Raw genomic sequence first — 57,671 nt, 5'->3', positions numbered from 1 at the left:
CTCATCGATGGTGCCCGTAGTCGTCAGATTCCCGGTGGTTTCATCAATCGTACCGGCCGGCGTAACGCTCGGATCGTAGTAGGCGGTCGCAGTCTCGGTCACCGAGTAGGTGGCTCCAATGGGCAGGCCGTCGATAACGGCGTGCTGGTTATGCGTGAGGGTGAAGGTTCCATCGTTGGTAATGGTCTCCGACAAACCGATCGCATCGTTGTTCTCATCGTACTTCGTGATGGTGTAAGAATCCGTCAGTGGCTGACTGTCGTCATCGGTGAGTCCCAGCGTGTAGGTGAACTCCCTGCTCGTGGAAGCGCCCTCTCCCGTCACGGTCTTGCTGATAGTGAGCGAGCTCGTGGTGGGAATCTGCTTGTTGGTCACATGGATGGTCACGTCACCCGTGAAGAGGGCGTTGAGACTCTGGTCGCCAAGGTTCTGCTTGTAATCGGTGCCGTTGCCGGTCGCGTGGGTGGAATCCATGCACTGCGTCACGTTGAAGCGCGACCAACCGGCGTCGGCCGTATACGTGGCGTCGTTGCCCTGCGAGGGCTGGTAGGTCAGCGCGTTGCTATCTCCACGATCCTGATACTGGAAGTGCAGCTCGGTGCCCTGGTTCGTCCAATCCGTGCCAGCCACAGGATACGTATCAGAGGTCTGCGGCTGAGCCTTGACCTCGTGCAGCGTGGAATCGACCTTGTCGTCAGCCGCAAAGCCGCGCATGCTGTAGACGAGGTTGCCAATGCCCGTCTCCACGGTCACGTTGTCGTCATCCTCGCCCGCGTTCACGTGCACGCCATCGTCATCGACGACGATCTGGATGGGCTCAGTCTCCTCCTGATAGTCCGCAGGCGTAGTCTCCGCGAGCACGTAGCTGCCGTTGGCGAGGATCTGCTCATCCATGTTGGAGTAGACCTGAAGCTCACCGTTCTCGTCGGTGGTCAGCGTGCTGAGAGCGGTCTGGCCGTCTGCCACGCCGTTATGGTCATCGTCGGCATACAGCTTGAATTCGACGCCCTGCATCGCTGCAGGGCTTGCAGCGTCGGTTACGTCCGTCTTCACCAGCGAGAGCTCGTTCTTGATGTTAGGCACCGAAAGCGTCACCGAGAAGATGCGCTCAAAGCCGTCACCCGCGTTGGGGTTAATCTCATATATATCGCTATTAGCGGTCAGGTCGTCGAACGACGTCGCGTTGGACCAGTAGTACTTGACGGCATACTGAGCGTCATCCGGATTGCCGCCGCTCTGAGTCAGCATGTACTCATACGTGTTGATGTCGCCCGGCAGGTCCTCGATCGTCGTCTGATACGCACCACCAGAGCCGAGCAAGAACTGATAGCCAGAGGCCTTGGCAGCCGTAACAATGGCCTCCTTGCTCGTAGCGGCGTTATCAATGGTGGCATCTGCCACATTCCAGCCAGTAAACGCATCTCCCGTCACGGGGTGGTAATTGCCCTGATCGTCAATCTGGGCAACCACAGCAAACATCAGACCGTTGGCGGATCCATGCGTTCCGTTGTTGACATCGGTCACGTACGTCGGCGCTGTAGCGGTCACATGAGCCTGCGAGTACGCGCCCGTCTCCCACCGGTTGCTGGAGAGCAGCACGCCATCGCCCGTGCCGTCCCTGTTTATGGTCGAGAAGCGCAGTTCAACCGTACCAGGGTTACGGTAACCGGCAGTCGCATCGCTCTCTGTCTCTTCGAGAATCCAGTATGCGCTGCGCTCGCCCATCTGTTCGAGCGTGATTGGCATATCCTGCCCGGCGCTGTTCTTGTAGGTGAAGATCATCTCGCCGTTAGCGTCGGTACGACCAGAAACGGTCGTCGCATCCGCAACGGGCTCGTACTGGGCATTCGCCTGCCTGAGCGTGAACTGCACGCCCGAACGTTCGGTACCGTACTGGTCAACCTTCACGATGCCGGACTCGGGGATGTTCACGAGGTTGTACTTGAGCGACATGTTGGAGTCGGTGTTGCCGCGCTCAAGGTAGAAGAAGTCGAGGGTGTGGTAGGTGTCGTCAGCGAAGGTGTTGCCGGCAAGGCCATTGGCCACACCAGCACCGCGCATGATGTCGCCGAGCGTAGTGTGCTGCTCAATAGAGACGTCACGGACCCATTTTTGCCCGTTCCAGTATGCACCCGACTGTCCCTGGGAGGCATCAACCTGCTTGGTCTTGCCCTCGTTGATCACAACATCGCCCGTCGCGAAGTTAATCGAGATGGACGAAGCATCGTGAATGCCGCCAAGGTCGCCAACAAGCACGCCGTCGATGTAAATCCACACGTCGTCGTCGCCGGAAAACTCATACGTAACCGGCACGCCGCCCTGATCCTGCGGAGCGGTATAGCCACCGTCCTGCTGGACAAAACGCGTAGACATGTTGAGGCCGAAGTAGTGGTTAATCGCCGCATTAGTCGACGTAATGTCCGTCTGGGTTATGCCGGAGCCCTGCTCCCTCAGGATGGCACCATCGCCCTGATCATTCCCCGCCGCGTTGTTGAAGGGGAAGAACTGACCGTTCGGAGAGGAACCTGCTGCCTTTACGCCCCATGCTCTGTAAAGCGTAAAGTTATCCGTATCTTCATTGAACTGGGCAAAGTTCTGCTGGCTGTTGTAGTAGTAATAGCCCTGATCGTCCACTTGGAGCAGGCCGTCAACATCCATATAGGCAGCCTTGCCCTCAAACTCAGTGGAGTCAAAAAGATAACCGAGCGAATCCGTGCCAATGCCACCGGTACCGGAAAGAACCGGATAGCCATCATCGCCGAGCCCTTCGGCTACGATACCCTGACGCGGCGCGGCGCTACTCGTCCAGTGGTTCACCGCGCTGGTATTGACGACAGTTTCGTCCGCCTGCGTACCCATACCTGCACCGAACTTGAGCACATGGCCAGCGTTAATTCCACGGTTCTGGTAGTCGTCACCGTTGGTCTGATCGCTTGCGTCGCGGCTTTGAATCCAGTAATCAAACAGATTGATCGTCGTGCCACGGGGGCTGACGCCGGTGACCGTGTGGTCGGCGTCGCCGATCGCTGCCTGGGCGGAGGAAACCACGCCAAAGACGGCTCCGGAGACCGCGAGCACGGCGACGAGCGCGCCGACCACCCGCGACTTCCTCAGGCGGGCGCTTGTTCCCCTTCTAGAGGAACCCCCCCCCCATTCTGAATTTGCGCATTGAAGACCTCACCTTCGACTTTGGACTCCGGTATGTTTGAAATGCGTTGATGCGGAGTATCACGCAAACTCTAGCAAAAAAGCGGGAGGGCCCACCGGAAAACGATTCCGATTTTGTCCCACGTGCGACCAGATTTAACGTGACCAACACAAGTCTCGGGCACGCCGTTCTTCTCGGTTATGCGCACTGGCGTAGGTTATGCGCACCAGCAGAGGTTGTGCGCACAGGTCAGTCTTCTATATCCGCAGCTAGACCGCACGGCGAGAAGAACGCCCCCTCGCCGCGCCGCGCATAACCTCCGGCGCTGCGCATAACCTCGCCGGCGAGGCGCCTATCTCCGATGCGCGGGGCGTTGGGGCACGTGCCGCGCGCTCTTCTCGACCGCAGTGTCTCCCCCGGGAACGGCAAGTGCCCGCTCGTAGGCCGTAAATGCGTCAAGTATGTCTCGGGCTGCATAAATGTTGCTCTTGCGGTTCTTGGCGCTCTGGTAGAGCACGCCGGCATCCACCAAGGTCGCCACCGCCTGCCTGACAGCCTCACGGCTTCTTCCCGTGAGGCGCGCCCCGGACTCGATGCTTATGACCGGGGAGCTGGGAAGAGCACTCAGCAGCAGATCGGCCGCAGAGTTCCCTCGGGGACGAACGCGCTCCCTCCAGCGGTCCTGGATGCGCCCGACGGACGCCTCGAAGAAGGCGGCACGCTCGCAGGCGACGACGCACGCGTTGGAGAAGTATTCGACCCAGTCGCTTGCCGCCTCGTCGGCGCTGGCCTCGTCTGCGGCAGAGTCCGCCCGATATGCGGCAAGGTTGTCGATGTAGCGCTCGCGGTCAGTGGCCAGCACCAGGGACACCGGGGGGACCACGCGGGGAGCCAGCCCCGTCCGACGGAGAATGATGTGGACCAGGGCCCGTCCGGTGCGACCGTTCCCGTCCGCAAAGGGGTGAATCGTCTCAAACTGTGCATGAGCAATCGCCGCCACCGCAACGGAAGGAAGCTCCGAGGAGTTGCAGAACAAAACCAGGTCGTCCACGAGACCCGGAACGAGCTCCGGGCGCGGAGGAACATACGCCGCCCCCAGCGGGTTGACCCGGTTGCCGCCAACCCAGTTCTGCTCGGTCCTCAGAACGCCGGCGTATCCGGCCGCCCCGGTGCCCTCGAGGAGGGCAGCGTTGATGTCGCACAGCAAGTCGACCGTGAGCTTCGATGACGACGCCGCGCGCTCGACTCCCCGCTGCATCGCCGCTATGTTGCCGATAACTGCCGCCTCGGCGCCGTCGACACGATGGGGCACGCCGAGTTCGTCGAGCGCCTCAAACTCAAGGAGCCTTCCCGCGGGCATCTCGAGCCCCTCGATGCGAGACGAGGCCAGCGCCTCCGCGCGCATGATCAGCCGGGCGAGCGGCTCGGTATCCGTCAGATGCGAGGACGTCTCGTTGAGGGCACGAATCGCCGACTCCGCGCGGGAGATGGACGCAACGGCGGCGGCCGAGAAGGACGGGGCGAACCCGCCGATCAGGTCGGGACGGTAGGGGTGGTACGCGCCGCTTCGGGGCTCTCGACGGCTCATCCCCCACGTATCCGTGAGCCAGTATGCGGTCTCGTATGCTCCCATGGCACCTCCTCGTAACCTTGCTCTACCGTAGCAGAAAACCAAGGTTATTAGATAACCTTGGTTTTTCCGCCTTCAAAACCAAGGTTTCCGCAGGAAGCCGCGCGACCAACACAAGTCACGCCCGCATCGCGCTTCTCGGCTGTACGCAACTTCGCCGTTTGAGACAAGGGGACGGGCTCGTTTGTCTCACCCGTCCCCTGTCTCACCGCTTGTCGTTCTTCTCGGCCGGGCCGCCCTTCTTGGGCAGGCGGCCTGCGCGGCGCAGGGCGTCGCGCAGGATCCACTCCACCTGGCCGTTGGCGCTGCGCATGTCGTCCGCAGCCCAGCGCTCCACTGCGGCCCAGACCTCGGGGTCTATGCGGAGCGGGTATTGCTTGCGCGCGGCCACGTTCTTCTCGCCCGCTTACTGATAGAGGGAGCCGGTGTTGAGGACGGGCTGGGCCTCGGACTCGCCGCAGAGCACGACCATCAGGTTGGAGGCCATCACGGCCTTGCGGTCCTCGTCGAACTCCACCACGCCGCCGTCGGAGAGCTCCTTGAGCGCCATGTCCACCATGGAGACCGCGCCCTCCACGATCTTCTTGCGCGCGGCGATGATGGCCTCGGCCTGCTGGCGGCGCAGCATCGCCTGGGCGATCTCCGGCGCGTAGGCGAGGTGGGTGAGGCGGGCGTCGTCCACGGAGACGCCGGCCGGGGCGAGGCGACGGTCGAGCTCGTCACGCAGGGACTGGGAGACCTCCTCGATGTTGGAGCGCAGCGTGATGGACTGGTTGGAGGCATCGTCGTCCTCCATGTGGTCGTAGGCGTAGACGCTCGCCACGTGGCGCAGGGCCGTCTCCGTCTGCATGGCCACGTAGCTGGGATAGTGGTCCACGTCGAAGAGGGCCTTGGCGGTGTCGGCCACGTGCCAGACCACGACGGTCGCGATCTCGATGGGGTTGCCCATCTTGTCGTTGACCTTGAGGCGGTCGCCGTTGAGGGTGCGGGCGCGCAGGGAGACCTTGGTGGAGAGCGCCTTGGCGGCCGCGGCCGCCTTCACGGACGGGGCGCCCTCCTCCAGGCTGACGTCGATGGAGGCTCCGGTGCCGTCCGAGCCCAGGCTGTGGGAGTAGAAGGGGTTGACCCAGTAGAAGCCGGACTCGCGGACGGTGCCGACGTAGTTGCCAAAGAGCACGAGCACGCGGGCCTGGCCCGGCTGCAGCGAGAAGAAGCCGCAGGTGACGATAATGGCTGCGATGAGCAGCACGATGCCGCTGACGAGCAGCGCCGGGCCCGTGACGGGCGCGGGGACGCCGGCGTCCTCGGCCGTGGCCAGGATGACGATGCCCTGGATCATGCCCCAGATGGAGGCGGCGTACGCGGCGAGGGTGACGAAGAGCATGGGCCAGCCGGACGCGGCGCGAGCCTGCTTCTCTACGGTCATGGTTGATCCTTTCCTGGTGCCGTGCGATCCCGGGGTGGCCCGCCTCGGCTGAGGTCATTGTGATATCACATTGGTCTCTTTGCAAATGGAGAATTCGTCGAGGCGGCGCCGAACGGCGGGATGGGGCGGGTGAGCGTGGCCTTGGGAGATTCGTGCAAGGTCCGATCCGTATGATGGGGGGCTCTTCGAGCGGGGAGGTGCCTCATGGGGATGTGCATCGGGTACGAGTCGGCGCTGCGGTACTGGCTCACCAAGACGGGGGACGAGGCTCTGCCGGAGCCCGCCAGCAGCGCGGCCATCGTGCGCGCGACCGCCGGGCTTCGGGAGGCGCGGGAGGAGTCGCTGCCGTTCGGCCCGGACGAGCGACGGCCTCTTCACCTGCTCGTTCCCGACCGTCGGCTGGGGCACAGGATGGACGGCGCGGTTGCCCACGTGGTGAGCCGCCCTCTGCCGGAGGGGTCCCTCTGCCATCTCTCGGGGGATAACACGATAGCCTCGCCCGAGCTCACCTACGCACAGGCGGCCGCATCCGAGCCCCTCCTCGAAACCGTGCGCGTGGGGTGCTATCTCTGCTCAACCTTCTCCATAGGCGACGACGGGCGCGACTACACCGGTGAGCGGAGACAGCTCACCACGGCGGAGGCCCTGCGCGCCTACGTTGACCGCCTCCCTCCGGGAACCCGAGGCGTGCGACGGGCCCGCGAGGCGCTCGCATACGTCATTGACGGATTGGCGTCGCCGACGGAGGTCTTCCTTGGGATGGCGTACGGGATGCCGCCAGACCGGGGAGGGATGGGGCCCTTTGTCATGCACGCCAACCAGAGGATTGAAATCGACGAGAGAATACAGGAGCTCCTCGGCTCCCGGTTCCTCAAGGGCGATCTCTATCTGCCCGAGTTTGGCGCCGACCTCGAATACGACAGCCGCAGGTTCCATACCGGACAATATCGTCTCGACCACACGCAGGCACGAAGAAACGCGATAGAGGCCATGGGCATCAAGACCATCTCGGCAACCTATGGCCAGATAAACGCCTTCGCAAAGTTCGAGAACTTCACCTGGATGCTCCGGAAGAGGCTTGGAATCGACCAGCCCGAATACTCGCTCGAGGAGCGCCGCGCGCAAATGGAGCTCTACGACACCCTTCTTTCTCCCGTAGGCCGGCTGTTCTGAGTCGCCCATTCATCGAGTCTGTAGTTTTTCGCGCTATCGCAAAATACAGACTCGATGAGCAACTCATCTACCAGCGGGTTCTTTCTCAGAAACCGAGTCTGTACTTTGAGGTGCGCCGAAAAAATACAGACTCGGTGAATCGAAGGGGCGACGCGGCCCAAGAGGCCACGGCGCGCAGGGTTTTCAGCAGGCGGAGGCCCGCGCGCATGATCCGGGGCCTGCTTGGAGCGGCGGTCGGGTATGCTTGCTGCGAAGGAGGCGTCATGGGATACAAGACCTACACCTGCCCGATCGCGCGGGACTGCGGGGGCTGCGAGTGGCTCGCGGTGCCCTATCCCATCCAGCTGCGCCGCAAGCAGGAGCAGGTGGAGCGGCTGCTCGGCGAGATGGCGCGGCAGGACCGCGCCGAGGTCGAGCCCATTCGGGGTATGGGGGAGCCGACGCGCTACCGCTACAAGGCGGCGACGCCGTTTGCCCATGCGCGCGGCGGGCGCGTGCTCTGCGGATTCTACGCGGCGGGAACGCACCGCATCGTGCCATGCGACACGTGCCTCGTGGAGGACCCGCGCGCGCGACGCATCCTGAACGGGGTGGCCCGCGTCGCCGAACGCCTGCACATCCCGCCCTACGACGAGGACCGAGGCACGGGCGTGCTGCGCCACGCAGTCGTGCGCTGCGGCTGGAAGACGGACGACGTGCTGCTCACGCTGGTCTCGCGCGTGCCGGAGCTGCGCAACGAGCGCCGCGTGGTCGACGAGCTGCTTACGACCTGCCCCGAGGTCACGAGCATCGTCCTCAATGTCAACGACCGGCGCACCAACGCGATCCTGAGCCGACGCTGCCGCACCCTCCACGGGCCCGGCCACATGCACGACGAGCTGCTCGGATGTCGCTTCGAGATCGGGCCCACGAGCTTCTATCAGACCAACCCCGCCCAGACCGAGGTCCTCTACGAGCTCGCGCTCGAGGGCGTCGGCGACGCGCGGACGGCGCTGGACGCCTACTGCGGGACCGGGACGATCGGCATCTGCGCGGCGGCCCGCCATCCCGAGCTGCGGGTGACCGGCGTCGAGCAGGTGGGCGGCGCCGTCGCGTGCGCGCGGCGCAACGCCGAGGCCAACGGCCTCGCCGACCGCTGCCGCTTCGTCGCGGCGGACGCCACGTCATGGATGGCGCACGAGGGCCGCGACCAGCACTTTGACGTCGTGATCATGGACCCGCCGCGCGCCGGCAGCACGCCCGAGTTCCTCGCGGGCGTAGCCGCGCTCGCGCCGCAGCGCGTGGTCTACGTCAGCTGCAACGTCGTCACACAGGCCCGCGACCTCGAGGTCCTGCGCGCCCACGGCTACCGCCTGACGCGCGCGACGCCCGTCGACATGTTCCCGCACACCAAGCACGTGGAGTCGGTCGTCACGCTCGAGCGCGCCTAGGCCGGGTCGACCGCCACCGTCAGATTGGGCCGCACGTGCACGCGGCCGGCGGCGAGCAGCCCCACGACCTCGGGGTACAGCTCGTGCTCGATCTCGTGGATGTGCTCCTCGAGCTCCTCGACGGTCCAGCCCTCCTCGACCGGCAGCGCGCGCTGGGCGATGATCGGGCCCGCGTCGTAGTCGGCGTTGGCAAAGTGCACCGTCACGCCCGTCACCTTGACGCCACGCTCGTAGGCGTCGGCGATCGCGTGGGCGCCCGGGAAGCTCGGCAGCAGCGCCGGGTGCAGGTTGACCACGCGGTTGGGGAACGCCGCCAGGATCGGGTCGTGCACCTTGCGCATGTAGCCCGCCATGATCACGTAGTCCACGCCACGCCGGACCAGCTCGGCGGCGATGATCTCATCGGCCTGCTCCGGGTCCGCGTAGATCTCCTTGGAGAGCGTGAGCGTCTGCAGCCCGGCGGCCTCCGCGCGCTTGAGGCCAAACGCGCTCGGCCGCGAGCTTACCACGAGCTCAATCGAGGCATTGAGCGTGCCATCGGCGATGCGGTCGATGATGGCCTGCAGGTTGGTCCCGCTGCCGGAGATGAGAACGCCCAGCTTGACGGCCGCGCGGTTCTTATCGCTCATCGTCGTAGACCACCTTTCCGGTGCCGGCCACGACCTCGCCCATCACAAAGGACTCGAGCCCCTGCTCGGCGAGAAGCGCCCGCACGCGCTCGGCGTCCTCCGGCGCGCAGATCACGCTCATGCCGACGCCCATGTTGAAGGTGCGGTACGCCTCCTCCGGCGTGAGACCGGCCTCGCGAATCATGTAGGTGATGACGGGCGGCACGTCCCACGCGGGGCCCTTCTCGCCACCGCGATAGACGAGCGCGTCGAGGCCCTCGGGCATGGCGCGGTCCAGGTTCTCGGTGATGCCGCCGCCGGTGATGTGCGCCATCGCGTGCACGGGCGCCCCGGCGCGCAGCGCGGCGAGCAGCTGGCCCGCGTAGATCTTGGTCGGGCGCATCACGGCGTCGGCGAGCGACTCGCCGCCCAGCTCGTCGAGCGGCGTCTCCAGCTCCTCCACGCTGCGCCCCTCGATCGCGACCTTGCGAACGAGCGAGTAGCCGTTGGAGTGGATGCCCGAGCTCGGCAGGCCGAGGATGACGTCGCCCTCACGGACGAGCTCCGGCCCCAGGAGCTTGGGCCGGTCCACCACGCCCACGACAAAGCCGGCGAGGTCATAGTCATTCTCGGCCATAACGCCGGGGTGCTCGGCCATCTCGCCGCCCACGAGCGCGCAGCCGGACTTGCGGCAGCCCTCGGCGATGCCGCCCACGATCTTGGCCACGTGCTCGGCGCGCAGCTTGCCGATGGCCACGTAGTCCAGGAAGAACAGCGGCTCGGCGCCCATGGGGACGATGTCGTCCACGCACATGGCCACGAGGTCCTCGCCCACGGTGTCGTGGCGGTCGAGCAGCTGCGCGATGGCCAGCTTGGTGCCCACGCCGTCGGTGCCGGAGACCAGGATCGGGTCCTCCATGCCCTTGAGCGCGGCGGCCGAGAAGCACGACCCGAAGCCGCCAAGCCCGCCGATGACCTCGGGGCGGCTGGTGCTGGCCACGGCCGCCTTGATCGCGTCCACGGCGCGGGCGCCCTCGGCGGTGTCGACGCCGGCGTCGGCGTAGCTCACGTGCTTGGTGTTCTCGGCCATCTCGGTCCTTTCTGCGAAACTTGCCTAAAAGGGGTCTGACCCCTTTTAGGCATCATTCTACGGGAACCTGCGCGAGGGGCGTGCGGGAGGCGTCCGAGGCCCGCTCGAGGTTGTTGGGCTCGCGGCCGGGCAGGAAGCGCTCCTCCCAGTACGCGCGCGGGATCTCCACCGGGTAGTCGCCGGTGAAGCACGCCGTGCAGTAGCCGTCCTCGGGCACGCAGGAGAGAAGCCCCTCGATGGAGAGGAAGCCCACGGAGTCCGCCTCGATGTGCGCGCGAATCTCATCGAGCGACATGTTGGCGGCGATGAGCTGGTCCTGGCTGCCGGTGTCGATCCCGTAGAAGCACGGCCACGTGACCATCGGCGAGGCGGAGCGCACGTGGACCTCGGTGGCACCGGCGGCCTTGAGCAGGCGCACGATCTGGCGGCTCGTGGTGCCGCGGACGACCGAGTCGTCCACCATCACGAGACGCTTGCCGCGCACCACGTCGGGCAGGGCGTTGAGCTTGAGGCGCACGCCCATCTGCCGCAGCTCCTGCGTGGGCTGGATGAAGGTGCGCGCGACGTAGCGGTTCTTGATGAGGCCGGTCCCGAAGGGAATCCCCAGCTCCTGGGCAAAGCCCTCGGCGGCGGGCGTGCCGGAGTCCGGCACGGAGATCACGAGGTCGGCGTCAACGGGCGTCTCGCGCGCGAGGCGGCGGCCCATGTTGTGGCGCATGAGGTAGAAGCTCGACCCGCGCACCATCGAGTCCGGGCGCGAGAAGTACACGTGCTCGAAGATGCAGTTGGCCCGCGCCGCCGGCGCGCAGCCGCGCTCCGAGCGGATGCCGTCGTCGGAGACGCGCACGATCTCCCCGGGCTCGATCTCGCGCACGAAGGTGGCGCCGGAGATGTCCAGCGCGCAGGTCTCGCTCGCCACGACCCAGCCGTCGTCGCCGAGCCGGCCGAGCACCAGCGGCCGGATGCCGTGCGGGTCGCGGAAGGCGTAGAGCGCGTTCTCGCGCACGAGCACCATCGCGTAGCCGCCCTCGAGCATGCGCATCGTGTGCGCGATGCCGGAGCGCAGGCGCCCCGCGCGCTGGGTGAAGTAGCCGATGAGCTTGGCCGCGACCTCGGAGTCCGTGTTGGAGCGGAAGGGGATCCCCATTTCGATGAGCTCGCGGCGCAGCGCGTCAAAGTTGACGAGCGTGCCGTTGTGCGCCAGCGCGATGATCACGTCCCCCACGGTGGAGAGGTGCGGCTGCGCTGACTCCCAGCCCTTGGCGCCGGCGGTCCCGTAGCGGCAGTGCCCGCAGGCGACCTTGCCCGGCATGGCGGAGAGGTCGGCGTCGGTGAAGACCTGCGTCACCAGGCCCAGGTCCTTGCGCACGAGCACGGTGCGCCCGTCGCCCACGGCGATGCCGGCCGACTCCTGCCCGCGGTGCTGCAGCGCGCGCAGGGCAAAGTAGGTCAGGCGCGCGACGTCGCGCCCGGGCGCCCACACGCCAAAGACGCCGCACTCCTCGTGAATCTTCTCGTCCAATGCCTCCCCCTCGTGTCGCCTAAAAGGGGTCTGACCCCTTTTAGGCAAGTTTTAGGCGCCCGTGCCCTCGCTCTCGCCGTCGGCCTCGGCGGGCTTGGGCACGCAGACGAGCAGCGTGCGCCCGTCGTCGCCGTGGGTGTAGTTGCAGGTGCACAGCGTCAGCGCGTTGCTCGTCTGGTCGATCAGCGCCTCGGCGTCGGAGCTCTTGGAGACCGCCTTGCCGAGAAGATCGGTGAGGTAGGCGTGCAGCGCGTCCGGCGAGTCAAAGGTGAACTGGCGGGCGTTCTCGTCGTTGGCGTCCGTCTCGTAGACGAGCAGCGGCTCGAGCTCGTAGGTCGCGTCCTCCGTCACGTACCAGATGGTGGAGACGCTGTCGAACATCTCCTGGTTGGTCATGTCGGAGACCGTCTTGAACATGGTGCCGTTGCGCATGTGGTGGCCGTAGATGAGCGTCTGCCCGTCGACCATGCCCGGCGCGGTGTTGTCGCAGTCCATGAAGATCTGGCCGCCGATCGCGTAGCTGCCATCGGCACCGGCGTCGAGGTACTTCTCGTTGTCGTCCGCCTGGTAGACGGGGAAGTTGACCACGGTCCCGGGAATCTGCACCCAGCCGACGACCTCGGGGTTGATCGCCTTGAGGCCCTCCCAGTCCACCTGCGGCGGCGTGGTGCCGTTGTCGGAGACGTCGGCGAAGGTGGCCAGCTTCTCGTTGAGCACGTCCTGCTCGTGGTAGCGCCACTGGTTGTAGATCCACATGCCCGCCGCCGTGGCGATGAGCGCGATGCCCACCACGAAGAGCACGACGGAGACGACCCGGCCCGCGCGCTTCTTGGGGTCGCGGCTGCGACGGCCGGAGAGGTCGTAGGGGTCGGTCTCGGCAAAGTGGGAGCGGCGGCGCCGGCCGTCGACCGGCGTGCCGGACACGACCGGGATGTAGTGGGCGCTGTCGCTCCGGGGGGTCCCGGCCGCGTGGGGGTTGCCCTCGGGCGCGTGATAGGACTCGTCCCCGCCGCGATGCGTGGTGAGACGCGTGCGCGGGTTGCCGCCGACGCGCCGCGACGTGCCGCGCCGCGAGGCGCCCCGGCGCTCGTCGCCCTCATCGGGCTGCTTGAAGTGCGAAGCCATCGACCCTCCTCGCTCCGGCTACGACCCCGGCCGCGCCGGGACCTAGGCCTCCGCCATCTGACGCTTGAAGTCCACGATCTTCTCGCGATACTCCGGCATGGTGGCGCCGAGGATCTGCGTGGCGTAGATGGCGGCGTTCTTGGCCCCGTTGATGGCCACGCAGGCCACGGGCACGCCGGAGGGCATCTGGACCATGGAGAGCAGCGAGTCCATGCCGCCGAGGTCGGACGTCTTCATGGGCACGCCGATGATGGGCAGCGGCGTGAAGGCGGCCACCACGCCGCCGAGATGCGCGGCCTTGCCGGCGGCGGCAACGATCACCTTGAGCCCGCGCTCGGCCGCGGAGCCGGCCCACTCGTGGACCTTGTCCGGGTTGCGGTGCGCGCTGGCGATGACCAGCTCGTACGGGACGCCCAGCTCGTCGAGCTGCGCGGTGCACGCCTCCATGACGGGCATGTCGGACTTGGAGCCCATGATGATTCCCACGAGCGGCTGATCTGCCATGTTGACCCTCCTCTGTCGCTGCATATGCTTTTCCAGTATAGGTACAAAGCGGCCGAGAAGAACCTTCTACTTGCGCTCCTCCACGGAAACGGGCGCCACCCCGAGGCGCACGTCGCGCTCCTGCTCCTCCCGCAGCCGCTCCCAGATCCACGTCTTAACGAGCGCCTGGCGCGCGACGCCCGTCCGGGCCGCGTAGGCGTCCAGCAGCTCGACCACCTCGCTCGGGAAGTCCACGTTCACCTTCCGGTAGGTGCGCACCTCCTTGAACGTGACGGGGCCCCGCAGCTTGCCATGCTCGAAGTCGAAGTACCGTCGCATGTCCTCGCCCTGGTCAAAGGCGGTGTCAATCTCCTCCGCCGTCGCCCCCGTCACCCTGTCTGCCCCTTCGATACTCATGGAGTGCCTCCCTCTCGTAGTCCCTGGCCCGCCGCACGGAGATGATTCGTATCGTGTCCCCGCGATACGTTATGACCGCCGTCCAGACCCAGCCGCCGACGTCCCCGATCACGAGATGCCTGTTGGTGTCGTTGCCGGGATAGGTCTCCAGCTCAAGGTAGTCCCCGCTCCACAGCTCGAGCGCCGTCAGGAAGTCGATGCCGTGCTTCTGGGCGTTGATCCTCTCCTTGTTTGGGTCCCAGTCGTATCCTTGCATGTCTCCCTCCCAGTATAGGTATGGAATACATATTGTTTCAATACCTAAACTCAGCCAGCCGACAAGAACAGCGTAGGCGGGGGACCTTCCCGCCCGCTGACCGATGGCGCGCACGGGACTGGCACGGGGCGTACACGCCGCAGGTCGGGCGCGGCGTTTTCCTGAGCCACGGCAAACGGCGCGTTACGAGCCTCCACACAACGCCCAGAAGGTCTATGCTGTGCCCTTGTACGCTGGTCCATCAGTCCGCGGACAAAGGAGAACCCCATGAACGACGCCAGCAATCTGCACCTCTACCAACGCGAGGGCGGCTACCTGCCGCGCGTCGCGGCCGTCCACGACCTGTGCGGCTACGGCAAGTGCTCGCTCGGAATCGCGATCCCGGTGCTCTCGGCCGCCGGCATCGACGTGTGCCCGGTCCCCACGTCGCTCTTCTCGGCCCACACGCGCTTCCCCAAGTTCTACATGCACGACACCACGCCCATGCTCACCGAGTACCTCGACGCCTGGCGCGAGGAGGGCATCGAGCTCGACGGCGTCTACTCGGGATTTTTGGGCTCGGCCGAGCAGGTCGACGCGATCCTGCGCCTCTATCGCGAGTACCCGAGCGCGCTGCGTCTTGTTGACCCGGTCATGGGCGACGGCGGAGCCAAGTACCCCACCTACACCGACGAGATGTGCGAGGCCATGAAGGGCCTGGTGGACGGCGCGGACGTGCTCACGCCCAACCTCACCGAGGCCTCCATCCTCACCGGCATCGCCTACGAGGGCCAGGACGTGGACGAAGCATACGTGCGCCGCATGACGGACGCGCTCCTCGCCATGGGCGCCAAGTCCGTCGTGCTCAAGGGCGTGGTCCACGCGGGCGAGAAGACCATCCGCAACTACGTGGCGGTGGCCGACGGCGCGGGCGAGGTCGAGGAGGTCTCCGGCGAGCTGCTCCCCTACATGCTGCACGGCACGGGCGACCTCTTTGCCTCGGGCCTGGTGGCGGCGGTCTACGCCGGCGAGAACCTGCTCTCCGCCGTTCGCTTTGCGAGCGAGCTCGTGCGCCACGCCATGCAGATCACGCCCGAGCAGCCCGACTACCAGGTGCGCGGCGTGAGCTTTGAAAGCACGCTCGGGGACGTGACGGCGCTTCTCTCCTAGGGATTAGCGACTCGACGCAAGCGGGGGACGGAGCGGCAGCGAGCCGTCCGTCCCCCGTTCGTTAGGTGCAAGAAAGGCGCTGACGAGAAAGACAGCAGGCAGCCTACAGGCAGAATCCTGCAATGACGTCGAACTCGTAGCTGGGGTTGCGCGCGTACTGCGGGTTGCCCTCGGGGGTCACCGTGAGCTGCCAGCGCTCGTCCGAGGAGGCGCCGCGCTGCCACCAGTAGTCGTCGGAGAGCTGCAGCAGCGGGCTCGTGGCCGCGCCGATGCCCTGGTCGGCGAAGAGCTGATACTGGTCCCCCTCGGCCGACATGCCCGAGGCGGACGATCCGCACAGCTCCGAGAAGGACAGCAGCCACAGGCTGTCGGAGGTCTCGCACTGACCACCGCCGGGGACGTTGGTCGTCTTGTCCACGGGGACAATCGCGCCGGCGAGCTCGTCGGGGAGCTCGGAGAGCACGGTCTCGTTGAGCCAGGAGCGCAGCGGCGCGTCCTCCCAGGAGACGCCCTCACCCGAGGGGTTGTAGGCGGCCGTGCCCAGCGACTCGCGCGCGACGAAGGTTATGCCGGCCGTGCCCTCGCCGTCGGCGCGCTGGTCCTGCCGGAAGCCCGCGACGGCAAACGGGACGTTCGTCCCGTCGGAGAGCTCGACGTCCTTGGTCTGCGTGCCGTCGAGCGTACCGTCGGACCCGCAGAGGTTGTACTGCTCGGCAATCTTGAGCCCCTCCTCGTCGGTGGGGGCGTCGGCGATGAGGGCGGAGATCTGAGCGAGCTCGTCCCAGGAGTAGTCGGCCACAGCGTCGCGCGCCTCGGGCGCGCCCTCGGGAGTGTTCTGATCGACCTCGGCGTCCTGCTCCTCGTCCTCCGCGCCGATCGGCGGGATGCTGCCGTCCGAGGGCGGCTGCACGACGGGCGGCTCCTCGTCGGGCGGCGCGAACGGGCCGAGCCAGCTGGTCCCCAGGCCCACGAGCGCCACCATGACCACGATCGCGAGCGCGACCACGCCGCCGGCGATCGCGGCCGGGTGCACGCGGCTCCCCTCGAAGCCGTCCGCGACGACACGGCCGCCCTTCCGGAGCTGGCGCCCGGCCGAGGCGAGCCGACGGCCGGCCTCGCGGACGAGGTCGGAGGCGGCGCGGGCGGGTCGGGCGGGCTCGCGGCGGTCGGGGAGCTCGTCGTTCTTCTCGGCTGCGGCGGTGGCGGGTTCGGCGGGCTCGGGGGCGTCCGCGCCCTCGTCAGGGACGGCGGCGGCCTCGACGGTCTCGTCCGTCGACGACGGCGCGACGTCCTTCTCGCCCGCGTCCTCGCGTACCGGTGCCTCGGCACGGGGCTCCAGGTCCTTCTCGGCCTCCGGGGCCGGGCCCTCCACGACGGGCTCCTGCTGGCGAATCCTGGGGAGCGTCGAGCGGAGGTCGCCCCGGGCGGCGGCGCGGCGGGCGCGGGGCTCGAGCGTGTACGCGCGCGGCGGCGGCGCGAGCGGGACCAGCGGGACGGCGCCCGCGGCCAGCGGGTCGAGCGGCTCCTCGAGGCGCTTGGGCATGGGAACGTCCTCGACCGGCGCGCCGCAGATCAGGCAGAAGCGCGCCCGCTCCGGCAGCTCCTCCCCGCACTTCTTGCACCTCATTGACGGCCCTCCTCTGTCGTATTCGTCAACAAGGTAGCATGACGCGGCTGACAGGGGGAGCGTCAGAAGTGAAACCGTTCTCTGAGCGGTCGGTTCGGGTCGCGCCTATTCGGCGCCCATCACCTCTACCGGGGTAAACGACGTGGTCACCTGGTCGCGGAGCTCCGCCTGGACCGAGTCGTCGATGCCGGTGATCGTACACGAGAAGTTGACTCCCGAGGCAGACTGCGTCTTGCGCCAGACGAAGGTCATGAACGAAGTGACGTCGCCGGTCGGCTTGAGGAAGCCAAAGAGGCTCGACTGCTGCATGTTGCCGTCTGCGTCCGTGTGGACGCTCACGTGGTAGATCACCGTGTCGATGTTGGGGTTGAGCAGGGCGTTCACGGCAAGCGCCGTGGCCTGCACCTGCGAGGACGAGAAGCACTGCAGCTCGGAGGCTGAGTTGGTGTCCACGACGCTCACCTCGACGGTGCCGGTGTTCTCGTCGGCCTCCTGCACGGTGAAGTCCGCCGGGAACTGCGTGAAGCCGTCGCCCCACTCCACGCCGCCGCGCAGGGCGTCCGCGACGGTGCGCACGCTGGCGGTGTCGGCGAGGTGCGCCGTGTTCACGCGACGGACGACGCCAAAGATGACCTGCCCGGCCACCACCGTGACGAGAAACACCAGGACAAAGGTGACCGCCGTGCGAGTGATGACCTTGCTGACGTCGGAGCCGGAGGGGTCGTCGCCGGAGAGCGGGTCCACGTCGACGGAGACGCCCTTCTCGCGGCGGCGAGCGCGCTGGCGCCGGGCGCGCTCCTCGTCGGAGTGGCCGCTGTGGTCAACGGTGGAGAACAGCTCTTCGGCCTCGTCGGCCGTGAGCGCGCCGCGCTGCTGGCGGGCCTTCGCGTCCCTCTTGAACATGCTCACTCTTCCTTACGGATTCGCTCCGATTCGCAAGTATAGCGCGGGGCGCGGGGAGCCAGCCGCAGGGGCGTAAACGTTCACAAGCTGCTCGTTTGCGGGACGGGGCTGCGTGGGTTCCACGAATCCGGGACCTTGTTCCGGGTGCGTCTAGAAAAACGGGCCCTTGTCCGCCAGGGCGAGAAGAACGGCGTTCTTCTCGGCTCAAATTCTAAGAAACCGGGACCGTACCGCGCCGGATTCCGGGAATCGCCGCCTGTGCGCACCCGCGCCCGCGCAACCCCCGCGTTTTCTAGACGCCGCCGGGACAAGGTCCCGGATTCGCGGATCAGCCAACCGGCCGGCCGCCCCCCGCTACGCGAACTGCATCTCGTAGTAGCGCGCGTACGTGCCGCCCCGGGCGAGAAGCTCCTCGTGCGTCCCGCGCTCGACCACGCGGCCACCCTCGATGGTCGCGATCTCGTCCGCGCGGCGGATCGTGGACAGCCGGTGCGCGATGACCAGCGTGGTGCGGCCGCGCGAGAGCTCCTCGAGCGACTCCTGGACCGCCTGCTCGGACTCGTTGTCCAGCGCGGACGTGGCCTCGTCGAAGATCAGGATCGGCGGGTTCTTGAGGAACACGCGCGCGATGGCGATGCGCTGCTTTTGCCCGCCGGAGAGGTGGCTGCCGCGCTCGCCGACCTGCGTCTCATAGCCGTCCGGCAGGCTCTCCACAAACTCCGCGATGTTGGCGCGGCGCGCGGCGAGGCGGATCTCCGCAGCCGTGGCATCCGGGCAGCCGTAGGCGATGTTCTCCGCGATGGTGCCGTCAAAGAGGTAGACGTCCTGCTGGACCAGGCCGATCGCCTCGCGCAGACTCTTCTGCGTGACGTCGCGGACGTCCTGGCCGTCGATCGTGACCGAGCCCGCGTCCACGTCGTAGAAGCGCGGCAGGAGGGCGCACGTGGTGGACTTGCCGCCGCCCGAGGGGCCCACGAGCGCGATGGTCTCGCCGGGACGGATGTCCAGCGTCAGCCCCCGTATCACCTCATCTTGCCTAAAAGGGGTCTGACCCCTTTTAGGCAAGTAGGAAAAATGTACGTTGTCGTAGCGGATGGCGCCCTCGCGGACCTGCAGCGGCCGGGCGCCCGGACGGTCCTGGATCTGCGGCTGCTCGTCCAGCACCTCGCAGAAGCGGCGGAAGCCCGCGATAGCCTTCTGGAAGGTCTCGGTGAAGTCCAGGATGGACGTGATCGGCGCCGTAAAGAGCGAGATGTAGAGCGCGTAGGTGGCCAGGTCCGCGGCCTCCATCTGCCCCTGCGCGATGAGCCAGCCGCCCAGGACCACCACCACGGTGTTGAGCGCGCCCATCATGACGGCGATGGCGGCCTGGTACCGGCCCATGGCGCGGTACATCCGCGTCTTGGAGTCCAGGTAGGCGTCGTTGGAGCGACGGAACTTCTCGCGCTCCATGTCCTCCGCGGCAAAGCCCTTGACCACGCGCATGCCGCCGAGCGCGTCCTCCAGGCGCGAGTTGACGCCGGAGATGCGCACGCGGTTCTCGGTGTAGACCTCGCGCATGCGCACGTTGGCCCACACGTTGTAGGCCACGAGCAGCGCCGCGATGAGCGCGAGCGCGGCCGTGAGAGGCGCGTTGATGGTCGCAAGTATCACAAAGCTGCCAGCAATCTCCACGATGCCTATCAGCAGGAACTCCGGCCCGTGGTGCGCCGCCTCGGAGATGTCAAAGAGGTCGGAGACCAGCCGGCTCATGAGGTCGCCGGAGCGATTGCGGTCAAAGAACGAGAAGCTCTGGCGCACGTACGCGTCAAAGAGGTCCTCGCGCATGCGGCTCTCCATGCGCGCGCCCATAACGTGACCCCAGTAGATGACAAAGTAGCGACACACGAAGCGCAGCGCGTACATGGCCACGAGGCCCAGCGCCACGTAGGCGAGCACCTGCAGGATGGCGTCCGGCCCCTCGGTGAACAGGCCGCTCGCCAGGCCGCGCAGGATCTGCGGGAAGGCCAGGTCCACGGCCGCCACGGTGACGGCGGCGACGATGTCGATCACAAAGAGGTGCAGCTGGCCGCGATAGTAGGTGAGAAAGCGACGGAACATGGAGCGGTCTCCCGAGTCGGCGCGTGACATACGGCCACGAGGGTACCACGGGCGCGATTGCGGGCGCGCTTCTCGCGCGTGAATTCACAAGCGCCGGGCGAGAAGAACCGCGCGGGCGTCACGCCATGGGGGCGCGGCCCAGACGGTACGCGTTGGCGCCCTGCCCGCCGTCGGCGGTCCAGGTGTGCTCGACCACGAGGTAGCCCTCCTTGCGCAGGTGGGCCACCAGCCGGTCGATCGTCTTCTGGTTGCGGCCCAGTGCCTCGGCGATCATGGCCTTGGAGCAGGGCTCGCCCTCGTGCTCGATGACAAACGCGAGGATGCGGCGCTCCGTCGGCGTCAGGTGGCCCGCGCGCGCGTCCGCTCTGGTGTCAGCCATCTTTTCCGTCCCTTCGTGACGCGCGGCCGACGCCCGGGGACGTCGGCCGCGCTCATCACCTCAAGACTGCCGTCTACCTGTTCTTACGGCGCGTCCAAGCGATCGTTCCGGCCACCAGGGCCACGCCGCCCACGGCGAGGACCGCCGGGAGGGTCGTGTTGGTGGCGTCGCCGGTCTGCGGGAGCTCCGGCTTCTCCGGCTCGGCGGGCTCAGCGGGCTCCACGTAGGTGTTGTGGAACACCGGGAGCGACGCCTCGCCGTTGTAGGTGAGCTCGGACACCGTGAGCTTGCCCTCGCCGCCGTCGGTCACGACAACCTTGACCGCGTAGGTCGTGTCGTCATAGGTCACGCCCTCGGCGTCGCCCGCGACCTCGGAGATCACGTACTCGTACGTGCCGGCCTGGTCAAAGGCGATCGAGTCGAAGCAGAAGCTGCCGTTCTCGTCGTTGGTGACGGTCTGGAGGACGTTGCCGTCCTTGTCGGCCAGCTGGAACTCAAACTCGTCCGCGGCAAGATCGCGGCCCTCGAGCACCTTGGAGCCGCCGAGAAGAACGCTCGTGGGCGCGGCCTCGTAGGTGTTGTGGAAGGTGACGGCGTCAATCGGGTCGCCGGAGGCGTTGGCGAAGTCCCACGTCACGGACATGGTGCCGTTGCCGTTGTCCTTCACGTGCGCCGTGGCCGTGTAGTGGGCGGTGTCGTAGGTCACGCCACCCTTGCTGCCGGGCGCCTCGTAGATGTCGTAGGTGTAGTCGCCGGGCTTGGTGAACTCGATCGCGTCGAGCGCGATGTTGCCCGAGGCGTCATTGGCGCCCTGGGAGACCTGCGCGTCGTTGGCGTCCACCATGACCGCCGTGAACTCGCCCTCGGCCATGTCGCGACCGGTGAGCTCCTTGGTGATGGTGAGGCCGCCGTCAGCCGTGGGCGAGCTGGTCACCGGGTCGACGTTGTACTCGTTGGTGAAGCCGAAGAGCGCGAGGCCGTGATCCTGGTTGGAACTCGTCTCCACCGTGAGGCTGCCGTTGCCGTGGTCGGTCACCGTGACGGTGAAGGTGTCCGTGGAGTTGGGGTCGTTGTCAACACCCTCGACGGAGCCGGTCTCGGTCACCGTATAGGTGAAGGTCTTGATGCGCTCGGCGGACTGGGTGGCGATGCCGTCCTCGGCGTTGGTCACCACGTCCTGGCTGCCCGTGTCGCCGAACACGTTCTCCATCGTGTAGGTGATGTCACCAAAGTCCACGTTGCCCTTGTCGTTGGTGGCGGTCTTCTTGCCGTCCGTTGTGCCCTCGGGCATCGGGGCGCCGTCGGAGCCGGTCAGCGTGAAGGTGAACTTGCCGTTGATGTCAGGAGCGCCGGCGAGGCCGTTCGTCTTGTAGCCCTTGACGCCGTTGATGCGGATAGTCGCCTGGCCCTGCTCGCCCTCACCGTAGGTATTGCGGAAGGTGAGACCGTCCGCATCATCGGGGTAGGCCACGTCAAAGCCGAGCGTGCCGTCGCCGTTATCGGTCACTGTGACCTCAACCTGGAATCCCCTAACGTCAATCGCGGAAACGCCCTCGGCGAGCTTCGCAGTGTCCTCGGTCACCCTGTACTGATAGACGTAGGTGTTGTCCTCGGTGCCAAGGTTGGCAAGGCCGTTCTGGACGTCCTTCTGCATCTGCTGCGTGCTGTAGCTGATGCCGCTGAAGGTGATGTTGCCGTCGGCGTCGTTATAGCCGTCGGAAACAACGTTGTCCGGATCGGCCACATTGGCCACCGTGAAGTGGAACTCACGATCCGTCATCGGGCGGTTGGTCAGTTGCTTGGTGGCAACGATTCTCGTCTCACCCTCGCCGCCGAGCTCGCCGGAGACGTTATAGGAGTTCTCGAACGGGATGTATGCGGCCACGTTCTCGGTGTCGTCATTGTTGTCGTAGGTAAACGTCTTCTCGAAGCTACCGTCGTTTGCCTTGACGTTGGTGTACACCTCGATGCCGCCCTGACCGTCATCATTGGTGGTGATGGTCACGGTGTAGACCGTGTCATCGTAAGTGTAGCCAGCGGGAACCGGGTCGGGCTTAACCTCCTGCACCGTATAGGAGTATTCCTTGCCCTCGTCTCCCTGGTTGAACATCAGCTCACCCTTGCCGTCGAGCATGGCGACACTACCCACCGAAGACAGTCCGTCCTCGGAGGTGGTGCCGTTCTTGACGGTCAGGGTCTCGCCACCCTCAGCGATGCCCAGCTTGGTGGCGGACTCAGAATCAGACGGAGTCACCGTGAAGCTAAACTCGCCCATCTCGTGGCCCACAAGGGTCTTGACGATGCTGATGCCAGCCTCTGCACCGTTGTAGTCGAGCTCGCTCGCGTACTCGTTGGTGAAGACGTTGTTGGTAACTGTGACACCTGTGGTGTAGCCACCCTGATCGTTGTCGACCACCGTCACCTTGACCTCAGCCTCGTTCGTCGAGTAGGTGATGCCAGCGTTTTTGCCCGGAACCTCGGTCACCTTATAGGTATAGGTGCCCTCGGTGTCGTAGGTAATGTTTCCGAACGAGAAGGTCGCCTGATCGTTACCCTCCGCGTCCTCGCCGGTCGCAGCGTCAACCGTTACCTCGGTCGGGTCGGGCATCGGCTGTTGATCAAGCTCGATACCCGCATCGTTGGAGACGGGCTCAATCTTGAACGTGAACTTATCCCCGTCCCATGCCTTACCGTCGAGCACCTTGGTCAGCTGAACATCGGCAGTACCGGTGTCAACATCCGTGGAGCCGGCATCGTATGTGTTGGTGAAGATGGCGCCGGTCGTCGGAGCGGTGTCGGTCTCCTCGTTCCATTCGGCCTCGCCGCTCGTCTCGACGCGAACGTGCTCGGTAAAGGTTCCGTCCGCATTCTGCTGCTGCTCACTCGTCACCTTGGCGGTCACGTAGTGCGTAGAGTTGTCGTAGGTCACACCGTTGATCGTTTTTCCTCCGTTGACCTCAGTAATCGCGTAGCGATAGGTGTAGCCAACGTTGTCCTTCGTGAACGGCATCTCGCCGAAGGTCACATCACCACGAACGATGTTGCCAGTGTCCTCGGCCGCCTTGGGGGCGTCCGTGGTGTCTTCCATCGTCCAATCTGCATCGACGTTAGGATCGGCGTTCGCGTCGTTGGCAGCCCAACCAGCAAACTCCATGTGGAACGTGAACTCACCGTCCGCCATGTTCGTCTCACGGTCCTTCAGGACCTTGAACGCGTTGAAGGTGATGTCGACCTCGTCGGACGAGTACTTGTTGGTGAACGTGACCTCGTTGCTACCGGTCAGTTCGGTCCAGGTACCGTCGGCGTTGCGCTTCGTATACGAGCCCTTAGCGCTCATGGTGCCGTCACCGTTATCGGTAACCACAACCGTCAGGCGGTATACGGTCTGGTCGTAGCTCACGCCCAGGATGCCCGAGCCGGCCTCGGAGACGTTCGGGTTGGTCTCGCGGATGAGATAGCGGTAGGTGCCCGGCTTGGTGTAGGTGAAGGTGTCGTCCGCATCTTGTCCGGGAACGATGTCCTCACCCGGGTAGCGCTCGTCAGTGAAGGTGAACTGCGCAGAATTGTCGGTCACCCTGGAACCATCGTTGTCGCCCGGGCGGATGGTATCGGAAGTTGAGGTCGGCATGGTTGCTGCAACCTCACCGTCAGCCATCGCGGAGCCATCGACGTTGTCACCACGGCCGGGGGTCAGCGTGAAAGTGAACTCGTCGCCTGGCTCCCAGTTTCGGCCATCGAGGACCTTGTTGCCCTGGAGCTGGAAGCGGGCGGCGCGGAACATGGCCGGCTGGAGCTTGTAGACATTCTCGAACTCGGGGTTGTTGCCATCGATGCTGTCGATGTAGAGCGCGCCCTCGCCGCTGTCCTTGACGTGGACCGTCACCTCAGCGGTGTCGGTGTCATACGTCCAGCCACCGTGGGTCGTCTCGGTCGTCTCATCGATCACGAACTTGTAGTCGCCCGCTGCGGTGAACGTAATGCCGTCGAACGTCTTGGTCTCGGTTGCGCCGTTCTTGATGGCTTCAGAGGTGGTAACCGTCATGCCGTCGAAGGGGGTCTTGTCCTCGCCCGTTCCCTCGAACACGTTGGAACCATCCTGGCCCTGTGCCAGGTTCAGCGAGAAGTCGAACGCCTCAATCGCGTCGTGGCCAGTTACCTTCTTGGTCACCTGAATGCCGGTCGTCGCGTCATCACCAGTCGTTACCTCGGCGGGCACGTACTTGTTGGTGAAGGCGGCGGCGTCCTGCACGGCCTTGTCGGTGTCAGTCGTAGCCTTGGAGTTATCGTAGGTCACCGTGGCGTCGAGCTGACCGTCGTAATCGGTATCGGTCACCGTAACGGTCACCGTCACGGAATGCTCGTCGTAGGTCCAGCCCTTGCGGTCGGAGCCACCGTTGAAGTCGGTCGCGCCGTTCTCGGTCACGGTGAACTGGTAGGTACCCTCGGCCTTGAACTTGATCGCACCGAAGGTCGCAGTCTTGGACTGCGCCTGGGTCACGCCGTCGGCGATGGTGGTCTGAGTGTCATACGGGCTCTCAACAGCCTCGACGTTGTTCCGCTTGGAATCGTCCTCATCGACCAGAGCGATGTCAAAGGTGAAGTCGGCCGTGGAATCAGCGCCTGTCACGGACTTCTTTACCGTGATCTGCTGCTCGGCGCCCTCGCCGCCCACGACAACAGGCTCCGCCTCGTAGCGGTTGGTCACCTGGACGGGGCTGCCAGAAACGCTGGCGATGTGCAGGTTGCCGTCGTACTGGTTGTCCTCGTTAAGGTCGCTCACCGTCACGGTCACGGTCTTCGGCGTAGTGTCGAACGTCCAGCCGTCATCGGCGGTAGGCGCGTCCTCGGCCACCTCGAACGTGTAGGTGCCGGGCTCGGTGAACGTGATGTTGCCGAAGGTCACCGTCTGGCTGTCGTCCTGCGTACCGTCCGCAGCATCCTGGTTGATGACGCCGTTGGTGCTCACATGGGCAACCCATGCGTCACCTTCCTGCGTCAGGCCCTCGGAGATGCCGGACTTGTTGTCGCTCGTCAACTTCAGCGTGAAGCTGTAGTTCACGTCCGCAGGCGAAGGCGCACCCGCCACGGTCTTGGTGACCTGGATCGGGTTGCCCGCATCCTCACCGATGGTTACGGAACCGGGATTGTAGTCGTTCACAAAGCCGAAGGTCGGCGCGGCGTAGCCGTCAGCGTCGGAGTTGGCATGGTCAACCACAACCTCGTTCTCCGGCTCTCCGGCGGCTTTCATGGTCTTGGTGACCGTGGTCACGGTGTGCATGGTGCCGTTGCCGTTGTCTACGACCTCGATCTCGACCTTGTACTGAGACTTGTCGTAAGTAACACCGTCAATCGCCTGTCCCTCGGCGGGGTCGGCCTCATCCACGGTGAACGTGAAGGTCTTGCCGGCGTCGTCCTGATCGAACTTCAGGCTCTGCAGCTTGTCCATGGTCACGATGCCGTCCACGGCAGCGGCCGTGTTGGTGAAGCTGGCATCGGCATCGGTCACCAGCTCAGCAGCCTCGCCCTCGCCGGTGATGGTGAAGGTGTAATCACCCTCGGCCATCGTGCGGTCCAGGATCTGCTTGGTCACCTTGATGCCGCCGGCACCGGTCGCGCCGTAGTCCATATTGGACTTGTAGGTGTTGGTGAACACGGCCTGGTCGGTCTCGTCATGACCCTGGTTGGAGTAGGTCACGTCAGCGACAAGAGCGCCCTGCTTGTTGTCGGTCACGTTGACAGTAACCGTGCAGATGTTCTTGTCGTAGGTCAGACCGCTGCCGTCCTCCGGCTCGCTACCATCGGCAGCCACCTCGTTGACGGTGAAGGTGTACTCACCGGTCTGCGGGAAGGCCAGGTCGCTGAAATTGAAGGCCATGTCGTCATCGCCGGCGGAAACCTTTGCGGTCTCCGGGTTCTGCAGCACGGTCACGTACGCGTCGCCATCATCGGGGTCGACCGTCGCTGGGCCACCGGTCTGGGTCAGCTGGAAGTAGAAGGTCTCGTCCTCCAGCATGTCGCGGCCAGTCAGAGTCTTGGTGCCGTGGATGGCATCCTCGCCCTTAAGCGTGGCGTCCGTCGGGTCATAGGTGTTGTTGAACACGACCTCTTCCGGCGTCATGTTCGGCGTGGCCACGATGACCGTCTGGTCCGGGTGCTCCGGATCCTCAGCCTCGGTCACAGCCACCTGCACCGTGTGCGTGGTCGTGGTGTCATAGCTCATGCCGGATTCCTTGCCGGCGAGCTCGGTCACCTCGTACACGAAGGTCTTGCCCACGTCGTTGCCGTCATAGCTGATGGTTGGGAAGCCGAAGCCGTAACCGGTGTTGGTGGTGGTAACGGCGTGGTTCGCGTCGGCGCCCACAGGCATCGGCACGTCGGCGGCGGCGATGGTGTAGCCGCTCGTCGAGCCGGCGGCAGTATCGAAGCCGCCCACGGCCTTCAGCTGGAAGGTGAACTTGTCGGCATCAATCGGGTTGCCGCCGGTGGTGTCGGTGTAGTTCTTCGTACCGTCGATGTTGGTGGTGCCGTTGTCCACGTCGTAGTTGTTGGTGAACACCACGGTGTTGCTGGTGATGGTGGGCTGCTGATCGGGTCGCTCGCCATCGTCATTCAAACGCTGCTCGATGGTCACCGAGTCGACCGCCAGGTTGCCCGTGCCGTTGTCCGTCACCGTCACAATCGCGCGATAGCGGGCGGCAGAATAGTCGATGCCGTCGATCGGGTTGATGTCGTTGTGCTCGGTGATGGCATACCGGTACTCGCCAGGCTTGGTGAAGGTGATGTCACCGAAGGCCGCCGTGTGATTCGGAGTCTCGTCGGTCACGGTGACGGTCGTCTGTTCAGGCTCAGGAGCGGTCTCGCCCGTCGCCACGTTGGCGAGGCCGTCGATCTCGAACGTGAACTCGTCGGTGGCGCGCCAATCGCGACCGGTCAGGTTCTTCTGCACCTGCAGCGTAGCCTTGGTGTTGAGGTTCACCGAAGCGGCGTTGTACGTGTTCTTGAAGGAGACCGACTGCTGGCTGCCAGCAACGATGGCACCCTCGACCTTGCCGTCGGTGGTATTGGCACCGTCGCCCGTAGAGCTATCGGTTGTGGTGAAGCCGTTGCTGTTGGCACCCTGCTCGGTCACCGTGTAGGTGGTGCCGGCGGGCAGACCCGTGATCAGCACGCGCTCGTCGGGCGTGATGCTTACGGTACCGTTGTTGGAGATGGTGTCCGTGCGAACGGGGTCAGCGCCGGCACCGTACACGGCGTAGTTGTAGGTACCACTCAGGGCCGTGCCGCCCTCGGTGGCAAGAGACACCTGGAACGTGAAGGTGTTCTTGGAGGTCTTGGTGCTGTCGGAGGCGTTGCCCCAGTCAACTTCCTTCTTGATCTCAAGGTCGCCAGGAGCGGGACGCGAGAGCTTGCCGTTGTTGCCCAGCGCCTGGGACACGGTGCCGTCGCCGTTCCACGAGGGAACGAGCACGCTGCTGGCGGTGCCGGTGGCGTTGCCGCCCTCGAAATCCTCCTTGTTGGAAACCAGCGTGCTGGGACGATCGGCGCGCTGGGTGTGGGCAGGCATGTATGCCTGGCCCTGCCAGTCGTACTGAATCTTGCTGAAGTCGGAGCCGTTGCGATCGACAACCACACCCGTCGTCGTCTCAGACGTGACGCCGTTCTCGGTCTTCCAATAGGTGTCGGCGTAGTAGACGGTGTCGTAACGGCCGATGTTGTTGCTCGTGGCGCGCGTCTGGCAGGCCTCGTCCACATACAGCGGGGTGTTCTCTGTGTAGTAGTAGAACTTGTTCCCCTCGCTGGGCGTGAACGTGGCCGTGGTCAGGCCGCTGGCAGAGTTCTCCGCAAAGGCGTTGGAATAGAAGTCGAGCGTGCCGTCCTCGGAGACTTCCACGTTGTTCAGGATGTCCTGATAGGTATCGCCCGATGCGGAATCCAGAGCCGTCTTTGCATCAGCCTTGAGCGTCACGCCGTAGAACACGCGCACGGGGTATGCCGCCTTCACGGTCATGGTGCCGTTGTCGGTGTCCACGTCATAGTGGCGCATGGGCAGCAGCGACGCCGGAAGGGTCACGGTGATCTTGTCGCCTACCGAAAGGTCGGTGCTGCGCTCGACCCTCACCACGATGTCGGAAAGGTTAGCCTCACCGTACACCTCGTTGCCACCGACCGTCTGGTCGGCGAAGTGATAGATGTCAATGTTGTCTTCGGTAGCCTTGCTCTCGCTAGTGTAAATCTGGTCACCATAGGCGAGTTGAATCTTGTCCGCACCCGCACCGGTGCCCGTCACCTGCATGTAGTTGCCAAGCTGGTCCTCGAACGTGAGCGTACCGGGATTGGTGTTGCCCTGCGAGGTGGTCTCCTCAATCGGCGAGCCAGAACCGATGCCCTCGGTAATGGACGAGGTGATGTCATCGAAGACCTGGCTCAGCTGATCAGCGTCGCCCGCCGCGAAGTAGTAGTCGGGAGCGTCCTCGCCTTGAGCGCCCTCAGCGCGGTCGCCCAAATTGAGGTCGCTAAAATCATTGGTCTGTTGCCACTCATACTCAGGATTCCACCACTCGCCAACATTTACGTTGGAAGCGCACTCCGCATCCTTGTAGTTGCTGGAAACGGCGTTCATATACCTGTTGAAGTTGCCAGTCGTGTCACTCGGATTCGCGCCTTGGAACACACCGATGCTATAGATCTGCGCGCCCGTCGCCTTGATATCGTGCGCGTAGTTGATAGCCCGAGCAGCCACATCGCCCTCCCAAGAGCTGCCGCTCGTAGGGTTGCCGTCAGTGAAGAAAATGACAATTTTCTTCGCGTTTGAACGCGCACCAGTGGTGTCGCCCTCGCCGGTCAGTACACGCTGCGCTTGATGCAAACCATAATCTGCGCGGGTTGCACCTTCACCGTAAAGTCTATTAATGGTGTTCTTGAGCGTCGAAGAGGTAGTGCTGGTATACGCAGTCAGGTCGGACACAACCTGGGAATTGTTGTACCCCTGCCAATTGGTTCCGTTCCCGATAGTGTTGCTCTCATCGCTGGCGAACTTAACCAGCGAGATGCGATGCTGCTGATTGGGATCGCTGATGTCGTCGTTCAGGGCAGCAACCGAATCGACGAACGTATTCGCGGCGTTCTGCAGCGCCTCCATCTTGTTGACGCTTTTCGTCACACGCTGATAGAACTGAACGTGAGATCGGTCGTCGTCCCAGCGGTTCTGGATGGGCGTATACTGCGTGCCATCATCAGATGCCCAATAGCGGTTCCAGTAGTCGCCATGGGCTTCGACAGCAACGTACTCGCCATCTACCAACACATAATAGGTGCGATTGCCATTGAGGTTCTGTCCGTAAATCTGCTCATAGGTAGTAACAGACCCCATGCTGTCACCCTGGCCGTTATCCATCGAGCCAGAGGTGTCGACAACCAGCACAATGTCGAGCGGCGTGGTGGTTGTCGTGGTGGTCTTGAGGTTGGAGGTGGAGGAGAGAGCCGAGAGACTCACCAAGAAGTCTGAGTCGTTGCTCTTGTTAACCGTCTGGCCGCTCAGATCCTCGCTGCCGCTGAACGTGTAGTTGCCGTTGAACACGCTCTTGTCGGTCCAGATGCGGCCCACATTCTGCGTGGAGGTCACGCCGCCGGGGTTGGTGAAGTTCTCCCACGTGCCAGAGGTGTTGGGATCCACCACCGTGGTCCCGGCAGCACCCGCCACCTGGTTGAAGCCGACGACCGCGCCCACGACCACGGCACCGGCAACCAGCAGTGCGCCGACGCCGGCGAGGCCCTTCTTCAGCTTCTCAGAAAGAGGCCCGTTCCCGGTCCTGAAGTGCTTCAGATGTCCTCTGGAAGCAACCCTCCCCCGGTTGGTGTGTTTCATGTGCTGCATTCAGAACCTCCCGAACACCCGACCCCACGCACAGATATGGCAGGGCCCACAGAACTAGACTCGTGACAGTCTAAACCAACCGTCGAGAGTTTCCTGTTAGATTTCGGTTAGCTAGGTGGTACTTTCGTAGCAGAACCGCAGGTAGATTAGCTGCTATATACCCTCCCCCACATCAGGGTTCTTCTCGTGTACCTCTGATGCGCATCTCAATGTGTCTTAGGAATCTGCAATTCCGTTGTTCTTATCGGCAATCCGTTTACCTTTGAGAACATACTTTTCAGCAGCGATTAAGTATTCAGGTTTTATATAGATTGCAGGAGGGTCCCTAAATGGGGCAGGGGCCTCGTTTTGCATCTTCGACAAACGGTGCCTCAACGTCACTTCTCCGAAACACATAGAATCTTCATAGCGGGCGTCAAGGCCCGAGAAGGGCACCTCGGGAGCGATTCTCTATATCACTCACTATCATTCTCGTGTCACCAAAGGCGGATCGGCCGGAAGTACACAGCTCTGACCTGCGGATTTGCGGTTCTTCTCGCGCGTAGTGCCTTGAATTCTCTTTATCAGCTCTATATCATCTCTATATCAATCCGCATCGTGGACCCTTCCGGAGGCACCATGAGCGACGAAACCATGAACGAGCTTCTTCTCTCGCTCTCACAACTGCCCGAGGAGACCGAGTGGCTCGAGTTCAAGACGGACAACCAAGACCGCATCCCCATCGCACGGGACATTTCCGCTCTTGCGAACTCCGCCGCCTATTGCGGGAGAGACTGCGCCTATAAGATCTGGGGTGTTGCCGACGGGTCGCATGAGCTTGTGGGAACGGAGTTTCGTCCCCTCAGCATGAAGGTGGGCAACCAGCTCCTGCCCATCTGGCTCAAGCGCGTCCTTTCCTCGAACGTAACCTATGAGTTCTCCGAGACCCATCTGGACGGCAAGCGCCTTGTCATCCTCACCATCTGGGCCGCCGTGCGCCAGCCGGTGACGTACGAGGGCGTGGCCTACATTCGGGAGGGCTCCAGCACCACGCGTCTTGAGAGCGGCTCCGAACGCGAGGCCGAGCTCTGGAGGCGTCTGCAGACTCGGGACTTTGAGGGACTCGCCGCCAAAGAGGACGTCCGCGCGGACGAAGTCGGCGACCTTCTGAACTTCGAGGCGTACTATGACGCACTTGGCCTGCGGCCCCCTTCTGACGCCAACGCTGTTCTTGGTGACCTTGTGTCTCAGGAACTTCTTCTTGCGCAGGACAACGGGCGGTACTCTATCTCGAACCTCGGAGCGCTGCTCATTGCCAAACGCCTCACCGACTTTCCCGGGCTGCGGCGACGTCAGTTGAGGGTCGTGCGGTTTGATGGGACGTCGAGGCTGGCGATCATCGACGACCGCTTCTTTGACGAGGGCTATGTGACGGCGCTGCCCGCGGCCGAGGAGTTTCTCATGTCCGTCACCCCCGCGCACGAGGAGCTTGAAGGCATGTATCGACGGGTGCGAAGCGCCTTTCCTCGGGCGGCCGTGAGGGAGCTGCTTGCCAACACGGTGATTCACCAGGATCTCTCCAACACGATGCAATATCCCGAGGTTCATGTCTTTGAGGACCGGCTCGAGTTCTCCAACCCGGGCACGCTGCTCGTTCCGGAGGAGCGCATTCTCAACGCGCTCCCCAAGACGCGCAACGGGCGGCTCGTGGACATGCTGAGGCTCATGGACATCTGCGAGGAGGAGGGCACGGGCTGGGACGTGACCATCGAGGCATGCGAGGCCGCGCACCTGCTCTCCCCGGAGATTCGCTCCGTCGAGGGCGAGGGGACCACCGTCACGCTCTTCTGCGGGGGAGGATTTGACCGGATGACCAAGCGGCAGCGCATGGCGGCCGTCTACTGGCACGCGTGCCTGATGTTCGCGCAGCGCTCGTCCATCAGCAACCAAAGCGTGCGCGAGCGGTTTGGGCTGGACGACTCGCAGAAAAGCAGGCTTGCGGTGTCGCGGCTCATTCGCGAGTGCTGTGAGCACGGGCTCATCAAGGACGAGGACCCCGACGCGGGGAGCCGTTATCGGAGGTACGTTCCGGCGTGGAGCTAGGGGCGCGCGCGGGTCTGGACGCGGGCGCGAGCGTGAATCTGGGTGGTTCTCTATATCACTCACTATCATCTTCGCGTCAGCGGGAGCGTGTTGAACGAAGAGGCAAGGCCCTGACCTGCTTCTTTGTGGTTCTTCTCGCGCGTGGTGCCCTGAATTCTCTTTATCAGCTCTATATCACGTATATATCAAAGGGCATGTCGCTACGCAGTGAGCTCAGTAATCGGCGCCACGAGCACCCCTTCAGGAGTGCGGTAGCAATAATCGGTCTTTCCCACGAGAACCAGGAGAAAGCTTGGCTCGGGGTTCCTTGCCGCTGGGTTTGCGGAGACCTTGTTTCTTAGTCTCAATAGGCTGGCCTGAGCTTCCTCGACCTTGTTTGCCCCCAGCTTGATCTCGATCGCTCCCCAGCGTCCGTCGCGAAGCTCGATGACGGCGTCAACCTCAAGGCCGTCCGCGTCACGGTAATACGAAAGAGAGTCTGGGTGGGACCCTTCCAGCACCGAGGCGTACACCCGCAGGTCACGAAGACAGAGTTCCTCGAAAAGCTGCCCGAAGAGCTGCGTGTTGTCCAGAAGCGTCGTTCTGTCCACGCCCAGCAAGCTCGCCGGAAGGGACGGGTCGGCAAAGCAGTGCTTGGGCTTGGTTCTGAGCCGACTGGGAGATTTGATGGGAGCATCCCACCCATGCAGCTCACAGACCACGTAACGTCCGAGGAAATAGTCGAGGAACGCTCGGACGCGACGCTCGTTTGCGTCACGAGAGGTCCCGGCCCTTTCACTGAGACCCATGTCCTTGGCAAGAACTCTGAGCGTAACGGCGCTGCCCACATTTCTTGCAAGGGAGCGGAGGAAGCTTCGGAGCTCGCGCTCCGTTCCCGGGGCACGAACATCGTCCTTTGCAAAGAGCGCGTCAAGATACTGCTGAGGAATCAACGTCGCCAGATCATCCGGAAGGTCAACCGAGGCAGGCCAGCCACCCCGACAGATAGACGATGCAAGCTGGTCGAGGCTCGTCTCCACCGGGCGGCTCTCAAACCTGCCGTCAAACAGACCCCTGAGAGAGACCGTCCCGTTTGACATTCCGAGTTCCGCGAGGGACATCGGCCACATCCTCAGGCGGGATATTCGCCCAGACCCCGTATGGTGCACCTTGTTCTTAGCCGGCGAAGATGACCCCGTGAGGATGAAGAGGCCTCTTTGGGAGGGGGACGCGTCAACCTTGTTCCGCACAAGATCCCATATCGAGGGAATCTCCTGCCACTCATCGATGATGTGAGGTGCGGCTCCCCGTAGGACCGCCTCGGGATCTATCTCGGCGAGCGAGCGGGCCTGGGGATTGTCGAGGGTCACACGGCTGGCGCCATGCGCGCGTGAGGTCCAGGTTTTTCCCGACCACATGGTGCCCGTGATCTCCACGGCACCAAATGCAGCAAGATGCCGGTCGACAACTTGGTCGATTAAGCGGGGAATGTATGGGGCGCCATCTATGTCCATGCTACACCTTCGTCAAGTACGTTTTTCGAGCTATCCTAGCATGAATCCCGAAAATGTAGTGGGGTTGAGCCCGAAAATGTAGTGAGTTTTCCCCGAAAATGTAGTGGGGTTGAGCCCGAAAATGTAGCGGCGACAGGGGGTGCTACGCCTCCTCCTCCGGCTCCGGCGCGAGGCGGTGCATGACGGAGTCGCAGATGAGCGCGCCCACGACGGTCTTGGCGTCCTCGATGCGGCCGTCCAGCACGGCGTCCACGAGCTCGTCCAGCGGCACGAGGTCCACGTTGATGAACTCGTCGGCGTCCGGCTCGGAGCGAGAGAACTCGAGGCCGGTCGCCATGTAGATGTGGATGAGCTCGTCGCAGAAGCCGTCCGAGGTGGCGATGGTGGTCAGGAAGGCGATCTTCTCGGCGGACATGCCGGTCTCCTCGAGGAGCTCGCGGCTGGCGCACTCGAGCGGATCCTCGCCGGGGGCGAGCTTGCCAGCGGGAATCTCCACGGTCACGCGGCCGAGCGCGGTGCGGTACTGGCGCACGAGGCAGATGCGGCCGTCCTCGGTGAGCGCGACGATGGCGACGGCGCCGGGGTGGCGCACCACGTCGCGAATGGCCACGCGGCCGTCCGGCAGCTCGACGCGCAGGCGGTCCACGTTGAAGATGCGGCCGGTCCAGGCGACGTCCTCGGTGAGGGGCTTCTCGGCAAGGGAGGCGTCACGCGGGTCGTCGTCGCCGAGGACCAGGTCGCGCTCCTCGGGCGCGCCGGAGAGGTGGTCCAGGCTGGAGCGGTCGCCGTCGTAGGTGAAGGCGGCCACGGACTCGCGCATGTCGTCGATGGCGGCTTCCTGCGTGTTCTTCTCAGCGCGCTTGCTGGTATCTGACATGGGTCCTCCTCGGGACTGTCGCTTTTCTCGCTCCATGATAGGGCAACGGGGCGCGCGGGCGGCGGGGCGGGTCCCATGCGCCGGCACTCGTGAATTCACGAGAGGGGGTTCTTCTCGGCTTCTGACGAAAAACGGGCCGCACGTGAATTCACGTGCCGGCATCCGCAGCGCAGGCGAAGCTCAGTCCGACAACGCCAGCTCGTCGTGATGCTCGCGCAGGTAGTCGCGCATATAGGGGATGGCAAACGTCGCGCGGCCATAGCCGACCTGCTCGATGAGCGCGGCGTCGAGCAGGCGCTTTCGGTATGTCCCCACGTCACGCGCGCTGCAACCCATCTGCGCGGCAACCTCTCCGCTCGAGACGACCTCGCCCTCGCAGGCGGCCATCGCGAGAAGGTACTCGATCTGCCTCTGGGGCAGGCGCCGCAGGGCGGGCTCTATCACCATCTCATCAAAGCTCTTGCGGGCAACGGCGATTCCCCTGCGCGCGTCCGCAAGTTCGATCGTGTCCGATTTCCTCCGCGCGCTTGCCTGCCACGTGTAGTACCCCACGAGCTGGACCATGAAGGGATACCCCACGGCGGCGTCGGCAAGAAGGCGCGACACACCTGGGGCCGCCGTGCCGCCAGACTGGCGAATCGTCTCCTCGAAGGACGCCTCAACCTCATCGGTGCCGAGCTTGGTCAGCTCCACGCGCCGCGCCCTCTGGAGGAAGGTCAGCGTCTCCACGCCGACCGCCCCGTCAACTGCGGCGGGAAGCCCCGCAAACGCAAAGGCGACGTTTGCCCCACGGCGAATCAGCAGCTGGACCTCGTTTCCCAGCGCGCGAAGCTCGTCGATTTGCGCGTCCTGAATCTCGTCGAGCGTGACGAGCAGTCCGCCGCACTTTGCGACGGCGAGCATCGCCTCGCCGAGCTCCGTCGAGGGCCTGGCCAGCTCTGCCGAACCCAGGCTCACGCCTAGGATCGAGGGTGCAATCGTAAGGGACTCGACCTTTCTCCGCTCCTGCAGCGCATGCAGGATCCGCTCACAGAACTCGGGGTTTGAGGCCACGTCAACCACGGTCATGCCCCTCGAGCGGGCGATGTCTCCCAGCGCATTGAGGAGAACCGTCTTGCCGACGCCGCGGACACCGGAGATGCGCATCAGACGATCGGGCGCGCCAGGACCGTTCTCGAGCGCCTCCGAGAAGTCATCGAGGATCATGTCTCGGCCGATGAGCTCGGGAGGATTCATGCCGGCCGTTGGCTTAAACGGGTTGATCCTTCGCATCCCCTGCCTCCTCTCCACGTCCCGCTGGTTCAGGGCGAAGGTTGTCAAGTTTAACAAAGGTTGTCAAGTTTAACAAAGGTTGTCAAGTTTAACAGGAGGCCGGGGACGCGCTGCACGCGGATTCACGGGCAGGGGTTCTTCTCGGCTTCTGGCGCAAAACGGGCCGCACGTGAATTCACGTGCGACCCGTATCGCCGCCACAAGCCGAGAAACCCGTGCGCTCGCTACCGCTTGATCGCGCGCGCGCCGATGTCGCTGCGGTACGTCTTACCCTCGAAGTCGATGAGCTCGCAGGCGGCGTAGGCGCGCTCGCGGGCCTCCTCGAACGTGGGCGCCACGGCCGTGACGTCGAGCACGCGACCGCCGGCCGTGACGAGCGTGCCGTCCGCCGTGAGCGCGGTGCCGGCGTGGTAGACGGTCACGCCGTCGAGCGCCTCGGCGCGGTCGATGCCGGTGATGACCTTGCCCTTCTCGTACGCGCCGGGGTAGCCCGCCGAGGTCAGCACCACCGAGACCGCCCAGTCGTCGTCCCAGGAGACCATGTCCTCGCGCAGGGTCCTCGCGTCGCATGCGAGAAAGAGCTCCACGAGGTCGCCCTTCATGCGCGGCAGCACGACCTGGGTCTCCGGGTCGCCGAAGCGCGCGTTGAACTCCAGGACCTTGGGGCCCTCGGAGGTGAGCATGAAGCCGCCGTAGAGGCAGCCGGAGTAGGTGATGCCCTCCTCGGCGAGCTCGGCGACCACCTTGCGCTCGATCTCCACCATCGCGGCGAGCTGCTCGGGCGTGACCAGGTGCTCGGGCACCGGCGAGTAGACGCCCATGCCGCCCGTGTTGGGGCCCTTGTCGCCGTCGAGCGCGCGCTTGTGGTCCTGCGCGGTGGCGAGCGGCACCACGGTCGTGCCGTCGGTGAGCGCGAGCAGCGAGCACTCCGGGCCGTCGAGGGTCTCCTCCACCACGACGGTAGCGCCGGCCTCGCCGAACGCGCCCGAGAAGCACTCGTGGACGCCTGCCAGCGCCTCCTCGGTGGTCTTGGCCACGATCACGCCCTTGCCGGCGGCCAGGCCGTCGGCCTTGATCACGATCGGCGCGCCCTCGCGGCGCACGTAGTCCGCGCAGGTCTCCTCGTCGGTGAAGCTGCGGTAGGCGGCCGTGGGCACGCCGGCGCGGCTCATGACCTGCTTGGCGAACTTCTTGGAGCCCTCCATCTGGGCCGCGTCGCCGTTGGGGCCAAAGCACGCGATGCCCGCCGAGCGCACGGCGTCGGCCACGCCGGCCACGAGCGGCGCCTCCGGGCCGATGACCACGAGGCCGATCTGGTGGGCTCGGGCCCACTCGGCCACGGCGACCGGGTCCTCCGCGTCCAGGCCCTCGACCTTCTGCGCCATGACGTCCATGCCGCCGTTGCCCGGCGCCACGTAGAGCTGTCCGGCGTGCGGGGACTCCGCCAGCTTGGCGAGAAGCGCGTGCTCACGTCCGCCGGAGCCCAGGAGCAGGATGTCGACCTTCTTGTTCATGAAAACCTCCTTGTTCGGGCCCTGCGGGGCCGTCTTTGCGTCGTGGCGCGTGAGGCTTGGGCTCACGCGCGGAGCTCAGCGTCAGGGGATCCTGCGATTTTGTTCGTTTTGTTCGTCGATGCCCGTCGGGGCGGCGTCCCGCGAGCCCAAGCCTGCCAGCGCGGCCTCGTCGCGGCAGTAGACGGACTCGGGCGCCATGGCCACGGCCACCGATCCCTGGCCAAACGTTTCCTCGGTGAGCGCGCTCGTGTGCACCGTGCCCAAACAGCGCGTCACGGCGCCGGACTCGGCCAGGGCGCGCTCCACGGCGCGCAGGGCGCGGACGTTCTTGGAGGCGGTGAGGGCGTGGACGAGCGAGCCCTCGTTCTCGGACACGGCGGCGACGGCGCGGGCCAGCCGCCGCGCGAGGACCTCGACGTCGTTGTTGCGCGCGAGCTGCGTGACGTTGCCCTGCGAGAGCAGGTAGAGGCCGCGCTCGCCGGTCATGCGCACCCGCAGGGTCGCGGCGGCACGGCCGATCAGCCCGCCGCGCGTCCGGTGAGAGCGGCGCGAGGCGGCGAGCCGGGAGGACGGAGCGGGCACCACGAGCAGGCGCACGTGGGAGGCGAGCGCCTCCAGCCCGGCGACTGCGTCCTCAAAGGCAACGCCCAGGTGACGATAGCGCGCGGCCCGGTCGATCAGCATGCCGGTCGCGGCCGACGCGGCCCCGGAGTCGACCACGCGCACGTCGACGACGTCCTCGCAGCTCGCGGCCGCCGCACGGGCGTCCAGCACGACCGGCGAGAAGGACGCGGACGAGTGGATCGACACCACGTGCGCGAACCCATCCTCGGCGAGCGCGCGATACGCGCCCTCCAGCGCGGCCGCCGCGCCAGGACCGTCTGGCCGCACGAGCCGGACGCGCGCCTTGCCCAGGAACCCCTCGGACAGGTCGCACGTGTCGTCGCAGACGATCGCGAAGTCCTTCTCGGCCACGCGGGCCTCCCGCCTAGTGCCAGTAGCGGTCGATGGTCTGCTCGCGGTCCGGGCCGACGGTGATGATGGAGACGCGCACTCCCGCCAGCTGCTCGAGGAAGTCGATGTAGTCCTTGGCCTCGCGCGGGAGCTGGTAGAAGTTGCGAATGCCGGAGATGTCGCACTTCCAGCCGGGCAGGGTCTCGTAGACCGGCTTGGCGTGGTAGAAGACGCTCTGGTGCTCGGGCACGGTGCGGTACTCCACGCCGTCGCACTCGTAGGCCACGCAGACCTTGATCTCGTCCAGGCAGCCGAGGACGTCGAGCTTGGTGATGGCCAGGTCGGTGAGGCCGTTCACGCGCGCGGCGTAGTTCACCACGACGGCGTCGTACCAGCCGCAGCGGCGCTTGCGCCCGGTGGTCACACCGTACTCGTGGCCGACCTCGCCGAGCTTGTCGCCCACCTCGTCGAAGAGCTCCGTGGGGAACGGGCCCGAGCCCACGCGCGTGAGGTAGGCCTTGGCCACGCCGAGCACGCGGTCGATGTTGGTGGGGCCCACGCCGGAGCCGGTGACGGCGCCGCCGGCGGTGCAGTTGGAGCTGGTCACGAACGGGTAGGTGCCGTGGTCGATGTCCAGCATCGTGGCCTGCGCGCCCTCAAAGAGGATGTTCTTGCCGCTCTCGAGCTGCTCGTTCAGGAAGAGGCTGCTCTCCACGATGTAGGGGCGGATGCGCTCGGCGTAGGGCAGGTAGGTCTCGCAGATCTGCTCGACGGTGTAGGTGGGCAGCTCGTAGACCTTCTCGAGGATGGGGTTGGTATAGGCGAGCGCGCTCTCCAGCTTCTGGCGGAAGATCTTCTCGTCCAGCATGTCCTGGATGCGCAGGCCGGTGCGGTTCATCTTGTCCATGTAGCAGGGGCCGACGCCGCGCTTGGTGGTGCCGATGAGGTTCTTGCCGAGCTTCTTCTCGTGCGCGCCGTCGAGGTCCTTGTGGTAGGGCATGACGATGTGCGCGTTGCCGGAAATCTTGAGGCGGTCGGCGGAGATGCCCTGCTCGGCGAGCATGTCAATCTCCTGGAGCAGGATCTCCGGGTCCACGATGCAGCCGTTGCCGATCACGGGGTAGGTGCCCTCGTACATGACGCCGGAGGGGACCTGGTGCAGCGCCAGCTTCTTGCCGTTGGCGATGACGGTGTGGCCGGCGTTGGCGCCGCCGGCGTAGCGGCAGACCACGTCAAAATCGCCGGAGATGAGGTCTGTGACCTTGCCCTTGCCCTCGTCGCCCCACTGAGTTCCCACGAGCACCGATGCCGACATGTGCGCCCTTTCGTCGCGATTCACATTCGGGCTCATTATACGGCAACGTGCGGTTTTGCCGCAGCCGGCGGGCGTTCGCAAGAATCTTGGGCGGCGCTTTCATCGAGTCTGTAGTTTGGCAGGCTCCCCACGAATACAGACTCGACGAGCAACGCTCTGACCTGCGAATCTCCTGCCGATCGTCGAGTCTGTACTCGGGGCCTCCGCCAAAAACTACAGACTCGACACAATCGAGGCCCAATCTCTAGTCGTGGAAGCTGTCGACCTCGACGAACTTGGTGGAGCCCGGCAGGAACGTGAGCGGGATGTCCGCGAGCGCGCCCGAGCGGTTCTTGGCGATGATGAAGGTGGTCTCGTTCATGGCCGGGCGGTCCTCGCGCGCGGCCTCGTCCTCGTTCATCGAGCGGTCGAGCAGCGCGACGATGTCCGCGTCCTGCTCGATCGAGCCGGACTCGCGCAGGTCGGAGAGCTGCGGCCGCTTGCCGGTGCGGTTCTCCACGGTACGGTTGAGCTGCGAGAGCGCCACGACGGGCACGCCGAGGTCCTTGGCCATGATCTTGATGCCGCGGCTCATCTCGGAGACCTCCGTCGCGCGGCTGTCCGCCCGGCGCTGGCCGGCCGGCGGGGAGATGAGCTGCAGGTAGTCCACGATCACGAGGCCGAGCTCCTTGCCGCGCAGGATGCGGCGCGCCTTGGCGCGGATCTCCGTCACGGTGGTGCCGGGCGTGTCGTCGATCACGATGTCCAGCTGGGAGAGGTCGTTGGTGGCCTGCAGGATCTGCGGCCACTGCTCGTTTCTGATGTTCGCCGAGCGGATCTCCTGCAGGCCCACGCGCGCATTGGCCGCGAGCAGGCGCTGCGCGATCTCCACCTTGGACATCTCGAGCGAGAAGAACGCCACGGAGGCCCCGGCAAAGGCCGCGTTGGTCATGAGGTTGAGCGCGAACGACGTCTTGCCCACGCCCGGGCGCGCGCCGATGACGACCATCTGTCCCGGCCGCAGGCCGAGCAGGCACTCGTCGATCTTGGGGAACCCGGTGGAGACGCCGAGCACGCGGTCCTTGTTGGCCGCGTTGGCGCCGAGCTCCTCGTAGAGGTCGCTCATGATCTCCTCGAGCGACTGTTCGCTCGAGCGAACGTCGCGGTTGGTGACGTCGAGCAGCATCCGCTCGGCGCGGTCCACGACCTCCTTGGTGTCCTCCGGCGCGTCAAAGGCGAGCGCGGTGATCTGCGCGGAGGCGTTGATCATGCGTCGCAGCGTGGTGTCGCGGTGGAGCATCTCCACGTGGCGCCGCCAGCCCACGAGCGCGAGCGAGTTGTTACCCAGGCCCAGCAGGAAGCTGCGGCCGCCCACGCGCTCGAGCTCGCCGGTTGACTTGAGGTAGTCGGCGAGGGAGATGGTGTCCACGGGGAGGTTCTTGTCGAACATCTCCCTCATGGCGGTGAAGACCGTGCGGTGCGAGGGCAGGTAGAAGTCGTCCGGCTCGAGGGCGATCAGGCACTCCTGCAGCGCGTCGGCCGAGACCATCATGGCGGAGAGGACCGAGGCCTCGGCCTCCACGTCCTGGGGCATGGCCGCGCCGCTCTCCACCGTCATGCGCGTGGGGTTGACGTCGTAGTCGCTCAAGTCCTCTCCTCCTGCTCTCTCGCGTCTGACCATTCTAGCGCGCCGGGCGAGAAGGACGCGACATGGGCGGGACGCGTCTTCTCGGCGGTTGTCAAGGGGTCATTTTGGCGGCGGGCGCTCTTCTACACTGAGCGTCGCAAATCCGTGTGGCCTGAACGGGGAGTTTGCTCTCTTTCAACGTTTTCAACAACTTTTTTTCTCGCCCTTTGGCCATGTTTTCGACTGGTTTTCAACATTTCCGCGCGCGGAGAAAACGTGGCGGAGGGAGCCGACGGGCGCAGCCGGGCGCTCCCCGCGAGCTACAAAACCGCAGGTAGACAGTGGTATGCTCTCAAAGGCCCACAGAAACGCCCCGGTCAGACGCGTGCTGACCGGGGCGTTTGCTTACCTCGCGCTGACCTGCGGTTATTGTAGAAACCCGCAGCTCAGAAACAGGTGCGTCGAAAAGTGCCCGAGCTACTCGGCGGACTCCTCGACGACCTCCTCGACCTCGGGCTCGGCGGCAGCCTCGTCCTCGGCCTCGGCGGTCTCCTCCTCGGTCACGCCCACGAGGACGTTGACCGTGGCCGTGATCTCACGGTAGAGGTTGACCTCGACGGCGTGCTTGCCGGAGGTCTTGATGTTGTTGCCGCGGCCGACGCGCTTGCGGTCGACCTCCAGGCCGAGCTGGGCCTGGATGGCATCGGCGATCTGCGCGGGGGTGACGGAGCCGAAGAGCTGGCCCTCCTCGCCGATCTTGGCGTCGACGGTCACCGACTTGCCGTCGAGGGCCGCCTTGGTGGCCTCGGCAGCGGCGATGCGCTCGGCCTCGCGCTTCTCGATGTTGTGACGACGCTCCTCGAGCTGCTTGATGTTGCCCGGGGTGGCGGGCTGGGCGATCTTGTTGGGGAACAGGTAGTTCTCCGCGAAGCCCTGGGCGACGTCAACGACGTCACCCTCGCCGCCCTTGCCCCGAAGCTCACTCAAGAGAATGACCTTCATGAGACACTCCTTCGTTCGGCCGGTCTCCCGGCCGCTAGTCCTTCGTCGTCGTGCCCGCGTCCGCAGCGGCCGAGCGCGCGCCTCGCGGGAGGCGGCGGAAGTTGGCCCAGACGTCCACGAGGCCGACGACGGTCAATACGACGAACTGTACTTCCAGATAGAGCGCGACGACGCCCACGAGCGTCGAGGCGACCGTCCCGAGGCCCTTGCCCCGCACGAGCCACGCGAGGACGGCGAGCCCCTGCGCCGTGAGGGCAAACCTCACGGCCATGGCCACGTTCGCCGAGACGGCGAGCGCGACCTGCGAGACCGTGCCGTCAACGGAGACCGCCAAGGCGATGCCGGCGACCGAGGCCACGAGGAGGGCGACCACCCACAGGGGCACGTCGAACTCCGCGAGGCGCAGCGGGCGCTCGACGGGGCTTCCCGCCCGCGAGGCCGCGACGGCCGTGCCGACGAGCGTCGAGACGCACGAGGCGAGCGCCGCCAGGACGTACGCGACGGGCCAGAGCAGGCCGACGGCGGCGAAGACCAGGTCGACCTGGTCGGCCGCGCCGACGAGCATGCCGGCGAGCTGCTGCCGGTAGGCGTCGAGCAGGGCCCGGACGCCGTCGGACAGCGTGAAGCCGCTGGCCAGGGCGACGAGCTCGTCCGAGGCGAGAAGGGCGGCCGCAGCCAGGCCGACCGTGGCGCAGAGCGCGCCGGAGGTCAGGCGGCGGGAGGCCGTCATCTCGCAGACCGCCAGGGCGACGAGGCTGGCGACGACGGCCGAGGCGGCAGTCGAGACGCCGGTCGCGAGGCCCAGGGCGACCGCGGGGACGAGCGTGGCGGCGAGGCAGCCGAGACGGGCGCGACGACCGCCCTCGGGGGCGACGAGCAGGTACCCGTACGCCACGAGGGCGGGCCCGACGAAGGAGAGCGTCGAGCTCGCCACCGCGCCGCCGAGCGCGCAGAAGAAGAGCCCGGCGGGAAGCGAGAGCGCGGAGCGCCGCTCGTCCCCTCCCTGGCCGCGAGGCACGATGCCCCGCTCCTCGCGCGCTGCCCCCGCGACGCCGTGGGGCGCCGGGGGTCGGCGGTTGTCCGTCCAGCCGGCCATGGCCTGCGCTCTGATCAGAGCCGCGGGCTAGCCGCGGTTGCGCCCGCCGCGGCTGGAGACCACGGGGACGGTGTAGGGGAGAAGCGCCATCTCACGGGCGCGCTTGATGGCAAGCGCGATGTCGTGCTGGTGCTGCGTGCAGGCGCCAGTGACGCGGCGCGGCTTGATCTTGCCGCGGTCGGTCATGTACTTGCGGAGGAGCTGCACATCCTTGTAGTCGATGTACTCGGTCTCCTCCTTGCAGAACTGGCAGTACTTGCGACGCGGCTGGCGCTGAAAATCCTGCTTCTGCTGAGCCATGTCTTCTTGCCTTTCTGTTGGCGGCCCGGGGCCGCCGGATGGTTAGAACGGGATGTCCTCGTCGTAGACGTCGGTCGACGGCGGGGTCTGGACGGGCGCGCCGTAGGAGGGCTGCGGCGCTGCGGGCGCGGGGGCGGAGTACGCGGGGGCCTGCTGATAGGCGCCCGCCTGCTGGCCCTGCTGGAACGCGGGGGCACCGCCGCCCTGCTGGCCGCCACGCGAGGAGAGGAACTCCACCTCGTCGACGACGACCTCGAGCTTGCTGCGCTTCTGCCCGTCCTTCGTCTCCCAGGAGCTGTAGCGAAGCTTGCCCTCGACGGCAACCTTCGAGCCCTTGGAGAGGAAGCGGGAGAGCGGTTCGGCGCGGGCGCCAAAGACGACGCAGTCGATGAAGTTGGGAACGTCCTCCCACTCGCCCGACTGCGGGTTGCGACGACGGTCGTTCACGGCCACGCCGAACGCGAGGATCTGCGTGCCGCTGCCCGTCATGCGCAGCTCCGGGTCCCTCGTGAGGTTGCCCGAGATGTTCACCCTGTTGATGCTCATGGTCTCACTCCCTCTCGTGCGGGCCTCGCGGCCCGCTCTTCCATGCCTACTCCTTGTCGGCGCGGCGCACGATCATGTGACGCTTGACGGCGTCGTTGATGCGCAGAACTCGATCGAGCTCGGCGATCACCGTGGGATCTGCGTGGAAGTTGATGAGGGTGTAGTCGCCCTCCGTGAGATCGTCGACCTCAAAGGCGAGCTTGCGCTTGCCCCAGTCCTCGACGCTGTCGACCGTACCGGTCTCGCCGAGCGCGACCTCGATGCGCTTCATGACGGCGGCGCGAGTCTCCTCGTTGCACGTGGGGTCGACAAAATACAGCAGTTCATAGGCCTTCATGTGTTTCACCTCCTCTGGGCTCATGGCCCCGGGTCGTGAAGGTCGCCCGGAGCAGGAAAGGTTCGGCGAAGCATCATAGCATATCTTTCCGAGCTGCTGAAACCTTCCACACATCGCCTTGGAGGGGATGCTAGCGGGCGGACCTGACACCAATCCTCCCGATGTCGTCCGGCCAGCCGTCAGCTGGCTTGCACGCCCGAGGTCAGAGGCACCGTTTCCGCGCGCCACGGTCCGCGCGGGACCGCGCGGGGCCACAGCATCTCCACGAACGGGCCGCTAGGGCAGGTTCTTCTCGGCATCCTGCGCGCCAGGAAGGCCGGCGGGCGAGAAGGACGTGGGGCCCGCCGGCGGCGTCTGCTGCGGCGCCGACGTCGGCGCCTGCGGCTGCTGCCGGGGCGCCGCGTACGGGCCTCCCGCGCCGTACGCCGGCCCCGCAGGCGGCACGGAGCCCGGCAGCGGATCCTCCTCGCGGCCCCAGGCGGGGACGTTGAACTGGCGCATCCACAGCCCGACGGCGGTGTAGCCGAGCAGCATCATGACCACGGAGATGATGTCGACCACCACGGCCATCACGACGAGCGCGGGCCCGATGACCGAGAAGAGCGAGCCCAGAATCTCAAAGAAGAGGGACATCTTCATGGAGTCCGACATGATTGCGTCGAACTCGGTGACGTAGTCGGCGTAGTAGAGGATCTTCGGGAACAGCGCGGCGAGGGTGGTCAGGCTGATGGCGAAGGACGCCACGGCGCTGACGGCGGCGCCCACGACCTGCATGCCAAAGATCCTCATGAGGCCGTCAACGTCGCTTCTCACCATCTGCCAGATGACCGAGACGCGCAGCCCCGCGCCGATCCGCTGGTAGATCGTGGCGCGCAGGGCGGCGACCATGACCATGAGGTTGAGCAGGATCGAGAAGATCATCCACGCGAACGCCAGCACCGGGCCAAGGAGCGGCACCGCCGCGAGCAGCGCGGAGATCAGCCCGCACGCGAGCGACCAGACCAGCACGACCACGAAGACGCGCCAGCCGCTCACGATGCAGGCGCCGACCTGCACGTTCTTCTGCTTGGGGGACGAGGTGACGCCCCAGGCGGTGAGGCGCGCCCACTCGACGGCGTAGCCGATGGCGCCGATCACGCCGATCACGCCCACGACGGGGACCAGCGTCGCCGCAACCATCACGAGGACCGGCTTGATCCAGCCCCGGTCACGGGTGAGCAGGGCCCACGAGCGCGCGAAGTACCTGGTGGGACGAAAGCCCTCGAGCTCGGCGTCATTCATCGTGGATCCTCCCTCGGCTTGCCGTGCCTTCCCGTAGCGTACCCCATCGGCGCGCGGGCGTGGCGGGCCCATGTAACAAAAAACCGGCCCTCGGGGGACCGGTCCGTACGAGCTCTGGCGGAGGAGGAGGGATTCGAACCCTCGTACCCCCGAAGGGGTAAACGGTTTTCGAGACCGCCGCATTCAACCACTCTGCCACCCCTCCGAAGGGTGACGCGGCGCCCGAAGGCGCCGCGAGCAAGTTCTGGCGGAGAGTCAGGGATTTGAACCCTGGAGACGCTTTAGGCGCCTACACGATTTCCAATCGTGCTCCTTCGGCCACTCGGACAACTCTCCATGAAATGGTGCAGCGGTCAGTATAGCGTATGTCGCACGCGCGGTCGAGGGAAATTTCTCACCCGCGACGTGGAAAGGGGACCGTCCCTTTTCCACGTTACAATGGACGCCGGAAACGACGAGAGGCCCGAGGAGGGCGCGTGCTGGAGATCTTCACCACCTACAGCCCCGAGCTGGCTGCGGTCTCGCTGCCCACCTGGGTCGATTTGGCCTCGGTCATCGTGGGCTCGGCCGGCGGGGTCGTCGTCGCACGGTCCCGTCACCTCGACGCGGTGGGCTTCGTGGGACTGGCGCTGCTCTGCGGGCTCGGCGGCGGCCTCATCCGCGACGTCATGATGCAGGTGGGCAGCGTCTACATGCTGGAGTCGCCGTTCGCGATCCCGGCGAGCGTGGCCACGGGGCTCGTCGCCTTCTTCTTCCCGAGGCCCATCGACCGCGCCGGCAGCCTGCTCGAGTGGCTCGACATCGTGGCCGTGGCGCTGTTCGCGCTCGTGGGCACCGACAAGGCCGTGGTGCACCACCTCCTGCCGGCCTCGTGCCTGCTCATGGGCATCATGACCGGCGTCGGCGGCGGCATGCTGCGAGACGTCTTTCTCGGCGAGGTGCCCCGGATCTTCCAGCGCTCCAACCTCTACGCGGTGTGCGCGCTCGCGGGCAGCGCCGCCTACTACGTGTCCGTGATGTTCCTCTCGCTCAACAAGCTCTGGGCGAGCGCGCTGTGCGTCGCCGTGACCATGGGACTCCGTCGCTGGTCGCTGCGCTTTGACGTGCGGACGCCTGCCGACGTTGACCTGGGCCCCAAGGTGAGCGCGCCGGTGCGCCGGGCCGTGCGCCTCGTGCGCGTCACGCGGCGCCGCTCGAAGCGCCGGTAGTGGAAAAGGGGACGGGCCCGGAGCGCTGCACGACACGCCCCAGACCCGTCCCAAATTCTCTGAGCGAGAAAACCCGTCCCCTTTTATTTCTTGACCTTGCCGGTGCGGACGGCCCACTTGCGGCGCTCGGTCTCGTTGAGGATGCGCTTGCGCATGCGGACGCTCTGCGGCGTGACCTCCACGAGCTCGTCGTCCATGATGTACTCGAGGGCCTCCTCCAGCGTGAAGGTGCGCGGCGGCGTGAGCTGCACGGCGATGTCGGCGGTGGAGGAGCGCTGGTTGCCCAGGCTCTTGGTGCGGGCAATGTTGACGACCATGTCACCGGGCTTGGAGCGCTCACCGACGAGCATGCCCTCGTAGCACTCATCGCCGGGGCCCACGAAGAGCTGGCCGCGCTCCTGCAGCGTCCCGAGCGCGTAGGCCACGGCCTTCTCGGTGCTCATGGAGATCATCGCGCCGTTCTGGCGCACGCCGATCTCGCCGGCGTAGGGGCCGTACTCGAGGAACGTGTGGTAGAAGACGGCCTCGCCGTGGGTGACGTTGAGGATCCGGTTCTTGAGGCCCATGATGCCGCGCGTGGGGATCTTGAACTCCAGGTGGGTCTGCGTGGTGCCGGCGTCCATGCTGGTCATGGTGCCGCCCGCGTTGCCAAAGACCTCGATGACCTTGCCGGAGTACTCGCCGGGGCACTCCACCACGGCCTGCTCCACGGGCTCGGTCATGGCGCCGTTGGCGTCCTTCTTGAAGAGCACGCGCGGGCGGCCCACCTGGAACTCAAAGCCCTCGCGGCGCATGGTCTCCATGAGGACCGAGAGGTGCAGGATGCCGCGGCCGGCCACCTCGACGCCCGTCTTGTCCGGCAGCTCCTCGATGCGCATGGTCACGTTGTTCTCGCGCTCCTGCATGAGGCGCTCCTTGAGCTGGCGGCCGCCCACGATGTCGCCCTCGCGGCCCACGAGCGGGGAGGTCGACGGCTCAAAGACCACGGAGAGGGTCGGCGGGTCGATTTCGATGGGCTCCAGCTCCACGGGGTTCTCGGGGTCGGTGTAGACGTCGCCGATGTCGGTGGAGTCGATGCCCACGACGGCCGCGATGTCGCCGGCCTGCGCCTCGGTGCACTCCTTGCGGCCCAGGTAGTCAAAGGTGAAGAGCTGCTTGACCTGGCCCATGGCGCGGGAGCCGTCGTTTTTCACCACGAGGATCTTGTCGCCGTCGTGGATGGTGCCGGAGTAGATGCGGCCGATGCCGATGCGGCCCACGTACTCGGAGTGGTCGATCGTCACGCACTGCATGGCGAGCGGGCCGTCCACGTCCACGTCCGGGGCGGGCAGGTCGTTCACGATCATGTCGAGCATCGGGAACATGTCCTGGTTGCCGTCATTGGGGTCCAGGCGGGCGAAGCCGTTCACGGCGGAGGCGTAGATCACGTGCTCCATCGCAAACTCGAGCTGATCGTCCGTGGCGCCGAGGTCGGCCATGAGGTCGAGCGAGTCGTTGACCACGGCCTCCGGACGCGCGCCCTCGCGGTCGATCTTGTTGACCACGATCATGATGGCCAGGCCCGCGTCGATCGCGTGGCGCAGGACGAAGCGCGTCTGGGGCATGGGGCCCTCGGCGGCGTCCACGAGCAGCAGCGCGCCGTCGGCCATGCGCAGCACGCGCTCCACCTCGCCGCCGAAGTCGGCGTGGCCCGGCGTGTCGATGACGTTGATCTTCACGCCCTGGTATTCGATCGAGATGTTCTTGGCCAGGATCGTGATGCCGCGCTCGCGCTCCTGGTCGTTGGAGTCCAGCACGCGGTCCTGGACCTGCTGGTTCTCGCGGAAGGCGTCGGTCGCCTTGAGCATCTGGTCAACGAGCGTGGTCTTGCCGTGGTCGACGTGCGCGATGATCGCGATGTTCCTGATGTTCTCCTGGCGCATGGGTCCCTCTCGGTTCTGCTGAGCCGGCTCTTCTCGGCCGGCGGTCCGTATTTCTCGCCATACGGTACTTTACAGCAGCGGGGGCACCTCGCCGGCCGGCGCGGGGTCGGTCCACGTGAAACCATCACCGGCGCCCTTGCCGTCCACGAGCGAGTAGGCGGAGTAGCTGCGGTAGCCGCGCTCGCCGAACTCCAGCAGCAGGGCGTCCAGGAAGCCGGCGCCGTCCGTCTCGACGGCTCCCTCGTAGACGATCGCGTAGCGGCGCGCGTGCGGGACCTGGCCCACGCGCGCGTGGGCGGCCTCGAGGCAGGCCTCCGGGCCGTCGTCCTCGAACTCGTAGCTCTGGACCGCGCCGTCGGACGTCTGCACGGCGAGAAGGACGCAGAACGGGTCGCCGGCGGCGAGCAGGTCCAGTGCGTCGCCCATGAGCGTGCTCGCCAGCTCGTCGGTCTCGGGCGAGACGCCCTCGAGCAGCTCGTTCTTCTCGGCCATGCGTCCTCCTCGCTCGGGTTGCTGCTGCGATGATACCGCAGCCGGCGGCGGGCGGCGGCACGTCCGGGAATTCGGGACCTTGTCGCAGGGTGTTCTAGAAAAATGGGCCCTTGTCGCAGGGCGATCCGGAAATGCCGCCCCTTGTCAGCGCAGGCTCCGGGAAAGCGGGACCTTGCACCAAATTCTTCCGAATAATCGCGGGCTTGTCCCAGCCGAGGCCCTTCTCGGCGGACAAGGGCGCCAAATCCGAGAAGGACCTCGGACAAGGGACCGATTTCCTGGAACGCCTCGGAACAAGGGCGGCGACTTTTGGAACCGCGTCAAAACAAAACCGGGGCCCTCAGGCCCCGGCGGCGGTACGGGTGGAGACGATGGGGATCGAACCCACGACCTCAGGCTTGCAAAGCCCGCGCTCTCCCAACTGAGCTACGTCCCCGGAAAAGAATAATCGCCCCAGCGGCGACTCGGCTAACGCTGGGGCGACTATTGTCAGGAAGTGGTGGGCCTGACAAGGTTCGAACTTGTGACCTCCCGGTTATCAGCCGGACGCTCTGACCAACTGAGCTACAGGCCCAACGCAAGGAGATATATTACACAGGTGCCCCGCTCCGGTCAACGACTTTTTTGCAATTTCTCGACGGGGGCGCGACGCTGGTTGCGAAACGCCGACGATTGGGTAGGATATCCGAGCGTATACAGGGAGGGAGTCGCGTGTCGCTGCGGAGAATGGACATCGAGAGCGTGATCGTGGGCGAGGGGGCCGTCGCGTCGCTCGTCGTGCTGCGCACGGGCGAGGGAGCCGAGGACGGCGCCGTCCGCCAGCTGCCCATCCGCATCGGGACGTTCGAGGCGACCGCCATCACCATGGGCACCCTGAGCCGACCGGGAGCGCGGCCCATGACGCACGACCTGCTCGCCTCCGCGATCTCCGCGCTCGGCGCGACCTGCGTGGAGGTCCGGGTGGTGTCCGTGCGGGGCACCACGTTCTTTGCCCAGGTCGTGCTCGACCGCGCCGACGGCGAGCGCGTCTTCCTGGACGCCCGCCCCTCCGACGCGCTGGCGCTGGCCGTGCGCGAGGGCGTACCCGTCTACGCCGACGACGCGGTGCTCGACGCCGCCGCCATGCCCGACTTCCGCCAGGTCGAGAAGGACGAGGTGGCCCACGAGCTGGAGGCGTTCCACGCCTTCGTGGAGAATCTCTCGCCCGAGGACTTCAACGTCGCGCCCGGCGATCAGGACGCCGAATAGTTGCCTAAAAGGGGTCTGACCCCTTTTAGGCAAGTTAGGCGAAACGGGCGCCCGCAGGATGATCTGCGGGCGCCCGTCGCCGTTACTCCTCGTCGTCGAGCAGCGTGTCGTCCATCTGCTCGTCGCCGCCGATGTCGATGCTGTCCGGCTCGTCCGGGCCGCTCGCGCCCGCAGCGTCGATGTCGAGCGTCGTCTGGTTCTCGTCGCGCTTGGGGGCCTTCTTCTTGCGGGCCACCATGCGGGCCACGGCGCTCACGCGGTCGCCGGCCACCATGTTCATGACCTTGACGCCCTGCGTGGAGCGGCCGAGGCGGCTCACGTCGCCCGACTTCACGCGGATGACCACGCCCTCCTCGGACACAATCATGAGCTCGTGCTGCGGACCCACCACGCGGCACGCCACGAGGCTGCCCTTCTTGGCCGTCATCGCGATCGTGTAGACGCCCTGGCCGCCGCGCTTGTGCTCGGGGTACTCGGAGACGGGCGTGCGCTTGCCGTAGCCGTTCTCAGTGATGACGAACAGGTCGCCGTTGCCGTTGGTAATCTCCATGCCGAGCATGCGCGCGTCACCCTTGAGCGTGATGCCGCGCACGCCGGAGGTGTTGCGGCCCATCGAGCGGACCTCGGACTCGTCGAAGAGGATCGCCTTGCCGTCCGTGGAGACGAGGATGACCTTGTCGGACGGGCGGACGCGGCGGACGTTGACCAGCTCGTCGCCCTCGCGCAGGTTGATGGCGATGATGCCGTCGCGACGGCTCTTGTCGTACTCGCTCATGGCCGTCTTCTTGACCATGCCGTCGCGGGTGGCGAACATCAGGTACTCGTCGGCGGGGAACTCGCGGCAGGTGATCACGGCCGCCGGGTGCTCGCCCTCGGCGAGGGAGAGCACGTTCACGATGGCCGAGCCGCGCGCGTGGCGGCTGCCGATCGGCAGCTCGTGGACCTTGAGGCGGTAGACCTTGCCAAAGTTGGTGAAGAAGAGCACGTAGTCGTGGGTGCTCGCGACGAAGAGGTCCTCCACGAAGTCGTTGTCCTTGAGGGAGAGCCCCTGGACGCCCTTGCCGCCGCGCTTCTGGGAGCGGTAGGTGGCCACCGGGATGCGCTTAATGTAGCCGGTGTGGGTGATCGTGACGACCATGTCCTCGTCGGCGATAAGGTCCTCCACGTCGAGGCTCTTCACGGCGCCGCCGATCTCCGTGCGGCGCTTGTCGCCGAACTTGGCGGCGATCTCACGCATCTCGTCCTTAATCACGCCGAGGATCTTGTCCTCGTGGGCGAGAAGGTCCTCGTAGTAGGCGATCGCGCGGCGCAGGCCCGCGAGCTCCTCCTCGATCTTGTCGCGCTCGAGGCCGGTGAGGCGGCGCAGGCGCATCTCGAGGATGGCCTGGGTCTGCTCGGGCGTGAAGCCAAAGCGCTCGATCAGGCGCTGGGAGGCCTCGGTGTCGGTCTGGGAGGAGCGGATGATGGAGATGACCTCGTCGATGTGGTCGAGGGCCATGAGGTAGCCCTCGAGGATGTGGGCGCGCGCCTGGGCCTTCTTGAGGTCGTGGCGCGTGCGACGAGTCACCACGTCAACCTGGTGGTCCACGTAGTGGCGCAGGATCTCAGGCAGCGAGAGGCACTTGGGCACGCCGTCCACGAGCGCCAGGTTGTTCACGCCGAAGGTGGTCTGCAGCGAGGTGAACTTGTAGAGGTTGTTGAGGACGACCTCCGGCACCATGCCCTTCTTGAGCTCGATGACCAGGCGGATGCCCTTCTGCGTGGACTCGTCGCGCATGTCGGAGATGCCCTCGATGCGCTTCTCGTTGACCAGCTGGGCGATCTTCTCCTGCAGGGTGCCCTTGCTCACCTGGTAGGGAATCTCGGTGAAGACGAGGCGGCTGCGGCCGGTCTTGGTGGACTCCACGTGCGCCTTGGCGCGGATGGTAATCGAGCCGCGACCGGTCTCGTAGGCCTGGCGGATGCCGTCGGTGCCCATGATCACGGCGCCCGTGGGGAAGTCGGGGCCGGGCATGACCTGCATGAGCTCGTCGACCGTGATGTCCGGGTTGTCGATGAAGGCGCAGGTGGCCTCCACGGTCTCGGCGAGGTTGTGCGGCGGGATGTTGGTCGCCATGCCCACGGCGATGCCCGACGAGCCGTTGACCAGCAGGTTGGGGAAGCGCGCGGGCAGCACCACGGGCTCGGCGAGGGACTCGTCGTAGTTGGGCTGCCAGTCCACGGTGTCCTTCTGGAGGTCGCGCAGCAGCTCCATGGCCGGCTTGGCCAGGCGGCTCTCGGTGTAGCGCATGGCGGCGGCGCCGTCGCCGTCGATGTTGCCGAAGTTGCCGTGCCCGTCGATCAGCGGCGTGCGCATGGAAAACCACTGGGCAAGACGAACCATCGTGTCGTAGACGGCGGAGTCACCGTGCGGGTGGTACTTGCCGATGACCTCGCCGACCGTCCAGGCGCTCTTCTTGTGCGGGCGGTTGGGGAAGATGCCGGACTCGTTCATCGCGTAGAGGATGCGGCGGTGAACGGGCTTGAGGCCGTCGCGCACGTCCGGCAGGGCGCGGGCGGTGATGACGGACATGGAGTACTCGATGAAGGACTGCTTCATCTCGGAGCCGAACTCGCTGACCTGGAGCTGGCCGCCGTTGATGTCGGTCTCGCCGGCGTCCTCGCCGCGCGTGTTGGCGCCGAAGCTCTCCTCGAGCTCGCCGTCGTCGACGTCCTCGTCAGCCTCCTCGGCGTCGTCCTCGACGTAGACGTCGGCGCCCTCGTCGGACTCGGCGCGCGCGAGCAGGCGGCGCAGGTCCTCCGGCATCTCGGAGCTGGTGTTCTTATCGTCTGCCACGTGTGGCCTTTCTCTTATCGGTTGTTAAGCGTCCAGGAAGCGGGCGTCGTGCGCGTGCTTCTCGATGTAGTCGCGGCGGTACTCGACCTGGTTGCCCATGAGCTCGCGCACCGCGCGGTCCGCCATGGCGGCGTCCTCGATGGTCACGCGCTGCAGGATGCGCGTCTTGGGGTCCATCGTCGTGGAGGCCAGCTGCTTGGGGTCCATCTCGCCGAGGCCCTTGTAGCGCTGGACCGAGTAGCCCTTGCGACGGCGCCCCGAGCCCTTGATCGCGGCCTGCGACTTGACGTCGGCCTCGTCCTCCTCGTTGGGGTTGAGCCCCAGCTCGCGGATCGAGCGGTTGAGGATCTCGTCCTCGGGCGTCTTGCCGTCCGGGTAGACGTAGTGGATCTTGTTGCGGACCTTGATGCCAAAGATCGGCGGCGTGGCGATGTAGATGTAGCCCGCATCGATGAGCGGGCGCATGTACTTGTAGAAGAAGGTCATGAGCAGGATGCGGATGTGCGCGCCGTCGACGTCGGCGTCCGTCATGATGATGATCTTGTGGTAGCGCGCCTTGGAGAGGTCGAAGTCGCCGCCCTCGCCCGAGCCCGTGGTCACGCCGGTGCCGATGGCGGTGATGAGCGCCTGGATCGTGTCGGAGGAGAAGGCGCGGTGGTCGCCCACGCGCTCCACGTTCAGGATCTTGCCGCGCAGGGGCAGGATGGCCTGGATGTCACGCCGGCGGCCGTCCTTGGCCGAGCCGCCTGCGGAGTCGCCCTCCACGATGAAGAGCTCGGTCATCTCGGGGTCGCGCACGGAGCAGTCGGCGAGCTTGCCGGGCAGCGCCGCGCTCTCGAGCAGGCTCTTGCGGCGCGTGGCCTGGCGCGCCTTCTGCGCGGCGAGGCGGCCCTTGGCGGCCTGGGAGGCCTTCTTCAGGATCTCCTTGGCCTGGTTGGGGTGTTCCTCCAGGTACTCCGCGAGCCCCTGGGACACGATGCGGTTGGTGAGCGTGCGCATGTAGGAGCTGCCGAGCTTGGCCTTGGTCTGGCCCTCGAACTGCGGGTCGGGCAGCTTCACGGAGATGACCGCCGTGAGGCCCTCGCGGATGTCGTCGCCGGTGAGGTTGGCGTCCTTCTCCTTGATGATGTTCTGGCGGCGGCCGTAGTCGTTGATCACCTTGGTGAGGGCCGTGCGGAAGCCCTCGAGGTGCATGCCGCCCTCCTCGGTGAAGATGTCGTTGGCGAAGGAGAGGGTGTGCTCCGAGTAGCCGGTGTTCCACTGCATGGAGACCTCGACCTCGCCCATCTGGGTCTCGGGGGCGTCCGGGGCGGAGCGACCCTCGATGTAGATCGGGCGGGAGAGCCCGGGCAGGATGTCCTTCTCGGCGTTGAGGAACTTCACGAAGTCCACGATGCCGCCGGCGTAGCAGAACTCGTCCGTGCGCGGCACGAGCTCGCGCTCGTCCACGAGCGTGATTTTGAGATTCTTGTTGAGGAAGGCCGTCTCCTGCAGGTGGTCGTGCAGGGTATCGTAGCTGTAGGTGGTGGTCTCGAAGATCTCCTCGTCCGGCCAGAACGTGATCGAGGTGCCCGTGGCCTTGGAGGTGCCGACCTCCTTCATCTTCTGAACGGTCTTGCCGCGCTCGAAGACCATCTCGTAGACCTTGCCGTCGCGGCGCACCTGCGCCACGAGCTTTTTGGAGAGGGCGTTCACCACGGAGACGCCCACGCCGTGCAGGCCGCCGGAAACCTTGTAGGCGTTGTTGTCGAACTTGCCGCCGGCGTGCAGGATCGTGAGGACGACCTCGAGGGTCGGGATCTTCTTGACGGGGTGCTTCTCCACCGGGATGCCGCGGCCGTTGTCGTCCACGGTGATCGAGTTGTCCGGGTGGACCGTCACCTTGATCTTGGTGCAGAACCCGGCCATGGCCTCGTCCACGGAGTTGTCCACGATCTCCCACACCAGGTGGTGCAGGCCCGAGGCCGAGGTCGTGCCGATGTACATGCCCGGTCGCTTGCGGACCGCCTCGAGGCCCTCGAGGATCTTGATGGACTCCCCGCCGTAGTCGTTCTTCTTTGCCACGCGCACATCCTCCCTGTAAGGGCGTAGTTTCACTCAGCCGATGCCAAAAACTGCATGGACCGAACGATGATAGCGCTTGTGGGGCCCTGAGAGGCGCGCTGAGGGCAGTCTCAACAAATTAGCTATGTCGGCTGTTCTGGGCGCGATAGGAGGCGCTCATCGCCCGAGAAACGCTGTCTCGCAGCGCCTCGGGAAGCTCCGCGACGCGTGCGGCGATCTCGCGGCGCTGGGCGTCGGTGAGCTCGGGCGGCGCGGCGGCCGATGCCGTGGCCGGCGCCGGGTGGCTTGCCCCCTTCCGTGAAGAGGAACCCGTCCCCCTCCTGCCGCGACGGAAGGTGACGCGCGAGAAGCGCAGGCCGGCCGTCTCCAGGCGGGCGAGGTAGATCTCCCGGTTGGCCGAGAAGTCCGTGAGGAACGCGGCGGAGTCCACGTAGACCGTGAGCTCCGGGTCGCGCTCGCCGCGCCGGGGCGCGCCCACGTAGACGCCCGTCGTGTGGGCGCGCTCGACATCGCCGTTCACCTCGTTCCAGGCGATCCACGCGCGCGAGGCCGCGGCGCGCTCGCCCCGGCTGCCCAGGCGCTCCACCTCGCCGCCGACGAGCCCCGCCAGGGCCTCGCCGCCCTGCTCGCGCGCCCGCACCGCGCGCTCGAGCTCGTCAGCCACCGAAGCTCACCACCTTGGCCGCGTCCAGGAGCTCGGGCGAGAAGTACCCGAGGTTCGTCGTGGTTATCAGCGTCTGGATGCCGCCGTCGACGAAGCGGACCACGGCCTCGCGGCGGCGCTCGTCGAGCTCGCTCATGACGTCATCCAACAGGAGCACCGGGCGGCTCCCCAGGATCTCCCCGGCGAGCTCCACCTCGGCCATCTTGAGCGCAAGCACCACGGAGCGCTGCTGCCCCTGCGAGGCGAAGGCCCGCGCGTCGCGCCCGGCCACGGAGAAGGCCACGTCGTCGCGATGGGGCCCCACGCAGGTCTGCTGGCGCCGCAGGTCGTCGGCGCGCGATGCCACCAGGCGGTCGAGAAACGCGTCGCGCAGCTCGTCGCGCGAGAGCTCTCCCAGCCCCTCCCCGAGCGTGCAGACGTAGGAGCACGCGAGCACCTCGCCCCCCGAGATGACGCCGTAGGCCTCCGCGACCTTCTCGGCCAGCCGTGAGAACAGCCGCAGCCGCGCGGCGAGCAGCGTCGCGCCGCCGAGCGCGACCGACGCGTCCCACGCGTCCAGGAGCGACGGGTCCGGCCGCTCCTCGTGCAGCAGGCGGTTACGCTGCTCCACGGAGCGCTGGTACTCCGCGAACACGTGCGCGTAGCCCCGGCTCACCTGACGGCCCAGGAGGTCCAGCTCGTCGCGGCGCACCGAGGCCCCGCGCTTGACGAGCGCGAGGTCGTCCGGCGAGAAGAGCACCGAGACCAGCGACTCGGGCATGTCCGCCGCCCGGCAGCGCTTCCCGTTGCGCGAGAAGCGCCGCCCGGTGCGGGTCACGTCGCAGCGGTGGTCGATGACGCGGCCGTCCCCGACGAGCCGCGCGTCGATCCGCGCGGACTCGGCGCCCTCGCGGACGAGCTGGGCGGGCGCGGGACGGCGGAAGGACGTGCCGGCGGTCAGCAGCTGCACGGCCTCGACCGTGTTGGTCTTGCCAGCGGCGTTTGGCCCCACGAGCACCGTCACCCCCGGCGCCAGCTCGAGGTCGAGCCGCTCAAAGCTGCGAAAGTCCCGCAGCGCGAGCTCTGTGACGAGAAGTCCCATCCGCGCGCCTAGAGGCGGATCGGCATGAGCAGATAGAGGTAGTTGATCTTCCCGTTGCTCTTGAAGATGCCCGGCTGGGTGGCGCCCTGCAGCTCCAGACGGACCTGCTCGGCGTCGGAGACGGCGTTCACGCAGTCGAAG

General features: G+C 65.8%; 43 protein-coding genes and 4 tRNA genes (2 of these 47 running past the window's edge). 7 read left to right on the top strand and 40 right to left on the bottom strand.

Translation table 11 applies throughout. From position 1 onward, the window contains the following. The 4 genes from H6A07_RS10360 to H6A07_RS04835 all read right to left on the bottom strand — a co-directional run. On the bottom strand, nucleotides 1-3,099 hold the 5' portion of the coding sequence (locus H6A07_RS10360; protein WP_204813800.1) for a Spy0128 family protein. Its footprint begins 2,331 nt before the window's first position; only the first 3,099 of its 5,430 coding nucleotides appear in the window; the start codon lies at nucleotides 3,097-3,099; its stop codon lies beyond the left edge, outside the window. Between the two features lie 401 nt (nucleotides 3,100-3,500). After that, nucleotides 3,501-4,781 (bottom strand): Fic family protein, encoded by a 1,281-nt coding sequence (locus H6A07_RS04845; protein WP_204813799.1) that lies wholly within the window; start codon nucleotides 4,779-4,781, stop codon nucleotides 3,501-3,503. Nucleotides 4,782-4,983: 202 nt separating this feature from the next. Further along, a complete protein-coding gene (locus H6A07_RS04840; RefSeq protein ID WP_204813798.1) occupies nucleotides 4,984-5,169 on the bottom strand; it encodes an Arc family DNA binding domain-containing protein in 186 nt (61 codons plus the stop codon). A gap of 15 nt (nucleotides 5,170-5,184) precedes the next feature. Further along, a complete protein-coding gene (locus H6A07_RS04835) occupies nucleotides 5,185-6,204 on the bottom strand; it encodes an SPFH domain-containing protein (RefSeq protein ID WP_204813797.1) in 1,020 nt (339 codons plus the stop codon). A 204-nt stretch (nucleotides 6,205-6,408) separates the two neighbouring features. Between H6A07_RS04835 and H6A07_RS04830 the strand changes: the two genes are divergently transcribed. Both H6A07_RS04830 and rlmD read left to right on the top strand, forming a co-directional pair. Next, nucleotides 6,409-7,377 (top strand): hypothetical protein, encoded by a 969-nt coding sequence (locus H6A07_RS04830; RefSeq protein ID WP_204813796.1) that lies wholly within the window; start codon nucleotides 6,409-6,411, stop codon nucleotides 7,375-7,377. A 263-nt stretch (nucleotides 7,378-7,640) separates the two neighbouring features. Continuing rightward, nucleotides 7,641-8,807, top strand: a complete 1,167-nt coding sequence (gene rlmD, locus H6A07_RS04825; RefSeq protein WP_204813795.1) for a 23S rRNA (uracil(1939)-C(5))-methyltransferase RlmD — start codon at nucleotides 7,641-7,643, stop codon at nucleotides 8,805-8,807. On the opposite strand, the gene purN is transcribed toward rlmD, so the two are convergent. The 7 genes from purN to H6A07_RS04790 form a co-directional block, all read right to left on the bottom strand. Next, complete coding sequence (gene purN / locus H6A07_RS04820; protein ID WP_204813793.1) at nucleotides 8,804-9,436, bottom strand: phosphoribosylglycinamide formyltransferase; 633 nt, start codon at nucleotides 9,434-9,436, stop codon at nucleotides 8,804-8,806. The two genes, rlmD and purN, sit on opposite strands and share 4 nt — an antisense overlap. After that, on the bottom strand, nucleotides 9,426-10,505 hold the full coding sequence (gene purM / locus H6A07_RS04815; RefSeq protein WP_204813792.1) for a phosphoribosylformylglycinamidine cyclo-ligase: 1,080 nt from the start codon (nucleotides 10,503-10,505) through the stop codon (nucleotides 9,426-9,428). The genes purN and purM overlap by 11 nt, the downstream gene beginning before the upstream one ends. A gap of 52 nt (nucleotides 10,506-10,557) precedes the next feature. After that, nucleotides 10,558-12,027: an amidophosphoribosyltransferase gene (purF, locus tag H6A07_RS04810; RefSeq protein ID WP_239471072.1), complete on the bottom strand. Its 1,470-nt coding sequence runs from the start codon at nucleotides 12,025-12,027 to the stop codon at nucleotides 10,558-10,560. 51 nt (nucleotides 12,028-12,078) lie between these two features. Further along, on the bottom strand, nucleotides 12,079-13,152 hold the full coding sequence (locus H6A07_RS04805) for a class B sortase (RefSeq protein ID WP_204813790.1): 1,074 nt from the start codon (nucleotides 13,150-13,152) through the stop codon (nucleotides 12,079-12,081). 42 nt (nucleotides 13,153-13,194) lie between these two features. Next, nucleotides 13,195-13,656 carry a 5-(carboxyamino)imidazole ribonucleotide mutase gene (purE, locus tag H6A07_RS04800; RefSeq protein WP_204813789.1) on the bottom strand — a complete coding sequence of 154 codons (462 nt, stop codon included), beginning with the start codon at nucleotides 13,654-13,656 and terminating at the stop codon, nucleotides 13,195-13,197. Nucleotides 13,657-13,722: 66 nt separating this feature from the next. Next, nucleotides 13,723-14,052, bottom strand: coding sequence for a type II toxin-antitoxin system BrnA family antitoxin (gene brnA, locus H6A07_RS04795; RefSeq protein WP_204813788.1), 330 nt, complete (start codon nucleotides 14,050-14,052; stop codon nucleotides 13,723-13,725). Then, nucleotides 14,000-14,308, bottom strand: coding sequence for a BrnT family toxin (locus tag H6A07_RS04790; protein WP_204813787.1), 309 nt, complete (start codon nucleotides 14,306-14,308; stop codon nucleotides 14,000-14,002). The genes brnA and H6A07_RS04790 overlap by 53 nt, the downstream gene beginning before the upstream one ends. Before the next feature lie 267 nt (nucleotides 14,309-14,575). On the opposite strand from H6A07_RS04790, the gene H6A07_RS04785 reads away from it, so the two are divergent. Then, entirely contained in the window at nucleotides 14,576-15,457 is an 882-nt protein-coding gene (locus H6A07_RS04785; protein ID WP_204813785.1) for a pyridoxamine kinase, read from the top strand. A 103-nt stretch (nucleotides 15,458-15,560) separates the two neighbouring features. Here the strand turns inward: H6A07_RS04785 and H6A07_RS04780 are convergent, their stop codons facing one another. From H6A07_RS04780 to H6A07_RS04760, 5 genes are all read right to left on the bottom strand, one after another. Then, nucleotides 15,561-17,084: a DUF6273 domain-containing protein gene (locus H6A07_RS04780; protein WP_204813784.1), complete on the bottom strand. Its 1,524-nt coding sequence runs from the start codon at nucleotides 17,082-17,084 to the stop codon at nucleotides 15,561-15,563. Nucleotides 17,085-17,189: 105 nt separating this feature from the next. Continuing rightward, complete coding sequence (locus tag H6A07_RS04775; protein ID WP_204813783.1) at nucleotides 17,190-17,987, bottom strand: hypothetical protein; 798 nt, start codon at nucleotides 17,985-17,987, stop codon at nucleotides 17,190-17,192. 354 nt (nucleotides 17,988-18,341) lie between these two features. After that, nucleotides 18,342-20,087 (bottom strand): ABC transporter ATP-binding protein, encoded by a 1,746-nt coding sequence (locus tag H6A07_RS04770; RefSeq protein ID WP_204813782.1) that lies wholly within the window; start codon nucleotides 20,085-20,087, stop codon nucleotides 18,342-18,344. Between the two features lie 118 nt (nucleotides 20,088-20,205). Continuing rightward, nucleotides 20,206-20,466: a winged helix-turn-helix domain-containing protein gene (locus H6A07_RS04765; RefSeq protein ID WP_204813781.1), complete on the bottom strand. Its 261-nt coding sequence runs from the start codon at nucleotides 20,464-20,466 to the stop codon at nucleotides 20,206-20,208. Nucleotides 20,467-20,539: 73 nt separating this feature from the next. After that, nucleotides 20,540-29,605, bottom strand: coding sequence for a Spy0128 family protein (locus H6A07_RS04760; protein ID WP_440589992.1), 9,066 nt, complete (start codon nucleotides 29,603-29,605; stop codon nucleotides 20,540-20,542). Between H6A07_RS04760 and H6A07_RS10620 the strand changes: the two genes are divergently transcribed. Further along, on the top strand, nucleotides 29,519-29,971 hold the full coding sequence (locus H6A07_RS10620) for a hypothetical protein (protein ID WP_440589993.1): 453 nt from the start codon (nucleotides 29,519-29,521) through the stop codon (nucleotides 29,969-29,971). The genes H6A07_RS04760 and H6A07_RS10620 overlap by 87 nt on opposite strands. Nucleotides 29,972-30,958: 987 nt before the next feature. Next, on the top strand, nucleotides 30,959-32,422 hold the full coding sequence (locus H6A07_RS04755; protein WP_204813780.1) for an ATP-binding protein: 1,464 nt from the start codon (nucleotides 30,959-30,961) through the stop codon (nucleotides 32,420-32,422). Nucleotides 32,423-32,622: 200 nt separating this feature from the next. Here H6A07_RS04755 and H6A07_RS04750 read toward each other — a convergent pair whose 3' ends face one another. The 15 genes from H6A07_RS04750 to H6A07_RS04680 form a co-directional block, all read right to left on the bottom strand. Continuing rightward, entirely contained in the window at nucleotides 32,623-33,915 is a 1,293-nt protein-coding gene (locus H6A07_RS04750; protein ID WP_204813779.1) for an ATP-binding protein, read from the bottom strand. 142 nt (nucleotides 33,916-34,057) lie between these two features. Beyond that, nucleotides 34,058-34,792, bottom strand: a complete 735-nt coding sequence (locus tag H6A07_RS04745) for an NUDIX domain-containing protein (protein ID WP_204813778.1) — start codon at nucleotides 34,790-34,792, stop codon at nucleotides 34,058-34,060. A gap of 180 nt (nucleotides 34,793-34,972) precedes the next feature. Then, nucleotides 34,973-36,064 carry an ATP-binding protein gene (locus H6A07_RS04740; RefSeq protein ID WP_239471071.1) on the bottom strand — a complete coding sequence of 364 codons (1,092 nt, stop codon included), beginning with the start codon at nucleotides 36,062-36,064 and terminating at the stop codon, nucleotides 34,973-34,975. Between the two features lie 224 nt (nucleotides 36,065-36,288). Further along, a complete protein-coding gene (purD, locus tag H6A07_RS04735) occupies nucleotides 36,289-37,578 on the bottom strand; it encodes a phosphoribosylamine--glycine ligase (protein WP_204813777.1) in 1,290 nt (429 codons plus the stop codon). An 81-nt stretch (nucleotides 37,579-37,659) separates the two neighbouring features. Beyond that, nucleotides 37,660-38,553 (bottom strand): DegV family protein, encoded by an 894-nt coding sequence (locus tag H6A07_RS04730; RefSeq protein WP_204813776.1) that lies wholly within the window; start codon nucleotides 38,551-38,553, stop codon nucleotides 37,660-37,662. Nucleotides 38,554-38,566: 13 nt separating this feature from the next. Beyond that, complete coding sequence (locus tag H6A07_RS04725) at nucleotides 38,567-39,847, bottom strand: adenylosuccinate synthase (protein WP_204813775.1); 1,281 nt, start codon at nucleotides 39,845-39,847, stop codon at nucleotides 38,567-38,569. A 244-nt stretch (nucleotides 39,848-40,091) separates the two neighbouring features. After that, a complete protein-coding gene (gene dnaB, locus H6A07_RS04720; protein WP_239471084.1) occupies nucleotides 40,092-41,444 on the bottom strand; it encodes a replicative DNA helicase in 1,353 nt (450 codons plus the stop codon). Nucleotides 41,445-41,930: 486 nt separating this feature from the next. Then, nucleotides 41,931-42,455 (bottom strand): 50S ribosomal protein L9, encoded by a 525-nt coding sequence (rplI, locus tag H6A07_RS04715; protein ID WP_204813773.1) that lies wholly within the window; start codon nucleotides 42,453-42,455, stop codon nucleotides 41,931-41,933. 34 nt (nucleotides 42,456-42,489) lie between these two features. Continuing rightward, nucleotides 42,490-43,551 carry a DUF2232 domain-containing protein gene (locus H6A07_RS04710; protein ID WP_204813772.1) on the bottom strand — a complete coding sequence of 354 codons (1,062 nt, stop codon included), beginning with the start codon at nucleotides 43,549-43,551 and terminating at the stop codon, nucleotides 42,490-42,492. A 27-nt stretch (nucleotides 43,552-43,578) separates the two neighbouring features. After that, nucleotides 43,579-43,851: a 30S ribosomal protein S18 gene (gene rpsR, locus H6A07_RS04705; RefSeq protein WP_072373695.1), complete on the bottom strand. Its 273-nt coding sequence runs from the start codon at nucleotides 43,849-43,851 to the stop codon at nucleotides 43,579-43,581. A 42-nt stretch (nucleotides 43,852-43,893) separates the two neighbouring features. After that, nucleotides 43,894-44,397, bottom strand: coding sequence for a single-stranded DNA-binding protein (locus H6A07_RS04700; protein WP_204813771.1), 504 nt, complete (start codon nucleotides 44,395-44,397; stop codon nucleotides 43,894-43,896). Nucleotides 44,398-44,443: 46 nt separating this feature from the next. Further along, the gene (gene rpsF / locus H6A07_RS04695; RefSeq protein ID WP_204813770.1) at nucleotides 44,444-44,734 is read right to left on the bottom strand and encodes a 30S ribosomal protein S6; all 291 of its coding nucleotides are present in this window, start codon (nucleotides 44,732-44,734) and stop codon (nucleotides 44,444-44,446) included. Between the two features lie 276 nt (nucleotides 44,735-45,010). After that, nucleotides 45,011-46,015 (bottom strand): DUF4013 domain-containing protein, encoded by a 1,005-nt coding sequence (locus H6A07_RS04690; RefSeq protein ID WP_204813769.1) that lies wholly within the window; start codon nucleotides 46,013-46,015, stop codon nucleotides 45,011-45,013. A 115-nt stretch (nucleotides 46,016-46,130) separates the two neighbouring features. Further along, a tRNA-Ser gene (locus tag H6A07_RS04685) sits at nucleotides 46,131-46,220 on the bottom strand. Nucleotides 46,221-46,260: 40 nt separating this feature from the next. Next, nucleotides 46,261-46,351 (bottom strand) — tRNA-Ser (locus H6A07_RS04680). Between the two features lie 140 nt (nucleotides 46,352-46,491). Here H6A07_RS04680 and H6A07_RS04675 point away from each other — a divergent pair. After that, nucleotides 46,492-47,223 carry a trimeric intracellular cation channel family protein gene (locus H6A07_RS04675; RefSeq protein WP_342636561.1) on the top strand — a complete coding sequence of 244 codons (732 nt, stop codon included), beginning with the start codon at nucleotides 46,492-46,494 and terminating at the stop codon, nucleotides 47,221-47,223. 83 nt (nucleotides 47,224-47,306) lie between these two features. Here the strand turns inward: H6A07_RS04675 and typA are convergent, their stop codons facing one another. The 4 genes from typA to H6A07_RS04655 all read right to left on the bottom strand — a co-directional run bounded on the left by typA (nucleotide 47,307) and on the right by H6A07_RS04655 (nucleotide 50,211). Beyond that, nucleotides 47,307-49,145 carry a translational GTPase TypA gene (typA, locus tag H6A07_RS04670; RefSeq protein ID WP_204813767.1) on the bottom strand — a complete coding sequence of 613 codons (1,839 nt, stop codon included), beginning with the start codon at nucleotides 49,143-49,145 and terminating at the stop codon, nucleotides 47,307-47,309. A gap of 69 nt (nucleotides 49,146-49,214) precedes the next feature. Continuing rightward, nucleotides 49,215-49,637 (bottom strand): hypothetical protein, encoded by a 423-nt coding sequence (locus tag H6A07_RS04665; RefSeq protein ID WP_204813766.1) that lies wholly within the window; start codon nucleotides 49,635-49,637, stop codon nucleotides 49,215-49,217. 363 nt (nucleotides 49,638-50,000) lie between these two features. Beyond that, nucleotides 50,001-50,073: transfer RNA gene (locus H6A07_RS04660), tRNA-Ala, on the bottom strand. A gap of 61 nt (nucleotides 50,074-50,134) precedes the next feature. After that, nucleotides 50,135-50,211: transfer RNA gene (locus tag H6A07_RS04655), tRNA-Ile, on the bottom strand. 137 nt (nucleotides 50,212-50,348) lie between these two features. On the opposite strand from H6A07_RS04655, the gene H6A07_RS04650 reads away from it, so the two are divergent. Beyond that, nucleotides 50,349-50,885, top strand: coding sequence for a bifunctional nuclease family protein (locus H6A07_RS04650; RefSeq protein ID WP_342636560.1), 537 nt, complete (start codon nucleotides 50,349-50,351; stop codon nucleotides 50,883-50,885). An 82-nt stretch (nucleotides 50,886-50,967) separates the two neighbouring features. Here the strand turns inward: H6A07_RS04650 and gyrA are convergent, their stop codons facing one another. The 5 genes from gyrA to dnaN all read right to left on the bottom strand — a co-directional run. After that, the gene (gyrA, locus tag H6A07_RS04645; RefSeq protein WP_275100604.1) at nucleotides 50,968-53,691 is read right to left on the bottom strand and encodes a DNA gyrase subunit A; all 2,724 of its coding nucleotides are present in this window, start codon (nucleotides 53,689-53,691) and stop codon (nucleotides 50,968-50,970) included. Between the two features lie 54 nt (nucleotides 53,692-53,745). Beyond that, nucleotides 53,746-55,785, bottom strand: coding sequence for a DNA topoisomerase (ATP-hydrolyzing) subunit B (gene gyrB, locus H6A07_RS04640; protein WP_204813765.1), 2,040 nt, complete (start codon nucleotides 55,783-55,785; stop codon nucleotides 53,746-53,748). A 118-nt stretch (nucleotides 55,786-55,903) separates the two neighbouring features. Further along, nucleotides 55,904-56,449 (bottom strand): hypothetical protein, encoded by a 546-nt coding sequence (locus H6A07_RS04635; RefSeq protein WP_204813764.1) that lies wholly within the window; start codon nucleotides 56,447-56,449, stop codon nucleotides 55,904-55,906. Then, nucleotides 56,442-57,530, bottom strand: a complete 1,089-nt coding sequence (recF, locus tag H6A07_RS04630) for a DNA replication/repair protein RecF (RefSeq protein ID WP_204813763.1) — start codon at nucleotides 57,528-57,530, stop codon at nucleotides 56,442-56,444. Before recF ends, H6A07_RS04635 begins: the two co-directional genes overlap by 8 nt. An 8-nt stretch (nucleotides 57,531-57,538) precedes the next feature. After that, nucleotides 57,539-57,671, bottom strand: partial view of a DNA polymerase III subunit beta gene (dnaN, locus tag H6A07_RS04625; protein ID WP_204813762.1) — the 3' portion only. The gene runs 968 nt beyond the window's last position; 133 of the gene's 1,101 nt are visible here — the last part of the coding sequence; its start codon lies beyond the right edge, outside the window; it ends in the stop codon at nucleotides 57,539-57,541.

This window comes from Olsenella uli, assembly GCF_016899935.1.
In the GTDB taxonomy this organism is placed as follows: Bacteria; Actinomycetota; Coriobacteriia; order Coriobacteriales; family Atopobiaceae; genus Thermophilibacter; species Thermophilibacter uli_B.
The sequence above is the reverse complement of the archived record's forward strand: the minus strand, read 5'-3'. Positions and strand labels throughout refer to the sequence as shown.

What these genes read in the sequence shown, in the direction of transcription:
- H6A07_RS04845 (WP_204813799.1), bottom strand. Translation starts at nt 4,781, where the DNA reads ATGGGAGCATACGAGACCGCATACTGGCTCACGGATACGTGGGGGATG.
- H6A07_RS04835 (WP_204813797.1), bottom strand. Translation starts at nt 6,204, where the DNA reads ATGACCGTAGAGAAGCAGGCTCGCGCCGCGTCCGGCTGGCCCATGCTC.
- H6A07_RS04830 (WP_204813796.1), top strand. Translation starts at nt 6,409, where the DNA reads ATGGGGATGTGCATCGGGTACGAGTCGGCGCTGCGGTACTGGCTCACC.
- rlmD (WP_204813795.1), top strand. Translation starts at nt 7,641, where the DNA reads ATGGGATACAAGACCTACACCTGCCCGATCGCGCGGGACTGCGGGGGC.
- purN (WP_204813793.1), bottom strand. Translation starts at nt 9,436, where the DNA reads ATGAGCGATAAGAACCGCGCGGCCGTCAAGCTGGGCGTTCTCATCTCC.
- purM (WP_204813792.1), bottom strand. Translation starts at nt 10,505, where the DNA reads ATGGCCGAGAACACCAAGCACGTGAGCTACGCCGACGCCGGCGTCGAC.
- H6A07_RS04805 (WP_204813790.1), bottom strand. Translation starts at nt 13,152, where the DNA reads ATGGCTTCGCACTTCAAGCAGCCCGATGAGGGCGACGAGCGCCGGGGC.
- purE (WP_204813789.1), bottom strand. Translation starts at nt 13,656, where the DNA reads ATGGCAGATCAGCCGCTCGTGGGAATCATCATGGGCTCCAAGTCCGAC.
- brnA (WP_204813788.1), bottom strand. Translation starts at nt 14,052, where the DNA reads ATGAGTATCGAAGGGGCAGACAGGGTGACGGGGGCGACGGCGGAGGAG.
- H6A07_RS04790 (WP_204813787.1), bottom strand. Translation starts at nt 14,308, where the DNA reads ATGCAAGGATACGACTGGGACCCAAACAAGGAGAGGATCAACGCCCAG.
- H6A07_RS04785 (WP_204813785.1), top strand. Translation starts at nt 14,576, where the DNA reads ATGAACGACGCCAGCAATCTGCACCTCTACCAACGCGAGGGCGGCTAC.
- H6A07_RS04780 (WP_204813784.1), bottom strand. Translation starts at nt 17,084, where the DNA reads ATGAGGTGCAAGAAGTGCGGGGAGGAGCTGCCGGAGCGGGCGCGCTTC.
- H6A07_RS04775 (WP_204813783.1), bottom strand. Translation starts at nt 17,987, where the DNA reads ATGTTCAAGAGGGACGCGAAGGCCCGCCAGCAGCGCGGCGCGCTCACG.
- H6A07_RS04770 (WP_204813782.1), bottom strand. Translation starts at nt 20,087, where the DNA reads ATGTTCCGTCGCTTTCTCACCTACTATCGCGGCCAGCTGCACCTCTTT.
- H6A07_RS04765 (WP_204813781.1), bottom strand. Translation starts at nt 20,466, where the DNA reads ATGGCTGACACCAGAGCGGACGCGCGCGCGGGCCACCTGACGCCGACG.
- H6A07_RS10620 (WP_440589993.1), top strand. Translation starts at nt 29,519, where the DNA reads ATGCTGCTGATTGGGATCGCTGATGTCGTCGTTCAGGGCAGCAACCGA.
- H6A07_RS04760 (WP_440589992.1), bottom strand. Translation starts at nt 29,605, where the DNA reads ATGGAGGCGCTGCAGAACGCCGCGAATACGTTCGTCGATTCGGTTGCT.
- H6A07_RS04755 (WP_204813780.1), top strand. Translation starts at nt 30,959, where the DNA reads ATGAGCGACGAAACCATGAACGAGCTTCTTCTCTCGCTCTCACAACTG.
- H6A07_RS04750 (WP_204813779.1), bottom strand. Translation starts at nt 33,915, where the DNA reads ATGGACATAGATGGCGCCCCATACATTCCCCGCTTAATCGACCAAGTT.
- H6A07_RS04745 (WP_204813778.1), bottom strand. Translation starts at nt 34,792, where the DNA reads ATGTCAGATACCAGCAAGCGCGCTGAGAAGAACACGCAGGAAGCCGCC.
- H6A07_RS04740 (WP_239471071.1), bottom strand. Translation starts at nt 36,064, where the DNA reads ATGCGAAGGATCAACCCGTTTAAGCCAACGGCCGGCATGAATCCTCCC.
- purD (WP_204813777.1), bottom strand. Translation starts at nt 37,578, where the DNA reads ATGAACAAGAAGGTCGACATCCTGCTCCTGGGCTCCGGCGGACGTGAG.
- H6A07_RS04725 (WP_204813775.1), bottom strand. Translation starts at nt 39,847, where the DNA reads ATGTCGGCATCGGTGCTCGTGGGAACTCAGTGGGGCGACGAGGGCAAG.
- dnaB (WP_239471084.1), bottom strand. Translation starts at nt 41,444, where the DNA reads ATGACGGTGGAGAGCGGCGCGGCCATGCCCCAGGACGTGGAGGCCGAG.
- rplI (WP_204813773.1), bottom strand. Translation starts at nt 42,455, where the DNA reads ATGAAGGTCATTCTCTTGAGTGAGCTTCGGGGCAAGGGCGGCGAGGGT.
- H6A07_RS04710 (WP_204813772.1), bottom strand. Translation starts at nt 43,551, where the DNA reads ATGGCCGGCTGGACGGACAACCGCCGACCCCCGGCGCCCCACGGCGTC.
- rpsR (WP_072373695.1), bottom strand. Translation starts at nt 43,851, where the DNA reads ATGGCTCAGCAGAAGCAGGATTTTCAGCGCCAGCCGCGTCGCAAGTAC.
- H6A07_RS04700 (WP_204813771.1), bottom strand. Translation starts at nt 44,397, where the DNA reads ATGAGCATCAACAGGGTGAACATCTCGGGCAACCTCACGAGGGACCCG.
- rpsF (WP_204813770.1), bottom strand. Translation starts at nt 44,734, where the DNA reads ATGAAGGCCTATGAACTGCTGTATTTTGTCGACCCCACGTGCAACGAG.
- H6A07_RS04690 (WP_204813769.1), bottom strand. Translation starts at nt 46,015, where the DNA reads ATGAATGACGCCGAGCTCGAGGGCTTTCGTCCCACCAGGTACTTCGCG.
- typA (WP_204813767.1), bottom strand. Translation starts at nt 49,145, where the DNA reads ATGCGCCAGGAGAACATCAGGAACATCGCGATCATCGCGCACGTCGAC.
- H6A07_RS04665 (WP_204813766.1), bottom strand. Translation starts at nt 49,637, where the DNA reads ATGGCCGAGAAGAACGAGCTGCTCGAGGGCGTCTCGCCCGAGACCGAC.
- gyrA (WP_275100604.1), bottom strand. Translation starts at nt 53,691, where the DNA reads ATGCCGGAGGACCTGCGCCGCCTGCTCGCGCGCGCCGAGTCCGACGAG.
- recF (WP_204813763.1), bottom strand. Translation starts at nt 57,530, where the DNA reads ATGGGACTTCTCGTCACAGAGCTCGCGCTGCGGGACTTTCGCAGCTTT.